Raw genomic sequence first — 41,743 nt, forward strand, 5'->3', positions numbered from 1 at the left:
GTCCCGGGGCTGGCCGGGCTCCCCGGGGTGCGGGCGGCGGTGCAGGCCGGGCGGCGCGTGGCGCTGGCCAATAAGGAGAGCATGGTGGCGGCCGGGCCGCTGCTGTGGGCCGAGGCCGAGAGGAGCAGGGCGCAAATCCTGCCCGTGGACTCCGAGCACTCCGCCCTCTTCCAGAGCCTGGCCGGCGAACCCCTTTCCGGCGTGGCCGAGCTCATCCTCACCGCCTCCGGCGGCCCCTTCCTGCACGAACCCGCCGACCTGCGCCACGTCACCCCCGAGATGGCCCTGCGCCACCCCCGCTGGAAGATGGGGCCCAAAGTGACCATCGACTCCTCGACGCTGTTCAACAAGGGCCTCGAGGTGCTCGAGGCCGTGCAGCTCTTCCGCTTGCCGCTGGAGAAGGTGAAGGTGCTGATCCACCCGCAGTCCTACGTGCACTCGCTGGTGCGCTTCCAGGACGGCAACCTCAAGGCTCAGCTCGGCCCCACCGACATGCGGCTGCCCATCCAGTACGCCCTCACCTACCCCGAACGCCCCCCCACCCCCCTGCGCGACCTCCCCATCCCCGAGCGCCTCGAGTTCTACCCCCCCGACACCGGGCGCTTCCCCGCCCTGGCCGCCGCCTACGAGGCCGGGCGCCGGGGCGGGCTGGCCCCGGTGGTGCTCAACGCCGCCGACGAGGTGGCGGTGGAGGCCTTCCTCAAGGGCCAGATCGGCTACTTAGACATCCCGCGGGTGCTCGAGGCGGCGCTCGAGGCGGTCCCCCAGGGCGGGCTGAGCTGGGAGAGCATCGGGCACGCCGACCTCGAGGCGCGCGTCCGCAGCCGCGAGCTGCTGAAGGTAAAGGTCTAGAGAATGGCACTGTTGTGGTTTTTGCTCATCATCGGCGTCAGCATCCTGGTCCACGAGCTGGGCCACTACTGGGCGGCCAAGGCTCAGGGCGTGGGGGTCAAGAACTTCGCGCTGGGCTTCGGCCCCACCCTGCTCAAGTTCGACTGGCGCGGCACGACCTGGCGGCTCAACGCCATCCCCCTGGGGGGCTACGCCGAGATCGACGGCATGATGCCCGGGGATGCCCACGGGTACTCGAGGCTCTCGGTCTGGGGCAAATTCCTCATCCTGGTGGGCGGCGTGGTGATGAACCTGCTGCTGGCCTGGCTGCTGCTGGCGACCCTCGCCAGCGTGCGGGGCCTGCCCGAGGCGGTGCCCGGCCAGGCCCAGGTCGCCGCCGTGGTCGAGGGCAGCCGCGCCGAAGCGATCGGGCTGAGGGCGGGCGACGTGATCGTGGCCCTCAACGGCCAGCCGCTGAAGAGCTGGGAGGAGGTGCGCAACTTCCGGGAGGGCGCGGGCGAGAAGCGCTTCACCGTGCGGCGCGGCGGGGAAACGGTGGAGGTTCGCTTCGACTGGCCGGGCGGCCAAGGCACCCTGGGCATCCGCTACGGGCCCATCATCCGGTACACCAAGCTCCCGTTCTTCCAGGCCTTTTTCCGCTCCATCGCCGACACCGTGACGGCAGCGCCGGCGGCCTTCCGGGCCATCGTCACCGGGCTGGTGGGGACGGTGGCGGGCCAGTCCAACACCGGCCTCTCGGGGCCGGTGGGCATCGTCTCGGTGACCGGGCAGGCCGCCCAGCAGGGGGTCTACACCCTGGCGCTGCTGATGATCCAGATCAACCTCTCGCTGGCGATCTTCAACCTGCTGCCCATCCCCGGCCTCGACGGCGGGCGCATCCTGATCCTGCTCGCCAACGTGATCGCCCGCGGCCGCATCACCCCCGAGCACGAGGCGAGGCTGAGCTACGGCGGCTTCCTGTTCATGCTGCTGCTGCTGGTGCTGGTCACCATCAACGACCTGCGCAACCTCGGGGGCGGGAGCTAGCGGGGAGGGTCCTCATGGCTGCGACCACGGTGCTGATACCGGCCTACAACGAGCAAGACCACGTCGGCGCGGTGATCAAGACGGTGCTCGAGGCCGGCTTCCCGGTCATCGTCGCCGACGACGGCTCGGCCGACGCCACCGCGCAGGTGGCCGAAGCCGCCGGGGCCAAGGTGGTGCGCCTGCCGCAGAACCGGGGCAAGGGCGGGGCGGTGGCCTACGGCCTGCGGCACGTCGAGACCCCGCTGGTGATGCTGCTCGACGCCGACCTCACCGGCCTGACCCCCCCGCACCTCGAGGCCCTGTTGGCCCCGGTGCGCGACGGCGAGGCCGACATGAGCATCGGCATCTTCAAGGGCGGGCGGCTGCAGACCGACCTCGCCCAGCGCATCACCCCCTACCTCTCGGGCCAGCGGGCCTTCCGCACCGAGCTGCTGCGGCAGGTGCAGGGGCTGGAGGGAGCCCGCTACGGCATCGAGATGGTGCTCACCCAGCACGCCGCCGAGCACAAGTGGCGGGTGAAGTACGTGCCGCTGGTGGGGATGGGCCAGGTGATGAAGGAGGAGAAGCGCGGCTTCTGGGGCGGGGTGGCCCACCGCCTGCAGATGTACCGCGAGATCCTGCGCTCCTGGCGCCGCCGCAGGGTCAGCTAGCCTTCTCGGCCTCCTCGAGCAGGCCCCGCTCGAGCTGGCTCAGCACGTACCCGAAGCGGTGCGGCTCGTTGAGGTGCAGGCCGAGCGCCGCCTTGCGGGTCGCGGCGATGGCGGGCTTGGGGTCGCCCTTCCGGGTGATGGCCTCGCGGAGCTGGGCCAGCGCCTTGCGGGCTTCGCGCACCTCGATGCCCGCCCCGTGGATGTGGGTGCCGGGCCCGGCCGGGTGGCGGTGGGAAAGCAGGCGCTCGAGTTCGTCCAGCAGTTCCAGGCTGCTCTGGGCCATAGTCCCCTCCTCGCGGTTCATCTCTAGGGTAGACCGGCTCGAGCACGCTGGCAAGGCGGGGCCAAAGGGGCGAACGGTACTTTTTTCACCACGCGGGGCGGTAACATTGAGGGGATATGAAGCGGCTACCGTGGGTTGCATTGCGTCATGGCGAAGAGGTGACAGCGTGAACGACCGGCTTCTCGAGCGTGCCGTGCAGGGCGAAACCTTGAACGCCCAGGAGATCGAAACGCTATACCACGTCCCCCTGCCCGAGCTGGCGGCGGCGGCCCACGAGGCCCGGCTGCGCCGGGCGCGGCCCGACCTCGTGACTTACCTCATCGACCGCAACATCAACTACACCAACGTCTGCAACGTGGCCTGCAACTTCTGCGCCTTCTACCGCACCGACCGCCAGAAGGACGCCTACGTGCTGAGCTTCGAGGAGATCGGGCACAAGGTCGAGGAGCTCATGAGCATCGGCGGGCGGCGCATCCTGATGCAGGGCGGGGTCAACCCCAAGCTGCCCTACACCTGGTACCTCGACCTCCTGCGCTACCTCAAGAGCCACTACCCCGAGGTCCGCATCGACGCCTTCAGCCCCGAGGAGATCCTGGGGCTCGAGAAGATCACCGGCCGCAAGGCCCCCGAGCTGCTGGCCGAGCTCAAGGAGGCCGGGCTCGACGGGCTGCCCGGGGCCGGCGGCGAGATCCTGGTGGACGAGGTGCGGGCCAAGGCTGCCCCTGCCCGCATCAAGGCCGAGGACTGGTTCCGCATCCAGGACGCGGCCCAGCGCCTGGGGCTCTACACCATCGCCACCATGGTCATCGGCTTCGGCGAGACCTACGCCCAGCGCGCCGAGCACCTGATCAAGATCCGGGCCCAGCAGGAGAAGGCCCAGCGCGAGCACGGCCACGGCTACGCCGCCTTCGCCATGTGGACCCTGCAGACCGAGAACACCCGCCTCAAGGGCAAGGCCCCCGGCGCCAGCGCCCACGAGTACCTGCAGCAACTCGCCGTGGCCCGCCTGGCCCTCAACAACGTCCCTAACCTGCAGGCGAGCTGGCCCAGCATGGGCTTCAAGGTCGCCCAGACCGCGCTCTACTACGGCGCCAACGACTTCGGAAGCACCATGCTCGAGGAGAACGTGGTCAGCGTGGCCGCCGGCCACAACCGCACCCACGCCACCGTGCGCCAGATCGTGCGCCACATCGCCGACGCGGGCTTCACCCCCGCCGAGCGCGACCCCTACTACAACATCCTGCGCTACCCCGACGTGGAGGCCGTGCTGAGCGAGCGCGACCCCGAGCCGCTGCCGATGGCCTGACCCCGCGCCCTCAACCACAGCAAGGAATGGCCGGGAATTCCCGGCCATTCCGCGTTGGATGCAGGCTAGCGGGCTAATTCCGGAACACCACGTCCTCGCGCCGGAAGTTGCGCACCGCCAGCGCCAGCGCCAGCCCGGCGAAGACCAGCGTGGTGGCCCAGGTCAGGCTGATCTGCCAGCCCTGGGCCGAGCCCTTGACGATGCCGTCGAGCAGCAGCATGACGTTGAAGGCGGGCAGGGCGTAGTACCACTGCTGCTGGGTGAGGAAGTCGGAGAACTGCAGGGCGATGAGCGGCAGGATGAAGACGAACTGGAGGGGGGCCATGTAGCTCTGGGCCTCCTTGAAGCTGCGGGCGTACAGGCCCAGCGTGAGCTGCACCGAGACCATCATGGCCGCGAAGAGGACGGCGGTGACGAGGAGCGCGAGGTAGCCGCTGGGCTCGAGCGCGAGCGCCCCGCCGAGCTGGGTGCCCCCGCCCTGCATGGCCTCGAGCTGCCGCGCGAAGAAGCTACGCACCACCGTCCCGCCCAGCACGATGCCCGCCACCGAGGCCAGCGCCGCCGCCAGCGCCACCACCAGCGTCGCGAGGGCCTTGCCGAGCACCACCTGTGAGAGGGGTGCCGGGGTCGCCAGCAGGGCCTCGAGCGTCCCCTTCTCCTTCTCCCCCGCCGTGGTGTCGATGGCCACCACCTGCCCGCCGATGAGGATGAACAGCACCAGGAAGTAGGGGATGAAGAAGGCGAACAGGCCCGCCGAGCGCTCCTGCTTGGGCGAGGCGTCCTGGGTGGTGATCCGGAAGGGCTCGAGCACCGCGGGCGAGATGCCCCGGCTCTGCAGGGTGCGGGCCACCTCCTGGTCCTTCAGCGCCCGCAGGGCCCCTTCGACCTTATCCACCACCACGCTGCTCTGGGTGACGCCCCCCGAGAGCCGGCCGTAGATGACGTAGCGGCCTTCGCCGTAGGCCACCGCCGCCTGGACCACCTTCTCGCGCACCCGGGTCTCGGGGTCGTCCACGGGGACCGGGTCGAGCTTGGCGGCGCGCAGGGCCTGCAGGGCGGCCTCGGGCAGGTTCTGCACCCCCACCGGCTGCACCTGCTCCACGGTCTTGCGCGCGGCGTTGCCCAGCAGCAGGCTGGGGCCGTACATCAGCAGGGGCATGAGCAAAATGGGCAGGATCAGGGTGCTGAAGATCACCCGGCGCTCGCGCAGCACCGAGAGCATCTCCTTGCGGAAAATACGCGTCACGTTGTCCATGGATTGCCTCGATTCTCCGGCGGCTCAGGCCGCGACTTCCTCCAGGCGGCGGATGAAGGCGCGCTCGAGGCTGCCCCCGCCACGGCTCATGGCCTCGCTGGCCGGCCCTTCGTAGACGAGCTTGCCCCCGTAGAGGAAGCCCACCCGGTCGCAGACCTCCTCGGCCTCGCTCATGACGTGGGTGGAGTAGACCAGGCTCTTGCCCAGCGCGCGGTACTGCTTGACGAAGTCGAGCAGCGAGCGGCGGGCGAAGACGTCGAGCCCGGCGGTGGCCTCGTCGAGCAGCAGCACGGGCGGCTGGTGCAGGATGGAGCGGGCGACCACCACCTTCTGCCGCATGCCCGTCGACATCTCGCGCACCAGCTTGTCGAGCACGCCGTCCATCTCGAGCAGGCTCGCCACCCACTCCAGCCGCTCCCGGAACAGGCGGCCCTCCACCCCGTAGAAGCCCGCGAAGAACTCCAGCACCTCCCGGCCCGTCAGGCGCTCGTACACCTGCATCCCGCCGTTGACGATGCCGAGGTTGCGGCGCACCTCGAGCGGCTGCTTGCGGATGTCGTACCCCGCGACCGTGGCGGTGCCGCTGCTGGGGGTGAGCAGGGTGGCCAGCATGCGCAAGGTGGTGGTCTTGCCGGCTCCGTTGGGGCCGAGGAGGCCGTAGACCTCGCCGTGGCCCACCCGGAAGCTGAGGTTCTCCACGGCTTTGAAATCCTTGTAATTCTTGCTCAATCCCGTCGCTTCAACCATGCATTTACTCCTTTGCCTCACCCCTTGGCCTGCTGCTGCCGGAGCTGGTCGCCCTGGCGGCGCAGGTCGTCGAGTTGCTTCCAGTGCTGCTCGAGCGCTGCCCTGCCCGCCTCGGTGAGGCCTATTTGGGTGTTGGGCAGCTTGCCGATGAACTGCTTGGTGATCTGCACGTAACCCGCCTCCTCGAGCCTGGACAGGTGCGAGGAGAGGTTGCCCTTGGTGAGGCCGGTGGCCCGCTGGAGGAACACGAAGTCGGCGCTCTGGCACGCGCCGAGCACGGTCATGATCATCAGGCGGGCCGGCTCGTGCAGCAGGCGGGTGGACTCGGGGTCAAAGCGCAGTTCCATCGTCGTCCTTCACCGGCGGCAGGATGCGGGTGAGCTCGAGGTGGTCGAGCATCCCGCACGCGGCATACCCCAGGCCCAGCACCCCCAGGAACAGGCTCATCATCCAGTCCGGGCTCACGCCCAGCAGGGGCAGCGGGGCGAGCAGGGCCAGGGCCAGCGCGAGCAGCCGCCAGTGACGCCGCCCTCCCCCGGTAGCGCGCTCGTAGAGCCAGGCCGCGCCCGCCCAGACCAGGCCGCTGATGAAGACGGGCAGCTCGAGGCGGGCGTCGAGCGCCAGCAGGAGGGCCAGCAGCGGGATGAAGAGCACCAGCCAGGCGTCCAGGCGCCGGTTGGTCGCCGGGTTGCGCACCACGCCGTAGGCGGAGCGGTAGTATCCCGCCGCGATGACGCAGGAGAACAGCACCGTGGCCACCACCACCCCCAGGAGGATGACCCCCACCCCCAGCCCCTTCCCCTCGAACAGCGGGGAGAGCAGCAACCCCTCGACCATGAGCATGAAGCCCAGCGGAACCAGCCGCAGCCCCTGCCAGTAACTGAAAAAGGCCGTGACCCGCCTGACTTCTTCCAACCGCCGGTCCTGGTTCATCGCTTCACCCTAAACCAGTTTGCGGTACAAACCGGTTTACAGTCAAGCCCTCAATGAAGACCGCCAGGGCCTAGGCCCTGGCGGCGTGTCCCAGTTCCCTCAGCTTCAGGGGCACTGGCCGGTGCGGTAGAGGTCGAAGCCTTCGTAGTTCTCGGCCTGGTAGGGAGCGGCCTGGGTCTTGTTGTCGTAGCCGTTCCAGCCCTTGGTCACGGTGAGGGTCTGCACGGTGCCCACCCAGAAGACCTTGTTGCCGTTGCTCTCGGAGTAGAGCAGGTACTTGTGGCAGGTGTTGCCCAGCACCACGTCGCCCGAGCCGAACTTGCCGTTGGTGTCCTCGTCGGAGTAGGCCACCACCTGGTAGCTGCCCTCCTCGGCGGCCTGCGGCAGCTCGAGGGCGTAGCGCTTGGTCACGTCGGGGTCCTTGATCTCGAGCTGGTTGTTGTAGCTGAACTGCCCTTCCGCGGTCAGGCCCACCAGGGCTAAGCGCATCTTGGACTTGTCCACCGTGGACCAGTCGCCGGAGAAAACCCCGATGACCTGCTGCCCGCCGATACCGGGGAGCAGACCGCACCCCGCGATCAGACCCGCTGCCAGTGTTGCGATCAGGTATTTTTTCATGGTGATCTCCTCTTGTTCGTGCGAACCTAATTTGGTTCTCCTGCACGGTAAAAATTCTCACTGAGCCTGCACTGAATCGTGGCTGTCACCCCGCTGATGAGCGGCTTCAGGAAAGCCCATGCAGCTCACATCCAACCCGTGCCGATCCGGCGAAATACCCGTACTGCCGGGACTTCTTTTCGTTAATCAAGCTAAGAACCCCGTGGAGGACTACCTGGCCGGCCGCCCTTACCCTCGGGGCGTGAGCAGCGCAAGGGAGGGGGCTATGGCCCCCTCCCGGTCCTTCCGCCGGGCCCGCCCCCCGTCAGCCCTCGAGCGGGGGTTCAGGGGAGAGCCCTTCCCGGGCGACCGCCCGGATGAAGGCCAGCACTTCGTCCACGGCGGCCTCGGAAAGGGGCTGGCCGGCTTTCCAGGCCCGGGAGCGCTCGAGCAGAGGCGCCCACCCGGGCCATCGCCCCAGCGCCCAGCGCACCGCCCGGGGCTTGGTGCCCATCTCCCCTGTTTCCAGCGTCAGCAACGCCCGGCACATGGTCTCCACGGCGAAGCGCGCCAGGCCCGCGTGCCCCAGCATCTCCCGCCGCGCCGTGGTGCCGGCCCACTCGAGCCAGTCCGGCAGCACCTGCCGCACCGCCTGGCGCAGCGCCCAGGGCGGGACCGGACCGATCAGGGCCTTCGGATGGGGGCCGTGGAGCGCCACCCCGTGCTCCCGGACGGCCCAGAACTCCAGGAGCCAGTTGGCGCCCAGCGCCTTCCACCCGAGCGCCCTCCCGCAGCCGCGCTCGAGGGCGGGAACCCGCGTCTTGGGCACGAAGTTCGCCAGGAGCTCGAGCGGGACATAGGCCAGCTCGACCTCGGCGGCGTAGGGGTTGTCCAGCGCCTGCACCCGCGAGTGCACGGCCGAAAGCGCCGCGAACTCGGCCCCGGTGACGGGCGTCCGGGTCACGGCGAGCAGGTCCACGTCGCTGCTGGCGGGGTCGAAGTCGCCCAGCGCCAGCGAGCCCCGGAGGTAGAGGCCCTCGAGGCCGGCCCCCAGGGCCTCACGGATGCCGGCAGCGAGCGCCTCGACGACCTCCTGTACGTCTGGGTTCGGGTACATGGCCGGCCCTCCTCGAGGCCTTATACCGGGTTCGAAAAGAGTCATCGAAACCAAAGACCTCCAAAGGCTGTCTTTTTGAACCCTAGAGCACTCCCTTCGGTCGGTTCAACGCTGAACCGACCGAATCGGGTATCACCCGGTGCGCTTGAGCTTGCCCGTGCGCTTGGCCCAGCCCTCGGCCCGGCTGAAGACCCACAGGCCCATCGGGATGAACAGCAGGCCCATCACGAACAGGATGCCCAGCTCGGGCAGCACCGCGCTCAGCGGGGCCCCCACCAAGCGCTCGGGCGTGGAGTCGGGGTTGTTGATGCCCATGAGCTTGCGCGAGGCCTCGAGGGCGTAGGTGGCCGGGCTCAGGTAGGCCAGGGGCTGGATCCAGGCCGGCAGCACCGAGACCGGGTAGTAGATGCCCGAGACCAGCAGCAGCACCCCCTGGAAGATGTTGGTGGCCTGCGCGCCGTTCTCCGGGCTCATCACCGGCAGGATGGCCGCCATCAGGCCCAGGCCCATGAAGGCCAGGCTGCCCACCAGGAGCACCACCAGCACGCCCAGCAGGTTGGCCCCGCTCACCGAGACCTGGATGAACAGCACCAGCCCGACCAGGATCACGGCCGTGCGCACCACGCTGAAGAGCACGGCGAACAGCGACACCCCGCTGAGGTGGATGAGCCTCGAGACCGGGGCCATGAAGGTGTACTCCAGCGTCCCCTCCCAGCGCTCGTAGCTGATGGAGTTGGCGATCTCGTTGTACATCGCCGAGAGGAAGCTCCATAGCAGCACCCCCAGCAGCAGCGTGAGGGTGAGGCGGAAGTCGTCCTGCGACTTGCCGATGAGGGCGATGGTCGCCGAGTTGACGATGGCGTAAAAGACGAACACGAACACCCAACTGATGTACCGCCGCGTCAGGTGCCAGTCACGGAACACGAAGGCCCACATGGGGCGTACGTAGCGTTCGAGCATAAAGCTCCCTCCGGTCGTGCTAGACGCTATACGCAATACGCTAAACGCCTTTTGGCTGTTTGCGTCTTGCGTTTTGCGTCAAGCGTCTTGCTCTTCTTCGATCTCCTCGCCGGTCAGGGCGATGAAGGCTTCCTCGAGGTCCTGCGTCCCCGCCTGCGCCTTGAGCTCCTCGGCCGTCCCCTCGGCCACCAGGTTGCCGTGGGCCAGGAAGCCGACGCGGTGGGAGAGGCGCTCGGCCTCGGCCATGTCGTGGGTGGTGAGGAGGATGGTGGTGCCCTGCTCGCGGCGCAGGTCCTCCAGGAAGGCCTGCACGTCGCGGCGGCTCTTGGGGTCGAGGCCGGTGGTGGGCTCGTCGAGCAGCAGGAGCGGGGGGTTGATGAGCAGCGCGCGGGTGATGGCGATCTTCTGCTGCATCCCCCGGCTCATCTCCTCCAGCGGGTCGTTGAAGCGGCGCGACTCGATGCCCAGGCGCTCGAGGATCGCCATGGCCCGGCGCTCGGCGGCGCGGGCCTCGAGGCCGTAAAGCTGCGCGGCGTAGAGCAGGTTCTCCCGGGCCGAGAGCTTCTTGTAGAAGGCCGCGTCCACGCTCACCCGCCCGATCAGGCGGCGCAGGGGGCGCTCCTCCTGCGGCAGGCGGTAGCCCAGCATCCGCACCTCGCCCCCGTCGTGCGTGAGCAGGGTCGAGAGGATGCGGATCAGCGTGGACTTCCCCGAACCGTTGGGGCCGAGCAGGCCGTAGGTCTCGCCCTCGTGCACCACGAAGGACACGCCCTTGAGCGCCCACTCCTCCTTGAGCGGCCCCCGCAGCAGGCTTTCCCGCTTACGGAAGACTTTCCTGAGGCCCCGAACTTCGATAGCCAGCTTGGTGGCGACCGGTTTTTCCAGTACTTGCATGGCACACTCCAAACGAAGCGGCGGCCCGAAGGCCGCCTGGCTCAGCAGACGTCGCCGTCTGCGAATGCGCGGGTTTCGGGTATAGGAAGGGACTTCAGGCCCAGGGCCTGGCCATGCGAATGAAGTTGTTCATCGAATCACCCAAAGCGCAGTGTACCCTCACCCCTCGCTCATTTTCAAGGGGGGCCTAAAGTCCGGGGCAGGGTTATGAGAGCAACAGAAGCCCTCAGACGATGTGGCGCTCGAGCACCTCCACCGCGCTCGAGAAGCGCTCGTAGCGCAGGGGGTCGATGTCGAGGGAGTGAGCCCGCCCGTCCGCGATCTCCTCGGCCATCAGGCGGCCCACCGCGGCCGCTTGCTGCACTCCGTGGCCCGAGAAGCCGCAGGCGTTGGCCCAGCCCTCCACGCCGGGCATCCAGCCCAGGATGGGGTTGTGGTCGGGGGTGACCTCGTAGTAGCCCCACCAGCTCGCCCGCCGGTCGAGGGCCAGGCGCTCGAGCCAGGGGAAGCGCAGCAGGCCGGCCTCGAGGGTGGGCTCGAGCCAGCCCCAGTCCATGCCCTCGGCGAAGCCGAGGTCGGCGAGGTTGCTCTTGCCGAAGATCAGGCGCTCGCCCTCGGGGCGGAAGTAGAAGCCGGTGGACAGGTCGATGGTGAGGGGGCCTGCGGGGGGCTCGGGCAGCGGCGCGGTGCAGAAGACCATGCGGCGGGCGGGCTGCACGGGGATTTCCAGACCCGCCCGCCGCCCCACCTCGCCGGCCCAGGCCCCGGCGGCGTTCAAGAGCACGGGGGCCTCGAACGTCCCGGCGGGCGTCTGCACCTGCCAAGCCCCGCCCCGGCGCTCGGCCCGCAGCACCTCGGCCTCCAGGTGGAGCAGGGCTCCCAGGCCGCGGGCCCGGCGCAGGTACTCCATGCAGATGCCGTGGGGGTCCACCACCCCGTCGGCCGGGCCGAAGGTGGCCCCGGCGAGGCCGTGGGGCTCGAAGGTGAACCACTCCTGGGCGGCCTCGAGGCCGCGCACCGCGACGGGCACCCCCAGTTCGCGCTGCAGCTCGACCCCGCGCAGGTGGTCGGCCCAGTCCTCCTCGGGCACCAGCAGCAAGTAGCCGATCGGGCGGTAGCCCGCCTCGGGCATCTCCCGGTACTCCTGGATGGACTGCCAGGACAGCCGCACGTTGACCGCCTCGGTGAACTGCACCCGCACGCCCGCCGCGCTCTTGCCGGTCGAACCCGCCGCCGGGGCCGAAGCGGCCTCGAGCAGCCGCACCCGAAGGCCGCGCTCGGCCAGCCGGTAGGCGCAGGCCGCGCCGATAATCCCCGCACCCACCACGATCACATCCGCTGTCGTGCTCATCTCGTAGCGGACATTCTACCGGGGTTAAGTAGGATACACAGCCGCCTCCGGGGAGTCGCTAGCGTGGAAGGCGGAGGTGGAGACATGAAAGCATGGATGCCGGTGCTGGTGCTGGCCATCGTGGGGATCGTGTCGGCCAAGGTGGCCGGGCTGCCCGAGAAGTACCAGGGCTACACGGGCTGGACGCGGGCGAACGTCGCCAAGATCACGGCCGCCGGGGCTCACCCTTCGGCCAAGGACGTGTACGTCAACCTCACCGCCGATAAGCTCGTCGGCACGGACGGCAAGTACAAAGCCCCCTTCGCGGCCGGCACGGTCTTCATCAAGGAGCGCATGGACCCCGACACCCTCAGCGTGACCACCCTGTACGTGATGGAGAAGAAGAGCGCTAGGGAGGGCGACTGGGAGTGGAGCGTCTTCGAGCGTGACGGCAACGGCTTCAAGGGCGGGGTCTTCGCCAACGCCGCCATGTGCACCGGCTGCCACCAGGAGGCCAAGGCCAGCGACCTGGTCTTCACGCAGTTCGGCAAGCGCTGAGCGCCTCTAGCGTGACCCGTGACCGAGTCACCCCGGCTGAAGGGAGAATGAGGGCTCCCGCGGGGCTACTCGGGCTTGCGCGGGCCTCACTCCTGCCACGCGACGGCCTGGAGGTAGCCTTCCAGGCCGTCGCACCGGACCCGGTATGAGCCCCGGGTCCCCTCCAGCAGCCCCCGTTCGCGCAACAGGCCCAGGCTGTGCGTGACGGTCACGCGGGTGGTGCCGCACAGCGCCGCCAGGTCTTCCTGCCGTAGCTCGAGGTCGATCTCCCGCCAGCCCTCCCCTACCTCGCGGCCAAAGCACTGTCCCAGCCACACCAGCGCCCGCCCCAGGCGCAGCAGGACCGGCTCAGCGGCGATCTCGAGCTGGTCCTCGAGGTGGCTCAGGCGCCGGGACAGCACCTCCACCAGCCGCAGCGGCACGTTGGGGAGTTCTCGCGCCACCTGCTCGACGTGCACTCGGCTGACCGGGCAGATCACCACCTCGCCCAGGCAGACCCCGTCCGAACGGAAGCGTGCTTCCGGGTCGAGGAAATTGGTCCCCAGCAAGTCCCCCGGCCCGGCAATGAAGAGGATGCGCTCCTGCCCGGAAGGGCTCAGCCGCGCGAGCTTGACCTGCCCGTGGATCACGATGGTGAGCCCGCTGCAGGGGTCGCCCGCGCGGAAGAGGTAATCGCCCCGCCCGTAGGTGTTGGGAGGGCAGATCTGGCCCAGCCGGGTGCGCTCGTACTCGCTGAGCCCCTCCAGGAAACCGGGCTGCCGTAAATAGTCCATATCCCACTGTACGCTCGAGCCCTCACGAGCGGACACCCGGCACGAAAACCGGGGGTGCCCTCAGGCACCCCCAGCGCAAGAGCTTGCGTCAGAGCTTGATCTCGCCCTGGCCGTTCTCGAAGATGATCTTGAGCGTGGTGCCCGGGGGCAGGGTGGCGTCGGTTTCGAGGCTGAAGGTGCCGGTGATGGTGTTGGGTTCGGGGGCGTTCTTGAGGACCGCGATCACCTTGGCCACGTCGGAGGCGTTGCCGCAAAGGCCCTTGCCGCTGCCGGTGTACTTGCCGGCTGCCAAGGTCATCGTCACCTCGCTGGCGCTGGCCTGGAACGACGCCGGGCCGTTGGTGCCGTCATTGACGGTGAGGTCCAGCTCGATATTGCTCAGCTTGACGCTGCCCGACGGGCCGCTGAACGTGCCCTCGACCGTGAAGTCGTAGCAAACCTTGAACGAGCCCGGGGTGAAGGGGATGGTCACGTCCTTGAGGACGTCGGCAACCGAGGCGTTCACCGCGCCCGACATGGCCGACTGGCTGCTCAGCGCGCCCCCGGCCAGGGAGAGCGTTACCGACTTCCCGTTGAGCTGCAGCGGGTCGCTGACGGGGATCGGAGGAACCAGCCCGCAGCCCGCCAGAATCGCCACCACCGCACCGCCTAGAATCCAATTCCGCTTCATGCATTCCTCCTTAGCCATCTTTTGGCAGTCGTGCTGTAGCCGAGTGTAAAGCTGCCCTCATCCTACGACAGGCCAACCTGACCAATCGGCCTCGAGCTGACCCGCGCGACAACGGCTCGGGTGGGTCACCCATGACGAAATTACCCTATTTTTGAACCACGTCTATGGTGGGTCAGCGGCTATTCCCTCCCGTGGAGCGGGCGACGGGCTCCGGCCGGGCGTTGCGCAGCGCCGCCAGGATGAGGCCGGCGTACTGCTCGCTCAGGGCCTCGAGGCCCAGCGGCCCTCCGGGGTGATACCACTGGTAGACCCAGTTGAGCGCCGAGAGCACGAACAGGCTCGCCAGGCGCGCGTCCTGCTGGGGGAACAAGCCCGCGGCGATCCCCGCGGCGATGGCCTCGCGGAAATGGGCCTCGTAGGCGTCGCGCCGCTCCTTGATGCGCCGCTGGTAGTCATCGGACAAAAAGCGCCACTCGTCGAAGAAGACCTTGGCCCGGGGCAGCTCGCGCACGATGACCTCGAGGTGCCCGCGCACCAGCGCCCGCAGGCGGGCCTCGGGCGACAGGTCGCGCGGCACCGACTCCGCCTGGCGCAAGAAGGCGTCGGCGGCCTTGTTGACGATCTCGAAGAGCAGCTCGTCCTTGGAGGCGATGTGGGCGTAGAGGCTGCCGCCTTGCAGGCCCACCGCCTCGGCGAGGTCGCGCATGGAAGTCGCGTGGAAGCCCCGGGTGCTGAAGAGCTCCCCGGCCCGGTCGAGGATTTCGTTGCGGCGGCTCATAGCGAACTAACAGTTGTTAGTATACCCGTTCCTGAAAGGAGGCTCGCGGGGCAAGGGGCCCGGCAGCCTCCGTCACCCCTCCCCCGCCACGCTTGACGCTACGGCTGGCGGTGCATAAAATGACGGTTGCTGTTTTGCGGCCTCGAGAGGCGCGAAGCGGAGCGCGGTGAGTGTAGCTCAGCCGGTTAGAGCACCGGTCTGTGGAACCGGGGGTCGTGGGTTCAAGTCCCATCACTCACCCCAAATTTCAGGAGGGATGCCACCCCGCGAGGGGTGGTATCCTGTCCTTAGCCCTCATATGCGAGGATGGCGGAATTGGTAGACGCGCTGGACTTAGGATCCAGTACCGCAAGGTGTGCGGGTTCAAGTCCCGCTCCTCGCACCAAAAGGCTTCAGAGCAGCCCTCCTAAACCCCCCGAAAATCCGGCCTCCTCGCGAGCTAGGCAAACGAGCCCGCAACGGGTAAACTGGTGGCTTGGTGACGCCAGATGAGCAAGGTCTGGCTCTGCGCCACTGGCTGGCGCGCACACGAGGTGTTGACGTGGCAGAAATTCTCGAGCGCAATGGCTTCATGGTCAAAATGAAGGTCGAAGTCCCGGTAGGGGACGTGAAAAAGGCTTACGACGCGGTGGTGCGGGAGTACGCCAGCAAGTACCGCTTCCCCGGCTTCCGCCCGGGCAAGGCCCCGGCCAAGGTCGTCGAGGCCCGGCTGGGCCGTGAAGCCCTGCTGGAGGAGGTCAAGGAGCGGCTGCTGGACAGCTCCTACCCCCAGGCCGTGCGCGAGCTCGAGCTGCTGCCCGTAGGGGTCAAGCTGGTCGAGGCCAGGCTCGAGGAGGACGCGCCCTTCGTCTACGTGGCGGAGGTGGAGAACTACCCCGAGGTCAAGCTGCCCGACTGGACCGCCTTCAGCCTCGAGGTCGAGAAGCCCGAGATCACCGACGAGATGGTCTCCACGGCCCTCGAAGAGCTGCGCCAGCGCTACGGCGAGCTGGTCACGGTCGAGCGCCCCATCGAGGCCGGCGACCAGGTCTTCATCGAGACCGAGGATGGCAGCCGCTTCCCGGTGAGCATGGAGAACGCGCTCGAGCACGTGCGCGAGGCCCTGATGGGCCGCTCCGCCGGCGAAGAGGTGATGGTGCCGGTCAAGGACGGCGACGCCGTGGTGCGCGAGATCAAGACCAAGATCACCGAGGTCAAGGCGCTGCAACTGCCCGAGCTCGACGACGAGTTCGCCAAGACCGTGGGCGAGGAGGACCTCGCCACCCTCACCGCCAAGGTGCGCGAGAGCCTTGAGGGGCAGGCCGACCGTGAGGTGCGCAACCGGAAGGCCAACCTGTTCGTGGACAAGCTCGCCGAGGGCATGGAGGTGGAGATTCCCCCCACCATGCAAGCGCGCGAGGAGCAGCACCTCCTGCAGCACCTGGCCGAGGAGCTCAAGGCCCAGAAGATCGAGTTCAACGCCTACATCCAGAACCTCGAGCAAGAGGGCAAGCTCGAGGAGTTCAAGACCAAGCTGCGCGAGGACGCCGCCCGCTCGATCCGCCGCTCGCTGGCCCGCGAGAAGCTCGCCGAGGACCTGGGCACCGTCTTCACCGACGAGGAGTGGGCGAGCTACGTCGTGGACCTGGCCCGCGCCTACCGCACCAACCCCAGCGCCCTGCAGCAGGAGCTCGGCGAGGAGACCCTGGCTCGCCTGCGCATCCAGCGCCTGCACGACAAGGCCGTGATGGAGGCGCTCGAGCGCATCGGGGCCTGAACCTTCCGCGCCGTTCCGGAGGCCGGGGCAGTTCCCGGCCTCCGCCTTTCGTGTTTGCTACAGCGCCTTTGGGCGCTGCCCGGCGGATGGGTTGGCTACAATTTCCCGGCCCGGCAGGCCCCGACACCCGGCCAAAATGGTGCTCCAGCGTCCCCTCAGAGGTCGGGCGCCCATTACAATAGGGCCGGTATGGTAGTCCCTTACGTTATCGAACAGACCGCGCGGGGTGAACGCGTCTACGACATTTACTCCCGTCTTCTCAAGGACCGCATCATCTTCCTGGGCACCGCCATCGACTCCCAGGTCGCCAACATCATCATCGCCCAGATGCTGTTCCTGGACGCGCAGAACCCCAACCAGGAGATCAAGCTCTACATCAACTCTCCGGGCGGCGAGGTGACGGCGGGGCTGGCGCTGTACGACACCATGCAGTTCGTCAAGGCGCCGGTGTCTACCATCTGCTTGGGCATGGCGGCCTCCTTCGGCGCGGTGCTGCTGGCGGCCGGGACCCCGGGGCGGCGCTTCTCCCTCCCCCACGCCAAGGTAATGATCCACCAGCCGTGGGTCTCGGGCGGCATCGGCGGCCAGGCCAGCGACATCGCCATCTACGCCGAGCAGATCCTCAAGAACAAGCAGCTTTTGAACAACATCCTGTCCAAGCACACCCGGCAGCCCATCGAGAAGATCGAGCGCGACACCGACCGCGACTTCTGGATGACCGCGACCGAGGCGCAGCTTTACGGCGTGGTGGATCAGGTGGTAACGAATGAGGCGTAACCGGCCCTCCTGCAGCTTCTGTGGACGCCGCCCCCCCGAGGTGGACAACCTCGTCGAGTCCCCGATGGGCGAGGTCTACATCTGCAACGAGTGCGTGGAGCGTGCCTGGAGCCTGCTCGAGCAGCAGCCCAAGCAGGGCTTCAAGGGCCCCAGCCACCTGCCCAAGCCGCTGGAGATCAAGACCTTCCTCGACCAGTACGTCATCGGGCAGGACAACGCCAAGAAGACCCTGGCCGTAGCGGTCTACAACCACTACAAGCGCCTGCTGCACCCCGAGGCCGAGGTGCAGAAGTCGAACGTGCTGCTCATCGGGCCTACCGGCACCGGCAAGACCCTGCTGGCCGAGACCCTGGCCCGCATGCTCGACGTGCCCTTCGCCATCGCCGACGCCACCACCCTCACCGAGGCGGGCTACGTGGGCGAAGACGTGGAGAACGTGATCCTGCGCCTGCTCCAGGCCGCCGACTTCGACGTGCAGGCCGCCGAGCGGGGCATTGTCTACATCGACGAGGTGGACAAGATCGCCCGCAAGTCGGAGCACCCCAGCCTCACCCGCGACGTCTCGGGCGAGGGGGTCCAGCAGGCGTTGCTCAAGATCGTGGAGGGCACGCTGTGCAACGTGCCGCCGCAGGGCGGGCGCAAGCACCCCCACCAGGAGTTCATCCAGGTCAACACCAAGAACATCCTCTTCATCCTGGGCGGCGCCTTCGACGGCCTGGACCACATCGTCAAGGCCCGCGCCGACCAGCACCCCATCGGCTTCACCAAGGCCGCGCAGAAGGAGGAGAGCCTCGAGGTCATCCCCGAGGACCTCGTGCGCTTCGGACTGATCCCCGAATTCATCGGGCGCGTGCCCGTGCTCGTGCAGCTCGACTCCCTCGACGAAGAGGCGCTGGTGCGCATCCTCACCGAGCCCAGGAACGCCCTGGTGCGGCAGTACCAGGAACTCATGCGCATGGAGGGCATCGAGCTGCGCTTCACCCCCGGCGCCTTGCGCGAGATCGCGCGCCGCGCCCTCAAGCGCGGCACCGGCGCGCGCGGCCTGCGGGCCATCGTGGAGAAAGCCATGATGGACCTGATGTTCGAAGCCCCCAGCGCCACCGTGCGGGAGATCGTCATTGACATCCCCCACCTCGACAAGCCGCTCTCGGCGCTCGAGGAAGCCCGGCTGCGGCAGGCGTCGTGAAGGGTGTCGATGGTCGGTAGCTCATAGCCGATAGCCAGGGGCGCACCGCGGTGCGCCCCTACAGAGTTAATCGTCCACTGCCCCTTCAGAGGGAAAGGAAAGCGAAGAGGGCGAACCTTGAGTTCGCCCTTCTCGAGACTTGCTGGCGAGCGGCCCTACCCCTGGTTACTGGGCGTTGCTGCTGGGGCGGTTACGCTCGGGGATGGTGGGGGTCTTGCCCTCGAGGGCCTCGTCCAACGCCTTCTTCCAGTCCTCGTAGGGCATCGCGCCGTTGACCTGCGTGCCGTTGATGAAGAAGGCGGGGGTGCCGGTGAGCCGCAGCCGGTCGGCCAGCTTGCGGTCGGCCAGGATGCCCTCGCGCTTCTGGCCGCTGTTGAGGCAGTTCTCGAAGCTGGCAGGGGCCAGGCCGGTCTGGCCCGCGAGGTCGACGAGGTAGCGCGTGAGGGAAGGCTCGGGCAGCGCGCCCCACTGCTGCTGGGCGCGGAACAGCGCGTCGTGGTAGGTCACGTACTTGTCGATGGTGGCGTCGGCGGCACAGGCGGCGGCCTCCCCCGCCCGCACCACGGGCGGCTGGGGGTTGGTGGGGGCGCCGAAGGGGAAGTCGCGGAAGACGTAGCGCACCTTGCCGGTGTCGATGTAGTCGCGGCGGATGAGGGGGAATACGTCGAGGGCGTGGTCGCGGCAGTGGGGGCAGAGGTAGTTGGAGAAGTCGACCACCGTGACCTTCGCGTCGGCGGAGCCCAGGACGAAGCGGGCCCCCTCGACCAGTTCGGCCGGGTTGGCGGTGGCGGCCGCGGAGCCTCCGCTCGAGCGCGACCGCAGCACCCCGAACAGCCCGACCGCCAACAATACCGCTACTGCGGCAATAACGACGAAAAGCGTCCTTTGCATAGCCACCAGTCTACTCACTACCGGGTGAGACTTGTCCCGCTCACTGGGGCCGGTAGGGTGCTTGCCGGGCCTCGCCCTCGTCGGTGAAGTACATCGGCAGGGCGTCGGTCGAGACCATGCGCTCGGCCTGGATGGCTTCCTGGAGGTCCTTGGGCAGCACGAACATGGCCTCGATGAAGGGGGCGGTGAGGTGGCGCAGGTTGAGCCTGCGCTCGAGGATGCGCGTCTCGAGGATGCCCTCGGAGAAGGCCACGGGGTCCACCCCGTCCGAGGCGAGGATGAAGCCGAAGTTGAGGAAGAACTCGGGGATGTAGTTGCGGTAGCTGCGGGTGTAGCGGAACACCTCGCGCACGGTGCGGTGGATGACGGGGTGCACCTTGTGGTGCGTGAGCAGGATCATGCCCGCCTGCATCGCCATCACCCCGCCCGGGTTGAGCCGCCGCTTGAGGAGCTCGTAGAACTCCACGGTGAAGAGCATGCGGGCGGGGTTATCCTCGCCCACCGGGTCGTTGAGGTCGACGATGATCACGTCGTAGGTGTCGGGGTGGGACTCGAGCCAGCCCCGCGCGTCCTCGGTGATCACCTGGGCCCGGGGGTCGTCGAAGGCCCCCTGGTGCCACTCGGGGAGGAGTTCCCTGGCCATCTCCACGAGCTGGTCGTCGATGTCGCACATCACGGCGCGCTTCACCGTGGGGTGGCGCAGCACCTCGCGCAGCGTGGCACCCTCTCCCCCGCCCACGATGAACACCGACTCGGGCGCGGGGTGCGAGAGCATGGCGGGGTGGACCAGGGTCTCGTGGTAGATGTACTCGTCGCGCTCGGCGCTCTGCACGTCCTTGTCCAGCACGAGCACTTTGCCGAAGGCCTGGGTCTGGAAGATGAAGTAGTCCTGGAAGCGGGTCCGCCCCGAGGCCAGCACCTTCTCCATGCGCCGGGAGATGGCCTCGTAGGGGGTGACCTGCTCGAGGAAGTACATGCCGTATTCCATGCGATAACCTCCTTGGATAGCCTATCTGGGTCCTACGTCTTGTGCCGTACGTCCTACGCAGAAGACCAAAGACACTGAGCACAACGCCGAGCGGAGGGTGTTCGGTGCCTGGGGCGCTTTCAGGTGTAAGACGTACGACGTACGGCCTTCATTGCGGCTTCATGGCCCGGCGGCGGATGTCGTGGCCTTCGGTGGTGCGCCACAGGCGGAACGCCGACTCCTCGCGGGCGCCGAAGGCCCGGGCCAGGCCGCGCAGCACGCTGTCAGGCTCGACGTCGGGCTGGTAGAAGTAGAGGTCGAGCGCGGCCGAGGCGTCGTCCTCGGGCCAGGTGTGGATCATCACCGCGCCGACCGGGCTGACGACGGCCGCCGAGAGCCCTTGGGGGTAGAACTTGTACACCACGCTCTGCACGCTGGCCACCGGCGCGCCGAGTTTGATGACCGCGTCCTTGAGCGCGGTCTCGACCAGGCGCGGGTTTTCCAGCACGTCGAGGTTGCAGCCGTAGATCTCGGCTACCCAGCGGCCACCGGAAACAGCCATATCTGCCACGAGGCACTATCGTATGCCACCCTACCGTGGGCTTGTCAAATGCGCCCGGGCTCGAGCCAGGCCTCAGGCCCGCCCGGGCGCCGCGGGGTTGCGGAGCAGGTGCAGCAGGACCGCCGTGGCGAGCAGGCTGCTCAGGGCCATCAGCCCGCTCAGCGGGTCGAGCGGGGCGGCTTCGCCCCACAGCACGCCCAGGCTGCTGGGCAGGGGGAGCCCGGTGAGGCGGGTCATGAGGAAGACCATCAGGATCACGAAATTGAGGCCGATCCCGGCCGTGTAGAGGCTGCGCTTGAGCTGCTCGAGCCGCGAGCCGCTAACCCCCGAACTGAGCCGCGAGCCGCTAACCCCCGAACTGAGCCGCGAACCGCTACCCCCCAGACTGAGCCGCGAGCCGCTACCCCCCATGTCGAGCGGCGAACCCCTGCCCGCGGTCTGGGGCGAGGCGGGCTCCAGGCGGGCGTACTCGATCGCCCCCTCCTCGTCCGGCAGGTTGAGGAGGACGAGCATCAAGAAGGCGTAGGCCACCTGCAGCGCCAGCCCGCCGATGAGCAGTTGGGAGTACCAGACCTGCGCCGAGAACACGTCGAGGTATCCGCCGCTCAGGGCCCCGCACCACCCGCCGCCCAGCGGCGTGCGCACCCAGCCCAGCAGTTGCAGGGCGAAGGGCAGCAGCGAGAGCCCCACCACCGCGTACTGGGCTACCGATCGCCTCTCCATGGCCCCGATTGTGGCGTCTGGGCGGCCGTCTGACCAGGGACGTTCTTCCTCACGGCACCTCCACCCGCGCCCGCACCACCGCGTCCCCTACCGGGGCGTCGGCCAGGGCGAGGATCTGGCCCGGCCCGTAGACCCCGCTGCGGCCCTCGAAGTGCAGGTTGTAGAGGTCGCCGTTGAGCATGGGGTTGAGCCCGTAGCGCAGGTTTTCGCGGCCCTCGAGCTTCCTCGCCAGCCCCTCCTGCAGCCAGACCTGCCCCTCGACCTGGTCCGGGTCGGCGCTCCAGGGGCCCTCCCAGCGGGCGGCGTTGGCCGAGGGCTGCACCACCAGCCAGGCCCCCGCCGCGTCGCACTGCTCGACGAGGTGCTCGTGGAAGGCATCGAGGCAGATGAGGTTGGCGACGCGGCCCAGCCCGGTCTGGACGACCTGGGCGCCCCAGCCGCCGCCCTGGAGAAAGCTCTGCCGCTCGTCCTTGGTCAGGTTGACCTTGGGCACACGGGAGAGCACCCGGCCCTGGGGGTTGAGCACCAGGCTGAGGTTGTACACGCCCCGGCCGTTGCGGTGGTAGCCCTGCGCCGGCTCCCAGTCCACCAGGGGGCTGAACAGCGACCCCGCGACCACGTAGGCCCCGCTCTGCTTCGCGGCTTGGGCGAAGGTCTCCTCCCACAGCGGCCACACCTCGAGCGCCCGCAGGTGGAAGAGCACCGAGGGCGAGGGCGGCCCCGACCCCAGCGCCTCCCGCCAGCGCAGGCGCAGCAGCCGCAAGCCCGCGGCCAGGGCCGTGGGGGCTCGCACCACCTCCTCGGGGGTCTCGAGCCAGAACACCAGCGGCAGGGCGAAGGCCTCGGGGAAGGCCAGCACCCGGGCCTCCCCCTCCGGCAGCCCCTCGACCGCCCGGGAGCACAGCCCCAGCACCCGCGCCCGGAACGCCCCGGCGTCGCGGTAGTGCTCGAGGCGCAGCTCGGTCTGGAGGGCGACGAGGTGGACGGGCTTCACAGCGTGGAGGGGTCCTTGGGGGTGGTGTCCACGGGGAGGCCCTGCTGGTTCCAGGCCAGGATGCCCCCGCCGAGGTTGACCACCTCGCGGTAGCCCTGGGCCAGCAGGAAGGCGGTGGTCTGGGCACTGCGCCGCCCGCTGCGGCACTGCATCACCACGGGCACGTCCTGCGGGATCTCGGTGAAGCGGGTCATGAACTCCGACAGCGGGATCAGCCTGGCGCCGGGGATGCGGGCCTCGGCGAACTCGTTGCGCTCGCGCACGTCGATGAGCAGCGCGCCCCGCGCGATCATCTCCTGGGCCTCCTGGGGGCCGACTTCGGGCACCTGAACCTCGTTCATGGCCCGAGTATAGGGGCAAAAGCCCCCGCCCGGCCGTGAAGGGGTTTCCAGTCCGGGGCCTGGGATGTCACCCGGGATACTTCCGCCCCCGACCTTTGGCCTTAGATTGGGACCGATGAGCACGACCCGCAACTGGATCCAGTGGACCGCCGGGGCCGTCCTGCTGCTGGCGCTGGGGCTCGGCCTCTTCCTGCGCAGGCCCGAGGCCGAGGCCGGCGTGCGCCTGGAGGGCCAGGTTCAGACCGCCGCCGGCGAAGCCTTCGACCTGGCGAGCCTGCGGGGCCAGCCCGTGGTGGTCAACGCCTGGGCCACCTGGTGCGGCCCCTGCCGCCGCGAGCTGCCCATGATGCTCGAGCAGGCCCGGGCGCACAAGCACGTCCGGTTCGTCTTCCTCAACCAGGGCGAGGGGCCCGAGGCGGTGCGGGCGTACCTCGAGGAGGCCAAGCTCGACATGCCCGACCCCCTCTTCGACCCCAGCACCGAGCTCGTCCAGCGCTGGGGCGCGCAAGGGCTGCCCACCACCTACTTCTTCGACGCCGAAGGAAAGCTGGTAGCGCAGCACCCCGGCGAGCTGAAGGAGGAGCAGTTGCTGGGCTACTTATCCCAGCTATGAACCTGGTTCAAGATCTGATTAAGAAATGCACAATCTGGAACGGGCTTTATCTCGTACGCTATGGGTAGGGAGGCCTGATACGCGATGCTAGCGCTATTGTCGGATTTCGGGACGCAGATTCTGATCGGTCTGATGCTGCTGGTGTTCATGGCGGTGCCCTTCGTACTCCGCTCCCGCCGCGGCGAGGACGACGCGGGTCAGGCCAGCAACGATTTACCTCGCGAATTGCTCTGACAGTCCCGCCTGACACAAGCCCCCGCAGCCTAGAGTTGCGGGGGTTTTTCTATGGGGGTTTCAGCGCACTCTGGCGCCAGGGGGCAGGTCTTTCTCGGGGGTCACCACCACCACCCGGCCCTCGGCGTCCTCCCCGGCCAGGATCATGCCCTGCGACTCCACGCCGCGCAGCTTGGCCGGTTTGAGGTTGGCGACCAGGATCAGCTTCTTCCCCACCAGTTCCTCGGGCGTGTACCACTGCGCGATGCCCGAGACCACCTGCCGGGTGTGGTCGCCCACGTTGAGCTGCAGGACGAGCAGCTTGTCGGCCTGGGGGTGCTTCTCGCAGGCCGTGACCTCGGCCACGCGGAACTCGACGCGGGCGAAGTCGTCGATGGTGATGGGGCCGTTGGCCGGGGCGGGCTCCGCCTTGGGCACGGGCTGTTTGGCCTTTTCGGGCTTGGCCTCCCGCTTCCCGCCCGCCGCCTCCGGCTTGGCCCCCTCCTGCCCCTTACCCTCGCGCTCGAGCGCCTCGAGCTTGGGGAAGAGGATGGGCGCCTCCTCGGGGATGCGGGTGCCCGCCGGGGCCAGGCCCCAGCGCTCGGTGTCGGCCACGCCGTAGTCGCCCAGGCCCAGCGCCTGCCGCAGCTCGCGGGCCTTGTTGGGGATGGCGGCCTCGAGCAGCACCGAGGCGATGCGCAACCCCTCGACGACCGTGTAGAGCACGTCGCCCAGCGCCTTGCGGTTGGCCTCGTCGCGGGCGAGCTCCCAGGGCTTGGAGTCGTTGACGTACTTGTTGAGGCTGCGCACGTACTGAAGCACCTCCTCCAGCGCGTGGTTGAAGCGCAGCTCGCGCACCAGCGGGCGCACCCGCGCGGCCAGGCTCACGCCCTCGCGGGCGATCTCGCCGTCGGCGGGGGAGGGCTCGGGCAGCACGCCGCCGCAGTACTTCAGCAGCATGGTGCGGACCCTCGAGAGCAGGTTGCCCAGGTCGTTGGCGAGGTCGGAGTTGAGGCGCGAGACAATCACCGGCTCGCCGAAGGGGCTGTCGGCAGCGAGGGTGGTGTCGCGCAGCAAGGTGTAGTGCAGCGCGTCGAGGCCGTACTTCTCCAGCACCTCGGTGGGGTCGATGGCGTTGCCCAGGCTCTTGCCCATCTTGCGCCCGTCGAGGGCCAGGATGTGCCCGTGCACCACCAGCTTCTCGTACAGCGGCAGCCCGGCGGCCTTGAGCATGGTGGGCCAGAACACCGCGTGGGGCTTGAGAATGTCCTTGCCGATGACGTGCCAGGCGTGCGGCCAGTGGCTCTCGAAGTTGCCCTTATCCACCAGCGCCGATACGTAGTTGAGCAGCGCGTCGAACCACACGTAGGTCACGTGGCCCTCGTCCCAGGGGATGGGGATGCCCCAGGGCACGCGGTCCTTGGGCCTCGAGATCGAGAGGTCGCCGATGGGCTCCTTGAGCATCTCGAGCACCTCGTTGCGGTAGCCGGCGGGCTGGATGAACTCGGGGTTGTTCTGCAGGAACTCGAGCAGCCAGGGCCGGTACTTCTCCATGCGGAAGAAGTAGTTGGCCTCGCGGCGCAGCACCGGCGGCTCGGAGTCGCCGGGGAACACCCCGTCGACGAGCTCCTTCTCGGTCACGAAGCGCTCGGAGCCCACGGAGTAGAGCCCCTCGTACTCGGCGTAGTAGATGTCGCCCGCGTCGTAGACCCTCTGCAAGACCTGCTGCACGTAGCGCTTGTGGCGCTCCTGGGTGGTGCGGATGAAGTCGTCGTAGCTGATGCCCAGCCGGTCGTAGAGCGCGCGGAAGGCCCCCTCGGAGAGCTCGTCGACGAAGTCCTTGGGGCTCTTGCCGGCCTTGGCGGCGGCCTTGGCGATCTTCTCGCCGTGCTCGTCGGTGCCGGTGAGGAAGTAGGTGTCGTAGCCGTCGAGCCGGTGCCAGCGGGCTAGGAAGTCGGCCAGGATCTTCTCGTAGACGTGGCCGATGTGGGGGGCCGCGTTGGCGTAGTCGATCGCGGTCGTGACGTAAAAAACCTTGCTCATCTTCGGTCTCCTCGGGAGGGGTGCGGGCTCGGGGGAAGGGCGGTGCCCGCGCAAATAAAACCGGGGCGCATCATACACGCGCCCCGCCAGCAGCCTCAAACCAAAGCTACCGTCGGGGCACCTCCATCATTCGCCGGGCGAAGAAGCCGTTCATGGGGCCATGGTAGCTCACCCGGCGGCCCGCTGGCAAGCTCAGCGCGAGAGGGTGCGCAGGCCCTGCGAGTCGGCCACCACGGCCAGGCTCGCCATCCCCACGAAAAGCCCGGTCTCGACCACGCCCACCACCCGCTCGAGCCGCTCCTGCAAGGCCCCCGGGTTGCTGATGGGCCCGAAGAAGGTGTCGGCGATGAAGTTGCCCCCGTCGCTGACGAAGGGCTCGCCGTCCTTCAGGCGCAACACCGGCTCGCCCAGCTCGCGCAGGTGCTTGAGCGTGCTCTTGTACCCGAAGGGCACGATCTCCACGGGCACCACCCCGCGCCCGAGCCGGGGCACGAGCTTGCTCGAGTCGGCGATCACCACGAACTGCCGCGCCGCCACCTCCACGATCTTCTCGCGCAGCAGTGCCCCGCCCAGGCCCTTGATGAGCGAGAGGTCGGGGGCGATCTCGTCGGCGCCGTCGATGGCGAGGTCCACGCCGTATTCGTCGAGCTCGACGAGGGGGATGCCCTGCTCGTGGGCCAGCCGGGCCGTGGCCTCGGAGGTGGGCACGCCCCGCACGTCGCGCAGCTCGCCCTCGCGCAGCCTGCGCCCGATCTCGAGCACGGCGTACTTCGCGGTAGACCCCGTGCCCAGGCCCACCACCATCCCCGACTGCACGTAGCGCACGGCCTCGATCCCGGCTTCGCGTTTGTAGATCTCAGGACTCGTCATAAGAAAAGGGCGTGGCATTCACGCCCCTCCACAATACCGCCCTTCATACCCGCTGGAGTTCCTCGAGGGCCTGGGCCACCTCGAGGGCGTGGTCCTCGGCATTGACCTTCTCCCAGACCCTGGCGACGTGGCCGGTGGGGTCGATGAGGAAGGTCTGGCGCAGGATGCCTTCGTACTCTTTGCCGTACGCGTTCTTCTTGCCCCACGCCCCGTAAGCCTTGATGACCTCCGCGGCGGGGTCGGCCAGCAGCGGGAAGTTGAGGCCGTACTTGAGCGCGAACTTGCCGTGGCTGTGGGTGTCGTCGGCCGACACGCCAAACACCACGGCGCCCATCTGCTCGAGGCGCCCCTTCTCGTCACGGAAGGAGCAGGCCTCCTTGGTGCAGCCCGGGGTGTCGTCCTTCGGGTAGAAGTACAGCACCACCCACTTGCCCCGGTAGTCCGAAAGCCGGTGAACCTTGCCCTCCTGATCCGGAAGGGCGAACTTGGGTGCGATCTCGCCTGCGGTCGCCATACGCGCAACAGCGTACCGTGTAGACGGCAAGGCAGTGTTGCCGGAGGCTCAAAGGGCGGCCTCCCGGCCGGCGTCGAGAGTCAAGGTCTAGGGTCTAGAGCCAAGGGCCAAAGCGTCTTGCGTCTTGCGTTCGGCGTTTGGCGTACGACGTACGACCCGCCCCCGGCGCCCGGCTATCAGCTATCGGCTATGGGCTATGGGCATCAGCTATCGGCATCCGGCATCGGACGCACGCCCCCCCTCACCCCACCTTGTACCCGAACCGCCGCAACAGATCCTTACGCCAGGCCACGTCCTCGTCGCCTTCGACCCCGAGGGGCAGGTAGCCGTCCATCACGCCGAGGATGCCGCGCTGTTCGCCCTGCTGGGCGATGACCACGCTCAGGGGGTTGGCGGTGGCGGCGAAGATGCGCACCACCTCGGGGCAGGCTTTCACCGCGTGCAGGACGTTGATCGGGAAGAAGCCCTCGCCCAGGACGATCACGAAGCTGTGGCCCGCGCCGATGTTCTGGGCGTTGAGCACGGCGAGTTCGACGAGTTCGGGGGCGGTGCCGCTCTTGCGGATGAGGCGCTTGCCGCTGGCCTCGCAGAAGGCCAGGCCGAACTTGATGCCCGGCACGGCCGTGACCAGGGCCTCGTGCAGGTCCTCGACGGTCTTGATGAAATGGCTCTGGCCCAGGATGACGTTGAGGTTCTCCGGCTTCTCGAGCTGCACTACCTGCAGTTCCATAGCTACCTCCCGTGCGGAGCGATGCCCAATTGTATAAGGCCCCCGGAACGCCTTTGTCCCAGGGGCCCGGCCTCGGGCGGATCAGGGCCTGAGGATGCGCACGAGGTCGATGGTCCCGCCGTCGGGGCTGGCGTAGCGCACGATGCCCACGCCTGGCACGAAGTACGACTCCACCACCACGCTGCCGCCGGCCTCGGTGACGAGGGAAGTGCGGATGACGTAGGCGTTGTAGCGGCCGGCCGGGACGTTGACGCCCTCGATGCGCTCGACGCGGGCCAGCAGGGCTACCGAGGAGCCGTTGAGCAGGCTGCGGCCGCCCCACTCCTGGCCCAGCACGATGGGGGCGGGCGGGTAGAGCATCAAAGCCGGCTGGTAGCGCTGCACGGTGCCGTTGAACACGGTGCCTTCCAGGAACACCCCCTGCGGGCTGTAGCGCAGCAGGTCGCCGTAGACCGGCTTGCCGGGGAAGCGGTGCTCGAGCACCAGCATCCCCGACTGCTCGCGGGCGAAGATCTGGACCTCGCCCGAGGAATAGGCCCACCCCAGCCCGACCCCGCGGGGGTAGAAGTCCCCGAACTGGGCCAGCGCCAGCCCCAGCAGCAAGAGCCACGCCGACCAGCGCCTCACTCGTCCTCCCCCAAAGCGAAGCCGCGCTCGGTCGCGGCTTCGACGGCTTCGATCAGGGCTGCCCGCAGGCTGCGGGCCTCGAGCGCGGCCAGGCCATAGATGGTGGTGCCGCCCGGGCTGGCGACCTCCTCCTTGACCACCGCCGGGTGCTTGCGGCGCAGCAGCTCGCCGGTCGAGACCAGCACGTCGGCGGCCAGCTTGAGGGCCTGGGCCCGCGGGATGCCCTGCTTCACGCCCCCGTCGGCCAGGGCTTCGGCCACCAGCGCGATGTAGGCGGGGGCCGAGGCCGACATGCCGGTGAAGGCGTTGAACAGGCGCTCGGGCAGGTCGTAGACGTCGCCCACGGTGGCGAAGAGCTGGCGGGCGAACTCGAGGTCCCCGGCCTCCTCGGCCTCGGGCGGGGCGGTGAGGGCGGTGGAGCTGCGCCCGATGGTGGCGGCCACGTTGGGCATGGCCCGCACCACCCGGCGCGTGCCCAGGCGGCGCGAGAGCACCGCGGTCGAGACCCCGGCCATGATCGAGAGGTAACCGGTGTTGGGGTGGACGATGCGGGGGGCCAGCGCGGAGAAGTCCTTGGGCTGGACCCCGATCAGCACCCGCTCGGCGCGGCGCAGGTCCTCAGGGATGAGGGCGGCCACGGAGTACTGCTCGGCGATCTGCTGGGTGCGCTCGGGGTGGTCCATCACGCCGATCTCGGCCGGGCTGAGGAACCCCGCGCGCAGCATCCCCTCGAGGATGCTCTTGCCCATCTTGCCCACGCCCACCATCGCCAATCTCATCCACATGAGTCTAATGGCACTATGAGAGCCGGTAAAGTGCGCCTGAGTTAGGCAATCTCTAATCTTGCCGGGCCGTCTTCTTACCGATTGCTAAGGGGTATACTCCGCTTCGTGCAGGTCCTGGCCCTCGATACCGCCACGCCGTTCCTGGTCCTCGGTCTACCCACTCATGAGCGCGTCCTCCGGCTCGACCGCCGCCACGCCGAGCGGCTGTTCGGCGAGCTCGAGGACTTCCTCGCCTGGGCCGGGACGTCGCTGGAGGAGCTCGAGGGCATCGCCGTGGGCCAGGGGCCGGGCTCCTACACCGGCCTGCGCATCGGGATCGCCGCCGGGCTGGGGCTGGCGCGGGGGCTGGGCGTCCCGCTCGTCGGCGTAGACACCCTGGCCGGGGTGGCCGGGCGCTACCGGGGCACGGTGACGGTGGCGCACGCCACGCGCAACGGCTACGCCTACGCCGCGACCTACCGCGTGGACGATACCGTGCAGACGCTCGCCCCGCCGCGGAAGCAGCGGCTGGAGGAGCTCGAGCCCGCCTCCCTCGACGAGCCGCCTTCGGGCCGGGTGCTGGCCCGGCTGGGCGTGGAACGGCTGCGAAGGGGGGAGTGGGGGGTCGAACCGCTCTACCTCTGATAAACTCATCCCTCGTGACGCTGGAGGAGTACCACCGCCTGCACCCGCTGCCCGCGGGCGCGCTCACGCTCTACCGCAAGGCCGGCGCCCGGGGCCTGGGCGACGGGCGCTGGCGGTTGCTGGCGCAGGTCGTGCGGCCCCAGGGGGCTCGGGCCATCGACCTCAACCCGGCGCTCGGATTGGCTAGCGCGCCGCTGGTGCGGGCGGGCCTCGAGGTGGACCTGCTGGAGCCCTCGCGGGCGGCGCTGCGCTGCCTCGAGGCCGCCTTCGGCGCCCGTCCCGGCGTCAGCGTGCGGGCCGCCCTGCCCTGGGAGGCGCGGGCCGAACACTACGACCAGGCCCTGCTGGTGCTGCCCGCCGAGCGGGGCCAGGACTTCACCCACCTGAGCCTGCTCGGCGCCGCGCGGGCCCTGCGCCCCGGCGGCCAGCTCTGGCTGTGCGGCGACAAGAACAAGGGCTTCGAGCGGCAGTTCAAGGCAGCCCGTGCCCTCCTGGGCGAGGGGGAGGTGGTCGAGCGCGACGGCCCCTTGCGGGTCGCGCTGCTCCACAAGCACCGGCCCTCCCCCACCCTCCCCGACCCCTGGACGGCCTTCCCCCTCGAGGCCCGGGGCCGCTCACACACCTTCTACAGCCTGCCGGGCGTGTTCTCGGCCGGGGAGCTCGACCCCGCGAGCGCGCTGCTGCTCGAGGCGCTGGAGGACGTGGCCGGCCTCGACGTGCTCGACCTGGGCGGCGGCTACGGCGCGCTCGGCCTGAGCCTGGCCGCCGAAGGCGCGCGCGCGGCGCTGCTGGAGGACGACCTGGCGGGCGTTCTGAGCGCCCGGCGCAGCGCCGAGGGGATGGGCCTCGAGGCGAGCGTCGTGCACAGCGACGTGGACGAGGGCTTGCCAAGCGGCGCTTTGTTCGATATAGTATTATCAAACCCCCCGTTTCACGTGGGGGGCTCGCTCATTCTCGATGTGGCCCACGCTTTCATCACAGCCGCACATGCCCGCCTCCGGCCAGGCGGGAGGTTCTATCTGGTGGCCAACCCCTTCCTGAAGTACGAACCGCTGTTGCAGGCGCTGTTCGGCAGCGTCCGCACCCTCGCGGTGCGCAACTACAAGGTGCTCCTGGCGCAGAAGGGCCGGGGCCCACGGTGAACGACGGCCATGACCACAACGACCATCTGCGGGTTTTGCCTTTCGGCAAACCTTCCGCTCGGAGGTGAGGCAGCTTGAGTAAGAAGAAAACCCCCGCCAAGGCTAAGTCTGCGACCCCGGTAGCCGACCCCAAAGTCAAGGCCAAGAAGGCCAAGGGAGCCAAAGTGGACGAGGCCGAGCTGGAGGAAGGGCTCGGCGAGGAGATGGACGGCGCCGCCCTCGAGGGCGACGAGCTGACCCTCGACGCCCCCGACGTGCCCCCGGTCCTGGAACTCGCCGAGGACGCCCCCGAGGACATCGAGGTGGCCGAGGAACTGCTGATCGAGGGCGACCTCGAGGAAGCCGCCGACCCCCTCGAGCTCGACCTCGAGGTGCTCGAGACCCCCGCCGTGCTCGAGGAGGCCGACGACGACCTCGAGGAGGACTTCCCTACCATCCGCGTCAGCACCTCCGACCCCGTGCGGCAGTACCTGCACGAGATCGGGCAGGTGCCCCTGCTGACGCTGGAGGAGGAGATCGACCTCGCCCGCCGCGTCGAGGACGGGGTGGCCGCCGCCGGCTTCCTGGCCCAGGAGACCGGCCTCGAGGCCGAGCTCATCCGCCAGGTGCTGCGCTCGCAGGTGCAGGGCGGCTCGCGCGTGGCCAACGTGCCCGGCATGGAGGTGCGGGTGGACCCCGAGACCATCCAGGCCGTCGATGCCCGCCTGCGGGCCCTGCCGCGCGAGGTCAAGCGCTACCTGCACATCGCCCGCGACGGCGAGATCTGCCGCCAGCACCTCATCGAGGCCAACCTGAGGCTGGTGGTCTCCATCGCCAAGAAGTACACCGGGCGCGGCCTCTCCTTCCTCGACCTGATCCAGGAGGGCAACCAGGGCCTCATCCGCGCGGTGGAGAAGTTCGAGTACAAGCGCCGCTACAAGTTCTCGACCTACGCCACGTGGTGGATCCGCCAGGCCATCAACCGCGCCATCGCCGACCAGGCCCGCACCATCCGCATCCCGGTGCACATGGTCGAGACCATCAACAAGCTCACCCGCACCGCCCGCCAGATGCAGCAGGAGCTCGGCCGCGAGCCCACCTACGAGGAAGTGGCCGAGGCCATGGGCCCCGGCTGGGACGCCAAGAAGGTCGAGGAGACGTTCAAGATCGCGCAGGAGCCGGTCTCGCTCGAGACCCCCATCGGCGACGAGAAGGACTCCTTCTACGGCGACTTCATCCCCGACGAGCACATGGCCTCCCCCGTGGACTCCGCCGCCCAGAGCATGCTGAGCGAGGAGCTCGAGAAGGCCCTCAACAAGCTCTCCGAGCGCGAGGCGATGGTGCTCAAGCTGCGCAAGGGCCTCATCGACGGGCGCGAGCACACCCTCGAAGAGGTGGGCGCCTACTTCGGCGTGACCCGCGAGCGCATCCGCCAGATCGAGAACAAGGCGCTGCGCAAGCTCAAGTACCATGAGAGCCGCCCCCGCAAGCTCAGGGACTTCCTCGACTGACCCGCCCGGCAAGGTGACGGGGCGCGCCGCGGCGCGCCCCGGATGTTTTAAAGCGGTTCCCACGAATACCCCGCACGACTGGGTTGGCTGTGCGGGGTAAAACGCCCTCCGAGGCCGGAGGGCGTTTGTGGGAAACGCGATAAGATCGGGTATGGAAGCCGCAGCGGCAGAGCGTTTCCTGGGCCAGGTTGTCGGCTGGGCCCGAAACCGCAAGGACGTGCTGGGGGTCCTGCTGGTCGGCTCCTGGGCCCGCGGGAGCGCCCACGCCGACTCCGACCTCGACCTGGTGCTCCTGGTGGAGGACCCCGGCGCCTTCCGGCGGGAGAGCGCCTGGGTGGGCGAGGCCGGGCTCGAGCCCGCGGTCGCCGGCTGGGAGGACGAGGATTACGGCGCGGTCTGGTCCCGCCACGTCCGCCTTGGGGACGGCTCGAGGCTCGAGCTCAGCTTCGCCGCCCGCGACTGGGCCTCGGCCCGCCCGCCCGACGCGGGCACGGCGGCGGTGGTGGGCAACGGCTGCCGGGTGCTCTACGACCCCGAAGGGCTGCTCGAGCAGCTCGTGCGCCAGGTAGAGAACGCCCAATTTCACGTCGAAGGCGGGGGCCCCTGAACCGGTGACCGTCCGCAGCAGCGTCCAGGCCCTGGTCCTGCGGGACCGCCACGTGCTCGTCGTGGTCAAGCGCGACGAGCAGGGTGAGCTTTACGTCCTCCCCGGGGGCGGGCAGGAGTTCGGGGAGAACCTCGAGCAGGCCGTGGCCCGCGAGTGCTGGGAGGAGCTAGGGGCGCGGGTGAGGGTCGAGGGCTTGCTGACGGTGCGGGAGTTCATCTCCGACCACCACCCCACGAGCACCGAGCCCCACGGCGTGCACGTCGTCAACCACGTCTTCGCCTGCACCCTGCTCGACGAACCCTGCCCCGGGCACGCCGGCGACCCCGACCAGGAGGGCGTGCGCTGGCTGCCGCTCGAGGAGCTGCCAAGGCTGCGCTTCTTCCCCCGGCGGCTGGCAGAATTGCTGGCCCAGGGGCTCGAGGTCCCGAGCTACCTCGGCGACGTCAACTAAGTTTCTCCAGGGCACGTCCGGGCTTTTATCAGGAACCTGGGAAGTTACGCCTCCGCGATGCCGAAGGGCTCGGCGTGGAGTCATGCCCGTGTGCAGCGCGGGATTCTTCGGCCTGGCGGCCCCGGGGCGCGTCCCCAGACCCTGGAGCCGTTCGCAGAATGGCTGGCCGATGTGTGCGGGTGAAATCGCCGTCTCCTAGCCGGTTGTGCTGCTTCCCCAGCGGCAAAACTGCAGCAAGCCCCGATATATGCTGGAACAGGTATGACGGACTCAACAGATACCCGCTTCACGTCGATGATCGCGGAGGCCATCCGGCGGGCGCTCGAGGAGGACGTCGGCGAGGGGGACGTGACCACGCTCTGCACCATCCCTGCCGAGGCCCGCTCGAGCGGGCGTTTTCTCGCCAAGGAGAGCGGGGTGATCGCCGGGCTCAAGGTGGCCCGGGAGGTCTACGCCCGCCTTGACCCCCGCCTCGAGCTCGAGGTGCTCTTCCCCGACGGGAGCGTGCTCGAGGCGGGCACGGTCTTCGCCCGGGTGCGCGGCCCCTGCCAGGCGCTCCTGACGGGCGAGCGAACCGCGCTCAACTTCATGCAGCGCATGTCGGGCATCGCCACCCAGACCCGCCGCTTCGTGCAGGCAGTGGCCCACACCAAGGCCCGCATCCTCGACACCCGCAAGACCGCCCCGGGCCTGCGGGCGCTGGACAAGTGGGCGGTGCGCATCGGCGGCGGGGTCAACCACCGCTTCGGCCTGTGGGACGAGGTGCTGATCAAGGACAACCACGTCGCCGCAGTGGGGAGCATCCGCGAGGCGGTGCGGAGGGTACGGGAGGGCGACCCCCGGCGGCGGCCCGTCGTCGTGGAGGTGCGGACCCTCGAGGAGCTTCGCGAAGCGCTCGAGCTCGACGTGACCCGCGTCCTGCTGGACAACATGACCCTCGAGCAGCTCCGCCAGGCGGTGGCGATCACCGCCGGACGCGTCCCTCTGGAAGCCTCCGGCAACGTCACCCTCGACAACGTGGCCCAGGTAGCCGAAACAGGCGTGGACTTCATCTCGGCCGGGGCCCTGACCCACTCGGTCAAGGCGCTGGACATCAGCTTAGATCTGGAGACGATGGTCGATAGTCGATAGTCGATGGTCGATGGCTCGTGGCTCGTGGTGGACCCCTCCCCAACCCTCCCCGCCCGCGGGGAGTATCCCCTGCCCCCCTTGTTAAGGGGGGAACAAGGCGTCTTGCGTTTTGCGTTTTGCGTCTTGCGTCTCGCGTACGACGTAGGACGTACGACGTACGACCCGCGCCCGGCGTTCGGCGTTCGGCGTTTGGCTATCAGCTATCGGCGTTCGACGTTCGGCGTTCAGCACCCTGTAAATTCCGGAGGACGACATGATGACCCACCCCAACTTCGACCAGCTCAAGGACCGGCTCGCAGGCATCGTGCCCGAGTTCGAGCTCGAGGCCAAATTCGAGCTCGCGCGGGAGATCCTCGAGCTCAAGCGCGAGAAGAACGCGGTGATCCTGGGCCACAACTACATGGAACCGGCCCTCTTCCACACCATCCCCGACCACGTGGGCGACTCGCTCGAGCTCTCCCGGGTCGCGGCCCGGACCGACGCCGAGATCATCGTGTTCTGCGGGGTCAAGTTCATGGCCGAGACCGCCAAGATCCTCAACCCCGGCAAGACCGTGCTGCTGCCTTCCACCAAGGCCGGCTGCTCGCTGGCGGCGAGCATCACCGCCGAGGACGTGCGGCGGCTCAAGGAGCGCTTTCCGGGCGTGCCCGTGGTGACCTACGTCAACACCTACGCCGACGTGAAGGCCGAGAGCGACGTGTGCTGCACCTCGAGCAACGCGGTGGCGGTGGTGGAGTCCCTCGCCAGCGACACGGTCATTTTCCTGCCCGACGAGTACCTGGCCCGCAACGTGGCCCGCGAGACCGGCAAGCGCATCATCTTCCCGACCCTCGACGAGGGCGCGCCGGGCGAGCTGGGCTACGAGATGATCGGCTGGCACGGGCGCTGCGAGGTCCACGAGCGCTACACCGTGCAGGACATCGAGGACGTGCGCAGGATGTTCCCCGACGTGGTGATCCTCTCGCACCCCGAGTGCAGCCCCGAGGTGGTCGAAGCCTCCGACTTCGCCGGGAGCACCACCGCCATGATCCGCTACGTCGAGAAAACCAGCGCCCCGCGCTACCTGCTCCTGACCGAGTGCTCGATGGGCGACAACGTCATGGCGGCCTACCCCGACAAGGAGTTCCTGCGCCTGTGCACGGTGCGCTGCCCCCACATGAACCAGATCACCCTCGAGGACACCTTGAGCGCCCTCAAGCTGGGCCGCCACGTCATCGAGGTGCCCGAAGACGTCCGGGTACGGGCCGCTACCGCCCTCGAGCGCATGATCGCCATCGGCCCCAGCGGGAAGAGGGATTGAGGCAAAAGGGCGAGCTACCGGCTCGCCCCTACAACCGGCGTTTGGCGTTCAACGTCCTGCATCGTTTATGGAACTCATCGAAACCGAGGTGCTGGTCATCGGCAGCGGCATCGGGGGCGGCATCACCGCCTTGAGCCTGGCTGACGCCGGGATACCCGTCACGGTGGTGACCCGCTCGAGCGACGGCGAGGAGAGCAACACCGCCTGGGCGCAGGGCGGCATCATCTACAAGGGCCCCGGCGACTCGCCCGAGTTGCTCATCGAGGACGTCCTGCGGGCAGGGGCGGGGCACTCCTACCTCGAGGCCGCCCGGATCCTGGCGGAGGAAGGGCCGAAGAAGGTCGAGGAATGGCTGCTCGAGCGGCTGCAGGTGCCCTTCGACCGGGACCCCTCGGGGGAGCTTTCCCTGGCGCTGGAGGGCGGGCACCGAGTGCCGCGCATCCTCCACGCCGCCGACGCCACGGGCCTGGCGATCCACCGCGCGCTGAAGGCCGCGCTCGAGGCCCACCCCCACGTCACCGTGCTCAAGGGCCACACCGCCATCGACCTGCTCACCCCGGCCCACCACTCCCTCGACCGCCTGGACATCTACCGGCCGCCCTCCTGCGTAGGGGCCTACCTCTTCGACCGCATGGAGCGCAGCATCAAGCGCTGCATCGCCCGCCACACCGTGCTGGCGACCGGCGGGCTGGGCCAGGTCTTCCTCACCAGCACCAACCCGCCGGGGGCCCGGGGCGACGGGGTGGCGATGGCCTACCGGGCGGGGGCGCGGGTGATCAACATGGAGTTCGTGCAGTTTCACCCCACCACCTTCCACCTCACCGGAGCCCCGCCCTTCCTCATCTCCGAAGCCGTGCGCGGCGAGGGGGCCCGGCTGGTGGACTCCAGCGGGCAGCCCTTCATGCAGCACTACGACCCCCACTGGAAGGACCTCGCCCCGCGCGACGTGGTGGCCCGCAGCATCTACCACCACATGCTCGAGTACGACCTCCCCCACGTGTACCTGGACCTGCGCAGCTACATCCCCAAGGAGAAGATCCTCGGCCACTTCCCCAACATCCACGCCGAGTGCCTGCGCTACGGCGTCGACATCACCCAGGACCTGGTGCCCGTGGTTCCGGGGGCGCATTATTCGTGCGGCGGGGTCTGGGTGGACGGCTGGGGCCGGACCACCCTCCAGGGGCTCTACGCGGTCGGAGAGGTGGCCTGCACGGGCCTGCACGGGGCCAACCGGCTCGCCAGCACCTCGCTGCTGGAGGGCCTGGTCTGGGGGGACCGGGTAGCCCGCCACATCCGCGGCCACCTCGAGGAGCGCCCCCCCTTCGACCCCGAGCAGATCCCCCCCTGGCAGAACTCGGGCCACTCTGACCCCGACCCCGCTTTGATTCAGCAGGACATGAGCGTGATCAAGCACATCATGTGGAACTACGTGGGCTTGGTGCGCACCACCCCCCGCCTCGAGCGCGCCCTGCGGGAGTTGCGCCACCTCGAGACCGAGATCGAAGGCTTCTACCGCAACAACCGCCTGAGCGACGGGGTCATCGGCCTGCGCAACGCCGTGCGCACCGCCATCCTCATCGCGATGGCAGCCTGGGAAAACAAGCGCAGCATGGGCTGCCACTACCGCGAGTAAAGCGGCCCACGGACGCGGTAAGCGATAAGCTGTAAGCCTTCAGCGGTCAGCCCTCAGCCGTTAGTGGGGGCTCTTGGGACCCCTCCCCTTCCCTCCCCGCCGGCGGGGAGGGTTTATCCCCCCCAGCCCCCCTTGTTAAGGGGGGTGAAGAAAAGGCGTTTAGCGTTTGGCGTACGACGTACGACCCGCGCCCGGCTACCGGCCACCGACTCAACTCCGGGCTTCGTCGCGGTCGCGGCGGTAACCCCACAGCGCCAGCACCCCGAAGAACACGAAGGTTCCCAGCAGCCACAGGGCGTGCTCGAGCGTCCCCTCCGGCCCGACCCCGGTGAAAGCTTGGGCGGCCTCCCTCGAGCCCACCGTGGTCCAGACCAGTTGCCCGAAGTGGTAGGTGGGGAGGTAGGGGGCCATCTCGCGCAGGAACTCGGGCAGGCGGGAGAGGGGGAAGAAGAAGCCGCTGGCGAAGGAGAGGGGCAGGTAGACCAGGTTGGCGATGGTGCTCGCGGCCTTGGGGCGGGCCAGGTAGCCCAGCGCGAAGCCCAGCGTGGAGAGCGAGAGCCCCCCCAGCAGCAGCACGCCGAAGGTGGCGAGCCACTTCTCCAGAGGCAGCCGCACCCCGCCCGCCAAAGCGGCCACGGCGAAGAGGATGAGCACGGTCAGGACGCCGAAGAGCACGCTCATGGCGAACTTCCCGGCGAAGTAGACCCACGCCGGCATGGGCGTGACCCGCATCAGGCGCAGCCAGCCGCCCTTGCGGTCCTGGGCCACGTCCACGCCGAAGGTGAAGATCGCCAGGCTCAGCAGGCCGTAAGCCGCGAAGGAGGCCATCATCAGCGCCCGGACCTGGGTGCCGTCGGGGAGGGTGCCGCTGGAGGTGAGGCCGAACATGGCGTAGAGCATCACCGGGATCGCCACGATGCCGATGAGGAACTCGGGCACGCGGAAGGCGGCCAGGAACTCGGCTCTAACCTGGGCCAGCAGCATGGCGGAGGTGGAGCCGCTGGGGCGAGCGGTAGGGCTCAGGCGGCGCTTGGTCACGTTGGTGATGGTCTTGGTCATGGTGTTCTCCTCGTTTACTGTGCCCACCCGGCGACCCACGCGAACTCGAGCAAGTTCAGGGCCAGGTGAGCCGCGAAAGCGGCGGTCAGGGTCTTGCGTCACGGGGTCTGGGGAAGGCTAGGGCGCGCATCTCAGGCCTCGAGCTTCCCCGTCAGGCTCACGAAGGCGGCCTCGAGGTCGGTGTCTTTGACGGTGAGGTCGCTCATGGAGTAGCCCCGCCGCACCAGTTCGCCGAGGAAAGCCTCGGGCTCGTTGGAGTAGACCAGCACGTGGCCGTTCTCCCGCTCGAGCCGCCCGGCGCCGGGCAGGGCCTCGAGCTGCTCGAGGGGGGCGTCGGTGCGCAGGCGCACGGTCTTGGCGGCCACCAGGCGCTTGATCTGGGCGGGGGTGCCGCTCTGGAGCACCCGGCCCTCGTGCAGCACGATCACCCGGTCGGCGTTGGCGTCGGCCTCCTCGAGGTAGTGGGTGCTGAAGAGGATGGTCTTGCCCAGCGCGGCGAACCCGCGCACCTGCTCCCAGAAGGCCCGCCGCGCCTCGACGTCCATCGCCACGGTGGGCTCGTCGAGGAAGATCAGGTCGGGGTCGCCCACCACGGCCAGGGCGAAGTACAGCCGCTGCTTCTGCCCGCCCGAGAGCTGGCTCACCTGGGCGCGGCGCTTCTCGAGCAGGTCGGCGCGTTGCAGCACCTCCCCCGTGGGCAGGCGGTAGGGGTAGTAGCTGGCGAAGAGCTCGACGATCTCCTCCACGGTGAGGCTCTGCGGCAGCCCCGGCTCCTGCAGCATCACCCCCACCCGGCCCCTGGCCTCGCGGAGGTCGGGCCGGTGCCCGAAGAGGCGCACCGTGCCGGAGTCGGGCAGCTTCTGGCCCAGCATGATGCTGATGGCGGTGGTCTTCCCGGCCCCGTTGGGCCCCAGAAAAGCCACCACTTCGCCCGCGCCTACCTCGAGGCTCACCCCGCGCAGCGCCTCGAGCTTCCCGTAGCGCTTGCTCACCCCCTGCATCTCGATCACGTTCATGCTCTGCCTCCGTCGTGGCCCAGGGTAGGGCCTGCACCGCCCTGCCCACATCTGCTGGGGGTCACGGGAAGCGGGCATGACTTTCGGCAGGGGAAGCCCAGGGGGGGCCGAACCTATAATTCGGCCATGCCACCGTGGGCGCTGCAGATGTCGTACTGGGCCGGGGTGGGCACCTGGCTGGTGGTGGGGGTGCCGGTGGTGCTCCAGTGGGTCCAGAAGCCTGCCCTCTTCGCCCAGCCTGGTAACTACCTGTGGCTGGCCTGCTACCTGCTGTTCGGCCTGATCTTCGCCCTCGTCTCCTCCGACCGGCTCTCCTTCCTGCCCGACACCCGCCGCACCGCCGTGATCGTCCTGGGGGTGCAGGTGTTCCTGGCCTCGTGCGCCCTGCTGCTGCTGCCGCAGTACGGCTTCATCGCGGTGCTGTTCATCATCACCGCCGCCCACGCGCCCCACGTGCTGCGCCTGTCGCAGGCGGTGGCGCTGGTGCTGGCCCAGACCGCGCTGATGGCCGTCACCTTCTCCCGGGTGGGCGGCTGGGACGACGGGCTCGAGATCGCGGTCTCGGTCTTCGCCTACCTGGGCTTCCAGCTCTTCGCCCTCTTCTCCACCGAGGCCGCGCTGCGCGAGGCGCGGGCGCGGGCCGAGCTGAGCCAGCTCAACGCCGAGCTCAAGGCCACCCAGGCCCTGCTCTCCGAGTCGAGCCGGGTGGGCGAGCGGGTGCGCATCGCCCGCGAGTTGCACGACCTCATCGGCCACCAGCTCACCGCGCTCGCGCTCAACCTCGAGATCGCCACCCACACCGAAGGGCAGAAGTCGCGCGAGCACGTGGAAAAGGCCCAGCAGATCGCCAAGGAGCTGCTCGGCGGGGTGCGGGGCGTGGTCAGCGCCATGCGCGACACGCCCATCGACCTCGAGGCCTCCCTGCGCGCGCTGGTGGAGGGGGTGCCCAAGCCCGCCATCCACCTCGCCCTCGAGCCCGGCGTGAGCCTGGAAGACCCCGAGAAGGCCCACGCCCTGGTGCGCTGCGTGCAGGAGGTCATCACCAACGCCGTGCGCCACGCCCAGGCCGATAACCTCTGGATCCGCCTCGAGGCCACCCCCGAGGGCATCGCCGTCCACGCCCGCGACGACGGGCGCGGCGTGCGGGAGGTCAGGGCCGGGAACGGCCTGCGCGGGATGCGCGAGCGGCTGGAACAGTTGGGCGGTCGCCTCCAGGTCCAAAGCCGCCCCGGCGAGGGCTTCAGCATCGACGCGGTGATGCCCTCGTGATCCGGGTGGTGCTGGTGGACGACCAGACCCTGGTGCGCCAGGGGATCCGGAGCCTGCTCGAGCTCTCCGACAAGGTCGAGGTCGTCGCGGAGGCCCCCGACGGCCAGGAGGGCCTGCGAGCCATCGCCCAGCACCGCCCCGACGTGGTGCTGCTCGACCTGCGGATGCCGGTGCTCGACGGCATCGGCACCCTCAAGGCCCTCTCCCAGGGCGACTTCTTCCCCCCCACCCTCATCCTCACCACCTTCGACGACGACGAGCTGGTCCTGGACGCCCTGCGCGCCGGGGCCAAGGGCTATTTGCTCAAGGACGTGACCCTGGCCCAGCTCGTCGAGGCCATCGAGATCCTGGCCGCAGGCGGCACCCTGATCCAACCCGCCGTCACCGAGCGATTAATCCGCGGCCTGACCCAACTGCACAAGGGCGACTCGCCCACCCGCCCCTACACCGACCCCTACGACCCCGACAAGCTCACCGACCGCGAAACCGAGATCCTGCGCCTGCTGGCCGGGGGCTACAACAACCGCGAGGTGGGCAGCGCCCTGGGCATCTCCGAGGGCACCGTGAAAAACCACGTCTCCTCCATCCTCTCCAAGCTGGGCGTGCGAGACCGGACGAGGGCGGTGCTGAAGGCGCTCGAGCTAGGTTTGATTTAGGATCGAACGGGCTCACGGCCCATGGCACGTGGTGGAAAGGCNCC

General features: G+C 68.8%; 46 protein-coding genes and 2 tRNA genes. 21 read left to right on the forward strand and 27 right to left on the reverse strand.

Features of this window, described 5'->3' with window-relative positions; genetic code table 11:
• The 3 genes from MEICH_RS0114290 to MEICH_RS0114300 all read left to right on the forward strand — a co-directional run.
• Positions 1–852, forward strand: an 852-nt coding sequence (locus tag MEICH_RS0114290; RefSeq protein WP_027893211.1) for a 1-deoxy-D-xylulose-5-phosphate reductoisomerase, incomplete at its 5' end; no start/stop codon positions are given.
• Between the two features lie 3 nt (positions 853–855).
• Positions 856–1,878, forward strand: a complete 1,023-nt coding sequence (locus MEICH_RS0114295; protein WP_027893212.1) for a M50 family metallopeptidase — start codon at positions 856–858, stop codon at positions 1,876–1,878.
• A gap of 14 nt (positions 1,879–1,892) precedes the next feature.
• Entirely contained in the window at positions 1,893–2,528 is a 636-nt protein-coding gene (locus tag MEICH_RS0114300) for a glycosyltransferase family 2 protein (protein WP_027893213.1), read from the forward strand.
• On the opposite strand, the gene MEICH_RS0114305 is transcribed toward MEICH_RS0114300, so the two are convergent.
• The gene (locus MEICH_RS0114305; protein ID WP_157202792.1) at positions 2,521–2,811 is read right to left on the reverse strand and encodes a hypothetical protein; all 291 of its coding nucleotides are present in this window, start codon (positions 2,809–2,811) and stop codon (positions 2,521–2,523) included. The genes MEICH_RS0114300 and MEICH_RS0114305 overlap by 8 nt on opposite strands.
• A gap of 166 nt (positions 2,812–2,977) precedes the next feature.
• Here MEICH_RS0114305 and mqnC point away from each other — a divergent pair, with 166 nt between their 5' ends.
• Positions 2,978–4,117, forward strand: a complete 1,140-nt coding sequence (mqnC, locus tag MEICH_RS0114310; RefSeq protein WP_027893215.1) for a cyclic dehypoxanthinyl futalosine synthase — start codon at positions 2,978–2,980, stop codon at positions 4,115–4,117.
• Between the two features lie 73 nt (positions 4,118–4,190).
• On the opposite strand, the gene MEICH_RS0114315 is transcribed toward mqnC, so the two are convergent.
• From MEICH_RS0114315 to MEICH_RS0114355, 9 genes are all read right to left on the reverse strand, one after another.
• Positions 4,191–5,372, reverse strand: a complete 1,182-nt coding sequence (locus MEICH_RS0114315; protein WP_027893216.1) for an ABC transporter permease — start codon at positions 5,370–5,372, stop codon at positions 4,191–4,193.
• Positions 5,373–5,396: 24 nt separating this feature from the next.
• Positions 5,397–6,119 carry an ATP-binding cassette domain-containing protein gene (locus MEICH_RS0114320; protein WP_027893217.1) on the reverse strand — a complete coding sequence of 241 codons (723 nt, stop codon included), beginning with the start codon at positions 6,117–6,119 and terminating at the stop codon, positions 5,397–5,399.
• 17 nt (positions 6,120–6,136) lie between these two features.
• Positions 6,137–6,466 carry a transcriptional regulator gene (locus MEICH_RS0114325; protein ID WP_027893218.1) on the reverse strand — a complete coding sequence of 110 codons (330 nt, stop codon included), beginning with the start codon at positions 6,464–6,466 and terminating at the stop codon, positions 6,137–6,139.
• Positions 6,450–7,052, reverse strand: a complete 603-nt coding sequence (locus MEICH_RS0114330) for a hypothetical protein (protein WP_027893219.1) — start codon at positions 7,050–7,052, stop codon at positions 6,450–6,452. The genes MEICH_RS0114325 and MEICH_RS0114330 overlap by 17 nt, the downstream gene beginning before the upstream one ends.
• 105 nt (positions 7,053–7,157) lie before the next feature.
• Positions 7,158–7,670 (reverse strand): hypothetical protein, encoded by a 513-nt coding sequence (locus MEICH_RS0114335; RefSeq protein WP_027893220.1) that lies wholly within the window; start codon positions 7,668–7,670, stop codon positions 7,158–7,160.
• A 304-nt stretch (positions 7,671–7,974) separates the two neighbouring features.
• A complete protein-coding gene (locus MEICH_RS27250; RefSeq protein WP_027893221.1) occupies positions 7,975–8,766 on the reverse strand; it encodes a nucleotidyltransferase domain-containing protein in 792 nt (263 codons plus the stop codon).
• A gap of 132 nt (positions 8,767–8,898) precedes the next feature.
• Positions 8,899–9,726, reverse strand: a complete 828-nt coding sequence (locus MEICH_RS0114345; protein ID WP_027893222.1) for an ABC transporter permease — start codon at positions 9,724–9,726, stop codon at positions 8,899–8,901.
• Positions 9,727–9,804: 78 nt separating this feature from the next.
• Positions 9,805–10,620, reverse strand: coding sequence for an ABC transporter ATP-binding protein (locus tag MEICH_RS0114350; RefSeq protein ID WP_027893223.1), 816 nt, complete (start codon positions 10,618–10,620; stop codon positions 9,805–9,807).
• A 226-nt stretch (positions 10,621–10,846) separates the two neighbouring features.
• Complete coding sequence (locus MEICH_RS0114355) at positions 10,847–11,971, reverse strand: NAD(P)/FAD-dependent oxidoreductase (protein WP_027893224.1); 1,125 nt, start codon at positions 11,969–11,971, stop codon at positions 10,847–10,849.
• An 84-nt stretch (positions 11,972–12,055) separates the two neighbouring features.
• Between MEICH_RS0114355 and MEICH_RS0114360 the strand changes: the two genes are divergently transcribed.
• Positions 12,056–12,508, forward strand: coding sequence for a cytochrome P460 family protein (locus MEICH_RS0114360; RefSeq protein ID WP_084542311.1), 453 nt, complete (start codon positions 12,056–12,058; stop codon positions 12,506–12,508).
• An 86-nt stretch (positions 12,509–12,594) separates the two neighbouring features.
• Here the strand turns inward: MEICH_RS0114360 and MEICH_RS0114365 are convergent, their stop codons facing one another.
• The 3 genes from MEICH_RS0114365 to MEICH_RS0114375 form a co-directional block, all read right to left on the reverse strand.
• A complete protein-coding gene (locus tag MEICH_RS0114365; RefSeq protein WP_027893226.1) occupies positions 12,595–13,281 on the reverse strand; it encodes a Crp/Fnr family transcriptional regulator in 687 nt (228 codons plus the stop codon).
• A gap of 88 nt (positions 13,282–13,369) precedes the next feature.
• Positions 13,370–13,951 (reverse strand): hypothetical protein, encoded by a 582-nt coding sequence (locus MEICH_RS0114370; protein WP_157202794.1) that lies wholly within the window; start codon positions 13,949–13,951, stop codon positions 13,370–13,372.
• A gap of 172 nt (positions 13,952–14,123) precedes the next feature.
• On the reverse strand, positions 14,124–14,729 hold the full coding sequence (locus MEICH_RS0114375; RefSeq protein WP_027893228.1) for a TetR/AcrR family transcriptional regulator: 606 nt from the start codon (positions 14,727–14,729) through the stop codon (positions 14,124–14,126).
• A 166-nt stretch (positions 14,730–14,895) separates the two neighbouring features.
• Here MEICH_RS0114375 and MEICH_RS0114380 point away from each other — a divergent pair.
• The 5 genes from MEICH_RS0114380 (at position 14,896) to clpX (ending at position 18,448) form a co-directional block, all read left to right on the forward strand.
• Positions 14,896–14,972, forward strand: a tRNA-His gene (locus tag MEICH_RS0114380).
• A gap of 57 nt (positions 14,973–15,029) precedes the next feature.
• Positions 15,030–15,114 (forward strand) — tRNA-Leu (locus MEICH_RS0114385).
• Positions 15,115–15,270: 156 nt separating this feature from the next.
• Positions 15,271–16,485 carry a trigger factor gene (tig, locus tag MEICH_RS0114390; RefSeq protein ID WP_027893229.1) on the forward strand — a complete coding sequence of 405 codons (1,215 nt, stop codon included), beginning with the start codon at positions 15,271–15,273 and terminating at the stop codon, positions 16,483–16,485.
• Positions 16,486–16,674: 189 nt separating this feature from the next.
• Positions 16,675–17,262, forward strand: a complete 588-nt coding sequence (locus tag MEICH_RS0114395) for an ATP-dependent Clp protease proteolytic subunit (RefSeq protein ID WP_027893230.1) — start codon at positions 16,675–16,677, stop codon at positions 17,260–17,262.
• The gene (clpX, locus tag MEICH_RS0114400) at positions 17,252–18,448 is read left to right on the forward strand and encodes an ATP-dependent Clp protease ATP-binding subunit ClpX (protein ID WP_027893231.1); all 1,197 of its coding nucleotides are present in this window, start codon (positions 17,252–17,254) and stop codon (positions 18,446–18,448) included. The genes MEICH_RS0114395 and clpX overlap by 11 nt, the downstream gene beginning before the upstream one ends.
• A gap of 165 nt (positions 18,449–18,613) precedes the next feature.
• Here the strand turns inward: clpX and MEICH_RS0114405 are convergent, their stop codons facing one another.
• The 6 genes from MEICH_RS0114405 to MEICH_RS25160 all read right to left on the reverse strand — a co-directional run bounded on the left by MEICH_RS0114405 (position 18,614) and on the right by MEICH_RS25160 (position 22,926).
• Positions 18,614–19,339: a DsbA family protein gene (locus MEICH_RS0114405; RefSeq protein ID WP_027893232.1), complete on the reverse strand. Its 726-nt coding sequence runs from the start codon at positions 19,337–19,339 to the stop codon at positions 18,614–18,616.
• Between the two features lie 40 nt (positions 19,340–19,379).
• Complete coding sequence (locus MEICH_RS0114410) at positions 19,380–20,327, reverse strand: fused MFS/spermidine synthase (RefSeq protein WP_027893233.1); 948 nt, start codon at positions 20,325–20,327, stop codon at positions 19,380–19,382.
• A 148-nt stretch (positions 20,328–20,475) separates the two neighbouring features.
• On the reverse strand, positions 20,476–20,868 hold the full coding sequence (speD, locus tag MEICH_RS0114415) for an S-adenosylmethionine decarboxylase (protein ID WP_027893234.1): 393 nt from the start codon (positions 20,866–20,868) through the stop codon (positions 20,476–20,478).
• Positions 20,869–20,940: 72 nt separating this feature from the next.
• Positions 20,941–21,591: a hypothetical protein gene (locus MEICH_RS27255; protein WP_051304172.1), complete on the reverse strand. Its 651-nt coding sequence runs from the start codon at positions 21,589–21,591 to the stop codon at positions 20,941–20,943.
• Positions 21,592–21,640: 49 nt separating this feature from the next.
• On the reverse strand, positions 21,641–22,585 hold the full coding sequence (locus MEICH_RS0114425) for a nitrilase-related carbon-nitrogen hydrolase (RefSeq protein ID WP_027893235.1): 945 nt from the start codon (positions 22,583–22,585) through the stop codon (positions 21,641–21,643).
• Positions 22,582–22,926, reverse strand: a complete 345-nt coding sequence (locus MEICH_RS25160) for a rhodanese-like domain-containing protein (protein WP_036218576.1) — start codon at positions 22,924–22,926, stop codon at positions 22,582–22,584. Before MEICH_RS25160 ends, MEICH_RS0114425 begins: the two co-directional genes overlap by 4 nt.
• A gap of 115 nt (positions 22,927–23,041) precedes the next feature.
• Between MEICH_RS25160 and MEICH_RS25165 the strand changes: the two genes are divergently transcribed.
• Positions 23,042–23,539 (forward strand): TlpA family protein disulfide reductase, encoded by a 498-nt coding sequence (locus tag MEICH_RS25165; RefSeq protein ID WP_051304173.1) that lies wholly within the window; start codon positions 23,042–23,044, stop codon positions 23,537–23,539.
• Positions 23,540–23,833: 294 nt separating this feature from the next.
• On the opposite strand, the gene metG is transcribed toward MEICH_RS25165, so the two are convergent.
• The 6 genes from metG to proC form a co-directional block, all read right to left on the reverse strand.
• Positions 23,834–25,795, reverse strand: a complete 1,962-nt coding sequence (gene metG, locus MEICH_RS0114445; protein ID WP_027893236.1) for a methionine--tRNA ligase — start codon at positions 25,793–25,795, stop codon at positions 23,834–23,836.
• A 192-nt stretch (positions 25,796–25,987) separates the two neighbouring features.
• Entirely contained in the window at positions 25,988–26,665 is a 678-nt protein-coding gene (gene rpiA, locus MEICH_RS0114450) for a ribose-5-phosphate isomerase RpiA (protein WP_157202795.1), read from the reverse strand.
• A 43-nt stretch (positions 26,666–26,708) separates the two neighbouring features.
• The gene (gene bcp / locus MEICH_RS0114455) at positions 26,709–27,179 is read right to left on the reverse strand and encodes a thioredoxin-dependent thiol peroxidase (RefSeq protein ID WP_027893238.1); all 471 of its coding nucleotides are present in this window, start codon (positions 27,177–27,179) and stop codon (positions 26,709–26,711) included.
• A gap of 241 nt (positions 27,180–27,420) precedes the next feature.
• Positions 27,421–27,909: an adenosine diphosphatase gene (locus tag MEICH_RS0114460; protein ID WP_027893239.1), complete on the reverse strand. Its 489-nt coding sequence runs from the start codon at positions 27,907–27,909 to the stop codon at positions 27,421–27,423.
• Between the two features lie 81 nt (positions 27,910–27,990).
• Positions 27,991–28,536: a hypothetical protein gene (locus MEICH_RS0114465; RefSeq protein ID WP_027893240.1), complete on the reverse strand. Its 546-nt coding sequence runs from the start codon at positions 28,534–28,536 to the stop codon at positions 27,991–27,993.
• A complete protein-coding gene (gene proC / locus MEICH_RS0114470) occupies positions 28,533–29,315 on the reverse strand; it encodes a pyrroline-5-carboxylate reductase (protein WP_027893241.1) in 783 nt (260 codons plus the stop codon). Before proC ends, MEICH_RS0114465 begins: the two co-directional genes overlap by 4 nt.
• A gap of 111 nt (positions 29,316–29,426) precedes the next feature.
• Here proC and tsaB point away from each other — a divergent pair, with 111 nt between their 5' ends.
• The 8 genes from tsaB to nadB all read left to right on the forward strand — a co-directional run bounded on the left by tsaB (position 29,427) and on the right by nadB (position 37,699).
• Positions 29,427–29,945: a tRNA (adenosine(37)-N6)-threonylcarbamoyltransferase complex dimerization subunit type 1 TsaB gene (tsaB, locus tag MEICH_RS0114475; RefSeq protein ID WP_027893242.1), complete on the forward strand. Its 519-nt coding sequence runs from the start codon at positions 29,427–29,429 to the stop codon at positions 29,943–29,945.
• Positions 29,946–29,959: 14 nt separating this feature from the next.
• Positions 29,960–31,087: a methyltransferase gene (locus MEICH_RS0114480; RefSeq protein WP_027893243.1), complete on the forward strand. Its 1,128-nt coding sequence runs from the start codon at positions 29,960–29,962 to the stop codon at positions 31,085–31,087.
• Between the two features lie 74 nt (positions 31,088–31,161).
• The gene (rpoD, locus tag MEICH_RS0114485) at positions 31,162–32,577 is read left to right on the forward strand and encodes an RNA polymerase sigma factor RpoD (protein ID WP_027893244.1); all 1,416 of its coding nucleotides are present in this window, start codon (positions 31,162–31,164) and stop codon (positions 32,575–32,577) included.
• Between the two features lie 151 nt (positions 32,578–32,728).
• On the forward strand, positions 32,729–33,184 hold the full coding sequence (locus MEICH_RS25170; RefSeq protein ID WP_051304174.1) for an aminoglycoside 6-adenylyltransferase: 456 nt from the start codon (positions 32,729–32,731) through the stop codon (positions 33,182–33,184).
• A 4-nt stretch (positions 33,185–33,188) separates the two neighbouring features.
• Positions 33,189–33,635: an NUDIX domain-containing protein gene (locus tag MEICH_RS0114495; RefSeq protein ID WP_027893245.1), complete on the forward strand. Its 447-nt coding sequence runs from the start codon at positions 33,189–33,191 to the stop codon at positions 33,633–33,635.
• Between the two features lie 261 nt (positions 33,636–33,896).
• On the forward strand, positions 33,897–34,766 hold the full coding sequence (gene nadC, locus MEICH_RS0114500) for a carboxylating nicotinate-nucleotide diphosphorylase (RefSeq protein ID WP_084542313.1): 870 nt from the start codon (positions 33,897–33,899) through the stop codon (positions 34,764–34,766).
• Positions 34,767–35,019: 253 nt separating this feature from the next.
• Positions 35,020–36,066 (forward strand): quinolinate synthase NadA, encoded by a 1,047-nt coding sequence (nadA, locus tag MEICH_RS0114505; RefSeq protein WP_027893247.1) that lies wholly within the window; start codon positions 35,020–35,022, stop codon positions 36,064–36,066.
• Between the two features lie 67 nt (positions 36,067–36,133).
• On the forward strand, positions 36,134–37,699 hold the full coding sequence (nadB, locus tag MEICH_RS0114510) for an L-aspartate oxidase (RefSeq protein ID WP_027893248.1): 1,566 nt from the start codon (positions 36,134–36,136) through the stop codon (positions 37,697–37,699).
• A gap of 210 nt (positions 37,700–37,909) precedes the next feature.
• Here nadB and MEICH_RS0114515 read toward each other — a convergent pair whose 3' ends face one another.
• Together MEICH_RS0114515 and MEICH_RS0114520 are read right to left on the reverse strand one after the other, a co-directional pair.
• Entirely contained in the window at positions 37,910–38,758 is an 849-nt protein-coding gene (locus MEICH_RS0114515; protein WP_051304175.1) for an ABC transporter permease, read from the reverse strand.
• Positions 38,759–38,889: 131 nt separating this feature from the next.
• Entirely contained in the window at positions 38,890–39,774 is an 885-nt protein-coding gene (locus MEICH_RS0114520) for an ABC transporter ATP-binding protein (protein ID WP_027893250.1), read from the reverse strand.
• Between the two features lie 126 nt (positions 39,775–39,900).
• Between MEICH_RS0114520 and MEICH_RS0114525 the strand changes: the two genes are divergently transcribed.
• Positions 39,901–41,043: a sensor histidine kinase gene (locus MEICH_RS0114525; RefSeq protein ID WP_027893251.1), complete on the forward strand. Its 1,143-nt coding sequence runs from the start codon at positions 39,901–39,903 to the stop codon at positions 41,041–41,043.
• Entirely contained in the window at positions 41,040–41,699 is a 660-nt protein-coding gene (locus MEICH_RS0114530; RefSeq protein WP_027893252.1) for a response regulator, read from the forward strand. Before MEICH_RS0114525 ends, MEICH_RS0114530 begins: the two co-directional genes overlap by 4 nt.
• Positions 41,700–41,743 lie beyond the last annotated feature (44 nt).

Origin of the sequence: Calidithermus chliarophilus DSM 9957 (assembly GCF_000430045.1) — a bacterium.
Classification (GTDB): domain Bacteria; phylum Deinococcota; class Deinococci; order Deinococcales; family Thermaceae; genus Calidithermus; species Calidithermus chliarophilus.

What these genes read in the sequence shown, in the direction of transcription:
- MEICH_RS0114295 (WP_027893212.1), top strand. Translation starts at nt 856, where the DNA reads ATGGCACTGTTGTGGTTTTTGCTCATCATCGGCGTCAGCATCCTGGTC.
- MEICH_RS0114300 (WP_027893213.1), top strand. Translation starts at nt 1,893, where the DNA reads ATGGCTGCGACCACGGTGCTGATACCGGCCTACAACGAGCAAGACCAC.
- MEICH_RS0114305 (WP_157202792.1), bottom strand. Translation starts at nt 2,811, where the DNA reads ATGGCCCAGAGCAGCCTGGAACTGCTGGACGAACTCGAGCGCCTGCTT.
- MEICH_RS0114315 (WP_027893216.1), bottom strand. Translation starts at nt 5,372, where the DNA reads ATGGACAACGTGACGCGTATTTTCCGCAAGGAGATGCTCTCGGTGCTG.
- MEICH_RS0114320 (WP_027893217.1), bottom strand. Translation starts at nt 6,119, where the DNA reads ATGGTTGAAGCGACGGGATTGAGCAAGAATTACAAGGATTTCAAAGCC.
- MEICH_RS0114325 (WP_027893218.1), bottom strand. Translation starts at nt 6,466, where the DNA reads ATGGAACTGCGCTTTGACCCCGAGTCCACCCGCCTGCTGCACGAGCCG.
- MEICH_RS0114330 (WP_027893219.1), bottom strand. Translation starts at nt 7,052, where the DNA reads ATGAACCAGGACCGGCGGTTGGAAGAAGTCAGGCGGGTCACGGCCTTT.
- MEICH_RS0114335 (WP_027893220.1), bottom strand. Translation starts at nt 7,670, where the DNA reads ATGAAAAAATACCTGATCGCAACACTGGCAGCGGGTCTGATCGCGGGG.
- MEICH_RS27250 (WP_027893221.1), bottom strand. Translation starts at nt 8,766, where the DNA reads ATGTACCCGAACCCAGACGTACAGGAGGTCGTCGAGGCGCTCGCTGCC.
- MEICH_RS0114345 (WP_027893222.1), bottom strand. Translation starts at nt 9,726, where the DNA reads ATGCTCGAACGCTACGTACGCCCCATGTGGGCCTTCGTGTTCCGTGAC.
- MEICH_RS0114350 (WP_027893223.1), bottom strand. Translation starts at nt 10,620, where the DNA reads ATGCAAGTACTGGAAAAACCGGTCGCCACCAAGCTGGCTATCGAAGTT.
- MEICH_RS0114355 (WP_027893224.1), bottom strand. Translation starts at nt 11,971, where the DNA reads ATGAGCACGACAGCGGATGTGATCGTGGTGGGTGCGGGGATTATCGGC.
- MEICH_RS0114360 (WP_084542311.1), top strand. Translation starts at nt 12,056, where the DNA reads ATGAAAGCATGGATGCCGGTGCTGGTGCTGGCCATCGTGGGGATCGTG.
- MEICH_RS0114365 (WP_027893226.1), bottom strand. Translation starts at nt 13,281, where the DNA reads ATGGACTATTTACGGCAGCCCGGTTTCCTGGAGGGGCTCAGCGAGTAC.
- MEICH_RS0114370 (WP_157202794.1), bottom strand. Translation starts at nt 13,951, where the DNA reads ATGAAGCGGAATTGGATTCTAGGCGGTGCGGTGGTGGCGATTCTGGCG.
- MEICH_RS0114375 (WP_027893228.1), bottom strand. Translation starts at nt 14,729, where the DNA reads ATGAGCCGCCGCAACGAAATCCTCGACCGGGCCGGGGAGCTCTTCAGC.
- MEICH_RS0114395 (WP_027893230.1), top strand. Translation starts at nt 16,675, where the DNA reads ATGGTAGTCCCTTACGTTATCGAACAGACCGCGCGGGGTGAACGCGTC.
- clpX (WP_027893231.1), top strand. Translation starts at nt 17,252, where the DNA reads ATGAGGCGTAACCGGCCCTCCTGCAGCTTCTGTGGACGCCGCCCCCCC.
- MEICH_RS0114405 (WP_027893232.1), bottom strand. Translation starts at nt 19,339, where the DNA reads ATGCAAAGGACGCTTTTCGTCGTTATTGCCGCAGTAGCGGTATTGTTG.
- MEICH_RS0114410 (WP_027893233.1), bottom strand. Translation starts at nt 20,327, where the DNA reads ATGGAATACGGCATGTACTTCCTCGAGCAGGTCACCCCCTACGAGGCC.
- speD (WP_027893234.1), bottom strand. Translation starts at nt 20,868, where the DNA reads ATGGCTGTTTCCGGTGGCCGCTGGGTAGCCGAGATCTACGGCTGCAAC.
- MEICH_RS27255 (WP_051304172.1), bottom strand. Translation starts at nt 21,591, where the DNA reads ATGGAGAGGCGATCGGTAGCCCAGTACGCGGTGGTGGGGCTCTCGCTG.
- MEICH_RS25160 (WP_036218576.1), bottom strand. Translation starts at nt 22,926, where the DNA reads ATGAACGAGGTTCAGGTGCCCGAAGTCGGCCCCCAGGAGGCCCAGGAG.
- MEICH_RS25165 (WP_051304173.1), top strand. Translation starts at nt 23,042, where the DNA reads ATGAGCACGACCCGCAACTGGATCCAGTGGACCGCCGGGGCCGTCCTG.
- metG (WP_027893236.1), bottom strand. Translation starts at nt 25,795, where the DNA reads ATGAGCAAGGTTTTTTACGTCACGACCGCGATCGACTACGCCAACGCG.
- rpiA (WP_157202795.1), bottom strand. Translation starts at nt 26,665, where the DNA reads ATGACGAGTCCTGAGATCTACAAACGCGAAGCCGGGATCGAGGCCGTG.
- bcp (WP_027893238.1), bottom strand. Translation starts at nt 27,179, where the DNA reads ATGGCGACCGCAGGCGAGATCGCACCCAAGTTCGCCCTTCCGGATCAG.
- MEICH_RS0114460 (WP_027893239.1), bottom strand. Translation starts at nt 27,909, where the DNA reads ATGGAACTGCAGGTAGTGCAGCTCGAGAAGCCGGAGAACCTCAACGTC.
- proC (WP_027893241.1), bottom strand. Translation starts at nt 29,315, where the DNA reads ATGAGATTGGCGATGGTGGGCGTGGGCAAGATGGGCAAGAGCATCCTC.
- MEICH_RS25170 (WP_051304174.1), top strand. Translation starts at nt 32,729, where the DNA reads ATGGAAGCCGCAGCGGCAGAGCGTTTCCTGGGCCAGGTTGTCGGCTGG.
- nadC (WP_084542313.1), top strand. Translation starts at nt 33,897, where the DNA reads ATGACGGACTCAACAGATACCCGCTTCACGTCGATGATCGCGGAGGCC.
- nadA (WP_027893247.1), top strand. Translation starts at nt 35,020, where the DNA reads ATGATGACCCACCCCAACTTCGACCAGCTCAAGGACCGGCTCGCAGGC.
- nadB (WP_027893248.1), top strand. Translation starts at nt 36,134, where the DNA reads ATGGAACTCATCGAAACCGAGGTGCTGGTCATCGGCAGCGGCATCGGG.
- MEICH_RS0114515 (WP_051304175.1), bottom strand. Translation starts at nt 38,758, where the DNA reads ATGACCAAGACCATCACCAACGTGACCAAGCGCCGCCTGAGCCCTACC.
- MEICH_RS0114520 (WP_027893250.1), bottom strand. Translation starts at nt 39,774, where the DNA reads ATGAACGTGATCGAGATGCAGGGGGTGAGCAAGCGCTACGGGAAGCTC.
- MEICH_RS0114525 (WP_027893251.1), top strand. Translation starts at nt 39,901, where the DNA reads ATGCCACCGTGGGCGCTGCAGATGTCGTACTGGGCCGGGGTGGGCACC.